General features: G+C 32.0%; 50 protein-coding genes and 1 pseudogene (2 of these 51 cut by a window edge). 15 read left to right on the top strand and 36 right to left on the bottom strand.

The genetic code is table 11. The features are described 5' to 3' along the window. Window positions 1-666: the 3' portion of an SPFH domain-containing protein gene (locus ACXAHM_RS06980; RefSeq protein ID WP_474959695.1), read on the top strand. Its footprint begins 276 nt before the window's first position; 666 of the gene's 942 nt are visible here — the last part of the coding sequence; its start codon lies off the left edge, out of view; it ends in the stop codon at window positions 664-666. A 1187-nt stretch (window positions 667-1853) separates the two neighbouring features. Here the strand turns inward: ACXAHM_RS06980 and ACXAHM_RS06985 are convergent. Together ACXAHM_RS06985 and ACXAHM_RS06990 are read right to left on the bottom strand one after the other, a co-directional pair. Beyond that, on the bottom strand, window positions 1854-2189 hold the full coding sequence (locus ACXAHM_RS06985; RefSeq protein WP_474959696.1) for a DUF779 domain-containing protein: 336 nt from the start codon (window positions 2187-2189) through the stop codon (window positions 1854-1856). A gap of 1 nt (window position 2190) precedes the next feature. Further along, window positions 2191-3711: an aldehyde dehydrogenase family protein gene (locus tag ACXAHM_RS06990; RefSeq protein WP_474959697.1), complete on the bottom strand. Its 1521-nt coding sequence runs from the start codon at window positions 3709-3711 to the stop codon at window positions 2191-2193. 373 nt (window positions 3712-4084) lie between these two features. On the opposite strand from ACXAHM_RS06990, the gene ACXAHM_RS06995 reads away from it, so the two are divergent. Further along, window positions 4085-4543, top strand: a complete 459-nt coding sequence (locus ACXAHM_RS06995) for an RNA methyltransferase (protein WP_474959698.1) — start codon at window positions 4085-4087, stop codon at window positions 4541-4543. 4 nt (window positions 4544-4547) lie between these two features. Here the strand turns inward: ACXAHM_RS06995 and ACXAHM_RS07000 are convergent, their stop codons facing one another. The 4 genes from ACXAHM_RS07000 to ACXAHM_RS07015 form a co-directional block, all read right to left on the bottom strand. After that, window positions 4548-5279, bottom strand: a complete 732-nt coding sequence (locus tag ACXAHM_RS07000; protein WP_474959699.1) for a phytanoyl-CoA dioxygenase family protein — start codon at window positions 5277-5279, stop codon at window positions 4548-4550. Window positions 5280-5284: 5 nt separating this feature from the next. After that, window positions 5285-5785, bottom strand: a complete 501-nt coding sequence (locus tag ACXAHM_RS07005; RefSeq protein WP_474959700.1) for a DinB family protein — start codon at window positions 5783-5785, stop codon at window positions 5285-5287. Between the two features lie 110 nt (window positions 5786-5895). After that, window positions 5896-7005 (bottom strand): aldose epimerase family protein, encoded by a 1110-nt coding sequence (locus tag ACXAHM_RS07010; protein WP_474959701.1) that lies wholly within the window; start codon window positions 7003-7005, stop codon window positions 5896-5898. A 14-nt stretch (window positions 7006-7019) separates the two neighbouring features. Further along, the gene (locus ACXAHM_RS07015) at window positions 7020-10163 is read right to left on the bottom strand and encodes a ligand-binding sensor domain-containing protein (protein WP_474959702.1); all 3144 of its coding nucleotides are present in this window, start codon (window positions 10161-10163) and stop codon (window positions 7020-7022) included. 157 nt (window positions 10164-10320) lie between these two features. On the opposite strand from ACXAHM_RS07015, the gene ACXAHM_RS07020 reads away from it, so the two are divergent. Further along, entirely contained in the window at window positions 10321-11250 is a 930-nt protein-coding gene (locus ACXAHM_RS07020; RefSeq protein ID WP_474959703.1) for a bestrophin family protein, read from the top strand. Window positions 11251-11287: 37 nt separating this feature from the next. Here ACXAHM_RS07020 and ACXAHM_RS07025 read toward each other — a convergent pair whose 3' ends face one another. From ACXAHM_RS07025 to ACXAHM_RS07050, 6 genes are all read right to left on the bottom strand, one after another. Further along, window positions 11288-15268 (bottom strand): hybrid sensor histidine kinase/response regulator transcription factor, encoded by a 3981-nt coding sequence (locus ACXAHM_RS07025; RefSeq protein WP_474959704.1) that lies wholly within the window; start codon window positions 15266-15268, stop codon window positions 11288-11290. A gap of 169 nt (window positions 15269-15437) precedes the next feature. Then, window positions 15438-15974, bottom strand: coding sequence for a GNAT family N-acetyltransferase (locus ACXAHM_RS07030; RefSeq protein WP_474959705.1), 537 nt, complete (start codon window positions 15972-15974; stop codon window positions 15438-15440). Between the two features lie 13 nt (window positions 15975-15987). Beyond that, the gene (locus ACXAHM_RS07035) at window positions 15988-16518 is read right to left on the bottom strand and encodes a GNAT family N-acetyltransferase (RefSeq protein ID WP_474959706.1); all 531 of its coding nucleotides are present in this window, start codon (window positions 16516-16518) and stop codon (window positions 15988-15990) included. A 257-nt stretch (window positions 16519-16775) separates the two neighbouring features. After that, a complete protein-coding gene (locus ACXAHM_RS07040; protein ID WP_474959707.1) occupies window positions 16776-17372 on the bottom strand; it encodes a hypothetical protein in 597 nt (198 codons plus the stop codon). Window positions 17373-17755: 383 nt separating this feature from the next. Then, entirely contained in the window at window positions 17756-18400 is a 645-nt protein-coding gene (locus ACXAHM_RS07045; RefSeq protein ID WP_474959708.1) for a DUF7847 domain-containing protein, read from the bottom strand. Between the two features lie 279 nt (window positions 18401-18679). Next, window positions 18680-19246, bottom strand: coding sequence for a hypothetical protein (locus ACXAHM_RS07050; RefSeq protein WP_474959709.1), 567 nt, complete (start codon window positions 19244-19246; stop codon window positions 18680-18682). A 519-nt stretch (window positions 19247-19765) separates the two neighbouring features. Between ACXAHM_RS07050 and ACXAHM_RS07055 the strand changes: the two genes are divergently transcribed. The 4 genes from ACXAHM_RS07055 to ACXAHM_RS07070 all read left to right on the top strand — a co-directional run bounded on the left by ACXAHM_RS07055 (window position 19766) and on the right by ACXAHM_RS07070 (window position 24562). Next, window positions 19766-22138: a DUF2339 domain-containing protein gene (locus ACXAHM_RS07055; protein ID WP_474959710.1), complete on the top strand. Its 2373-nt coding sequence runs from the start codon at window positions 19766-19768 to the stop codon at window positions 22136-22138. After that, window positions 22122-23360, top strand: a complete 1239-nt coding sequence (locus tag ACXAHM_RS07060; protein ID WP_474959711.1) for a hypothetical protein — start codon at window positions 22122-22124, stop codon at window positions 23358-23360. Before ACXAHM_RS07055 ends, ACXAHM_RS07060 begins: the two co-directional genes overlap by 17 nt. A 191-nt stretch (window positions 23361-23551) precedes the next feature. Next, window positions 23552-24124 carry a UbiX family flavin prenyltransferase gene (locus ACXAHM_RS07065; RefSeq protein WP_474959712.1) on the top strand — a complete coding sequence of 191 codons (573 nt, stop codon included), beginning with the start codon at window positions 23552-23554 and terminating at the stop codon, window positions 24122-24124. 27 nt (window positions 24125-24151) lie between these two features. Further along, window positions 24152-24562 carry an SRPBCC family protein gene (locus tag ACXAHM_RS07070; protein WP_474959713.1) on the top strand — a complete coding sequence of 137 codons (411 nt, stop codon included), beginning with the start codon at window positions 24152-24154 and terminating at the stop codon, window positions 24560-24562. Window positions 24563-24611: 49 nt separating this feature from the next. On the opposite strand, the gene ACXAHM_RS07075 is transcribed toward ACXAHM_RS07070, so the two are convergent. Both ACXAHM_RS07075 and ACXAHM_RS07080 read right to left on the bottom strand, forming a co-directional pair. Further along, window positions 24612-25664, bottom strand: coding sequence for a transglutaminase domain-containing protein (locus tag ACXAHM_RS07075; RefSeq protein ID WP_474959714.1), 1053 nt, complete (start codon window positions 25662-25664; stop codon window positions 24612-24614). A 226-nt stretch (window positions 25665-25890) separates the two neighbouring features. Then, window positions 25891-26370 carry a hypothetical protein gene (locus tag ACXAHM_RS07080; RefSeq protein ID WP_474959715.1) on the bottom strand — a complete coding sequence of 160 codons (480 nt, stop codon included), beginning with the start codon at window positions 26368-26370 and terminating at the stop codon, window positions 25891-25893. Between the two features lie 331 nt (window positions 26371-26701). Between ACXAHM_RS07080 and ahpC the strand changes: the two genes are divergently transcribed. Then, the gene (gene ahpC, locus ACXAHM_RS07085) at window positions 26702-27265 is read left to right on the top strand and encodes an alkyl hydroperoxide reductase subunit C (protein ID WP_474959716.1); all 564 of its coding nucleotides are present in this window, start codon (window positions 26702-26704) and stop codon (window positions 27263-27265) included. A gap of 115 nt (window positions 27266-27380) precedes the next feature. Here ahpC and ACXAHM_RS07090 read toward each other — a convergent pair whose 3' ends face one another. The 3 genes from ACXAHM_RS07090 to ACXAHM_RS07100 form a co-directional block, all read right to left on the bottom strand. Continuing rightward, window positions 27381-27911: a hypothetical protein gene (locus ACXAHM_RS07090; protein WP_474959717.1), complete on the bottom strand. Its 531-nt coding sequence runs from the start codon at window positions 27909-27911 to the stop codon at window positions 27381-27383. Between the two features lie 249 nt (window positions 27912-28160). Next, window positions 28161-29132 (bottom strand): sodium-dependent bicarbonate transport family permease, encoded by a 972-nt coding sequence (locus tag ACXAHM_RS07095; RefSeq protein WP_474959718.1) that lies wholly within the window; start codon window positions 29130-29132, stop codon window positions 28161-28163. An 8-nt stretch (window positions 29133-29140) separates the two neighbouring features. Then, entirely contained in the window at window positions 29141-29494 is a 354-nt protein-coding gene (locus ACXAHM_RS07100) for a hypothetical protein (protein ID WP_474959719.1), read from the bottom strand. An 89-nt stretch (window positions 29495-29583) separates the two neighbouring features. On the opposite strand from ACXAHM_RS07100, the gene ACXAHM_RS07105 reads away from it, so the two are divergent. Next, window positions 29584-30495 carry a LysR family transcriptional regulator gene (locus ACXAHM_RS07105; RefSeq protein ID WP_474959720.1) on the top strand — a complete coding sequence of 304 codons (912 nt, stop codon included), beginning with the start codon at window positions 29584-29586 and terminating at the stop codon, window positions 30493-30495. Here the strand turns inward: ACXAHM_RS07105 and ACXAHM_RS07110 are convergent. Both ACXAHM_RS07110 and ACXAHM_RS07115 read right to left on the bottom strand, forming a co-directional pair. Beyond that, window positions 30464-31066: a hypothetical protein gene (locus ACXAHM_RS07110; protein WP_474959721.1), complete on the bottom strand. Its 603-nt coding sequence runs from the start codon at window positions 31064-31066 to the stop codon at window positions 30464-30466. The genes ACXAHM_RS07105 and ACXAHM_RS07110 overlap by 32 nt on opposite strands. A gap of 98 nt (window positions 31067-31164) precedes the next feature. After that, a complete protein-coding gene (locus ACXAHM_RS07115; RefSeq protein ID WP_474959722.1) occupies window positions 31165-31566 on the bottom strand; it encodes a hypothetical protein in 402 nt (133 codons plus the stop codon). Window positions 31567-31632: 66 nt separating this feature from the next. Here ACXAHM_RS07115 and ACXAHM_RS07120 point away from each other — a divergent pair, with 66 nt between their 5' ends. Both ACXAHM_RS07120 and ACXAHM_RS07125 read left to right on the top strand, forming a co-directional pair. After that, the gene (locus tag ACXAHM_RS07120; RefSeq protein WP_474959723.1) at window positions 31633-32349 is read left to right on the top strand and encodes a YrhK family protein; all 717 of its coding nucleotides are present in this window, start codon (window positions 31633-31635) and stop codon (window positions 32347-32349) included. Window positions 32350-32561: 212 nt separating this feature from the next. Next, window positions 32562-35711 carry a sulfatase-like hydrolase/transferase gene (locus ACXAHM_RS07125; protein ID WP_474959724.1) on the top strand — a complete coding sequence of 1050 codons (3150 nt, stop codon included), beginning with the start codon at window positions 32562-32564 and terminating at the stop codon, window positions 35709-35711. A 185-nt stretch (window positions 35712-35896) separates the two neighbouring features. On the opposite strand, the gene ACXAHM_RS07130 is transcribed toward ACXAHM_RS07125, so the two are convergent. Together ACXAHM_RS07130 and ACXAHM_RS07135 are read right to left on the bottom strand one after the other, a co-directional pair. Continuing rightward, the gene (locus ACXAHM_RS07130) at window positions 35897-36331 is read right to left on the bottom strand and encodes a DUF4304 domain-containing protein (RefSeq protein ID WP_474959725.1); all 435 of its coding nucleotides are present in this window, start codon (window positions 36329-36331) and stop codon (window positions 35897-35899) included. A 28-nt stretch (window positions 36332-36359) separates the two neighbouring features. Continuing rightward, window positions 36360-36518, bottom strand: a complete 159-nt coding sequence (locus ACXAHM_RS07135; RefSeq protein ID WP_474959726.1) for a hypothetical protein — start codon at window positions 36516-36518, stop codon at window positions 36360-36362. 119 nt (window positions 36519-36637) lie between these two features. Here ACXAHM_RS07135 and ACXAHM_RS07140 point away from each other — a divergent pair, with 119 nt between their 5' ends. Beyond that, a complete protein-coding gene (locus ACXAHM_RS07140) occupies window positions 36638-36754 on the top strand; it encodes a helix-turn-helix domain-containing protein (RefSeq protein ID WP_474959727.1) in 117 nt (38 codons plus the stop codon). A 182-nt stretch (window positions 36755-36936) separates the two neighbouring features. Here ACXAHM_RS07140 and ACXAHM_RS07145 read toward each other — a convergent pair whose 3' ends face one another. From ACXAHM_RS07145 to ACXAHM_RS07165, 5 genes are all read right to left on the bottom strand, one after another. Beyond that, complete coding sequence (locus ACXAHM_RS07145; RefSeq protein WP_474959728.1) at window positions 36937-37176, bottom strand: hypothetical protein; 240 nt, start codon at window positions 37174-37176, stop codon at window positions 36937-36939. 55 nt (window positions 37177-37231) lie between these two features. After that, window positions 37232-37417 carry a hypothetical protein gene (locus ACXAHM_RS07150; RefSeq protein WP_474959729.1) on the bottom strand — a complete coding sequence of 62 codons (186 nt, stop codon included), beginning with the start codon at window positions 37415-37417 and terminating at the stop codon, window positions 37232-37234. Then, window positions 37410-37688, bottom strand: a complete 279-nt coding sequence (locus ACXAHM_RS07155; RefSeq protein WP_474959730.1) for a hypothetical protein — start codon at window positions 37686-37688, stop codon at window positions 37410-37412. Before ACXAHM_RS07155 ends, ACXAHM_RS07150 begins: the two co-directional genes overlap by 8 nt. A gap of 280 nt (window positions 37689-37968) precedes the next feature. Then, window positions 37969-38460 (bottom strand): hypothetical protein, encoded by a 492-nt coding sequence (locus ACXAHM_RS07160; RefSeq protein ID WP_474959731.1) that lies wholly within the window; start codon window positions 38458-38460, stop codon window positions 37969-37971. Between the two features lie 68 nt (window positions 38461-38528). Then, window positions 38529-39248: an RHS repeat-associated core domain-containing protein gene (locus tag ACXAHM_RS07165; RefSeq protein ID WP_474959732.1), complete on the bottom strand. Its 720-nt coding sequence runs from the start codon at window positions 39246-39248 to the stop codon at window positions 38529-38531. Between the two features lie 137 nt (window positions 39249-39385). On the opposite strand from ACXAHM_RS07165, the gene ACXAHM_RS07170 reads away from it, so the two are divergent. Both ACXAHM_RS07170 and ACXAHM_RS07175 read left to right on the top strand, forming a co-directional pair. Continuing rightward, window positions 39386-39499 (top strand): hypothetical protein, encoded by a 114-nt coding sequence (locus ACXAHM_RS07170; RefSeq protein WP_474959805.1) that lies wholly within the window; start codon window positions 39386-39388, stop codon window positions 39497-39499. 52 nt (window positions 39500-39551) lie between these two features. Beyond that, window positions 39552-39739, top strand: a pseudogene (locus tag ACXAHM_RS07175) (IS256 family transposase); the annotation flags it as partial. 48 nt (window positions 39740-39787) lie between these two features. On the opposite strand, the gene ACXAHM_RS07180 reads toward ACXAHM_RS07175, so the two are convergent. The 4 genes from ACXAHM_RS07180 to ACXAHM_RS07195 form a co-directional block, all read right to left on the bottom strand. Continuing rightward, the gene (locus ACXAHM_RS07180) at window positions 39788-40294 is read right to left on the bottom strand and encodes a hypothetical protein (RefSeq protein ID WP_474959733.1); all 507 of its coding nucleotides are present in this window, start codon (window positions 40292-40294) and stop codon (window positions 39788-39790) included. A 37-nt stretch (window positions 40295-40331) separates the two neighbouring features. Beyond that, window positions 40332-40595, bottom strand: coding sequence for a hypothetical protein (locus tag ACXAHM_RS07185; protein WP_474959734.1), 264 nt, complete (start codon window positions 40593-40595; stop codon window positions 40332-40334). Continuing rightward, entirely contained in the window at window positions 40574-40765 is a 192-nt protein-coding gene (locus tag ACXAHM_RS07190; RefSeq protein WP_474959735.1) for an RHS repeat domain-containing protein, read from the bottom strand. The genes ACXAHM_RS07185 and ACXAHM_RS07190 overlap by 22 nt, the downstream gene beginning before the upstream one ends. Window positions 40766-40929: 164 nt before the next feature. After that, entirely contained in the window at window positions 40930-43905 is a 2976-nt protein-coding gene (locus ACXAHM_RS07195) for a sulfatase-like hydrolase/transferase (protein ID WP_474959736.1), read from the bottom strand. 380 nt (window positions 43906-44285) lie between these two features. Here ACXAHM_RS07195 and ACXAHM_RS07200 point away from each other — a divergent pair, with 380 nt between their 5' ends. After that, entirely contained in the window at window positions 44286-44714 is a 429-nt protein-coding gene (locus ACXAHM_RS07200; protein WP_474959737.1) for a hypothetical protein, read from the top strand. A gap of 51 nt (window positions 44715-44765) precedes the next feature. Here the strand turns inward: ACXAHM_RS07200 and ACXAHM_RS07205 are convergent, their stop codons facing one another. The 6 genes from ACXAHM_RS07205 to ACXAHM_RS07230 all read right to left on the bottom strand — a co-directional run. Beyond that, window positions 44766-45971 carry an MFS transporter gene (locus tag ACXAHM_RS07205; protein WP_474959738.1) on the bottom strand — a complete coding sequence of 402 codons (1206 nt, stop codon included), beginning with the start codon at window positions 45969-45971 and terminating at the stop codon, window positions 44766-44768. A 21-nt stretch (window positions 45972-45992) separates the two neighbouring features. Next, a complete protein-coding gene (locus ACXAHM_RS07210) occupies window positions 45993-47051 on the bottom strand; it encodes a flavin monoamine oxidase family protein (protein ID WP_474959739.1) in 1059 nt (352 codons plus the stop codon). A 259-nt stretch (window positions 47052-47310) separates the two neighbouring features. Continuing rightward, entirely contained in the window at window positions 47311-47886 is a 576-nt protein-coding gene (locus ACXAHM_RS07215; RefSeq protein WP_474959740.1) for a hypothetical protein, read from the bottom strand. A gap of 84 nt (window positions 47887-47970) precedes the next feature. Then, the gene (locus tag ACXAHM_RS07220; protein WP_474959741.1) at window positions 47971-48342 is read right to left on the bottom strand and encodes a hypothetical protein; all 372 of its coding nucleotides are present in this window, start codon (window positions 48340-48342) and stop codon (window positions 47971-47973) included. A 312-nt stretch (window positions 48343-48654) separates the two neighbouring features. Continuing rightward, window positions 48655-49182, bottom strand: coding sequence for a hypothetical protein (locus ACXAHM_RS07225; protein ID WP_474959742.1), 528 nt, complete (start codon window positions 49180-49182; stop codon window positions 48655-48657). 383 nt (window positions 49183-49565) lie between these two features. After that, window positions 49566-57671 carry the 3' portion of a T9SS type A sorting domain-containing protein gene (locus ACXAHM_RS07230; protein ID WP_474959743.1) on the bottom strand. It continues 372 nt past the right edge of the window, so the window shows 8106 of its 8478 coding nt (coding positions 373-8478); its start codon lies off the right edge, out of view — the gene reads right to left on this strand; it ends in the stop codon at window positions 49566-49568.

Below are 57671 nucleotides of genomic sequence, written 5' to 3' on the forward strand. Positions count from 1 at the left end.
CAAATTTTTGATCCTAAAAAAGCTTCTTATGGTATTGAGGATTATAAATTTGCCGCTATACAGTTGGCACAAACGACCATGAGAAGTGTGATTGGTAAAATGGAGTTGGATAAGACGTTTGAGGAAAGAGATAATATCAATACCACTATTGTAACTGCTGTGGATAAAGCCAGTGATCCTTGGGGTGTAAAAGTCAGTCGATATGAAGTGAAAAATATCACTCCTCCACAAAGTATCAAAGATGCAATGGAAAAGCAGATGCGTGCCGAACGAGAAAAAAGAGCCATGATTGCAGAGTCGGAAGGTGAAAAGCAGGCAAAAATCAATGTTGCCGATGGTGACAAACAAGAACTGATCAAAAGATCTGAGGGAGAGAAACAAAAACGTATTAATGAAGCCAAAGGTAAAGCAGCAGAAATTGAAGAAGTAGCCAATGCAACTGCAAGTGGAATTAAGGCGATTTCTGAAGCTATTGGATCTGAAAATGGATTAGAGGCAGTAAATCTTAGAATCGCAGAACAATATCTCAATGAGTTTGGTAAACTCGCAAAGGAGAATAATTCTATGATTATTCCATCTGATTTGGCAAATATTTCAGGAATGATAGCTACAGCAAGTTCAGTGTTTAAAAATACACCCAAACAAGGAGGAAAGGCTGAAGAGTAATATTGGATAAATTATATTCATCAGAATACGATTACAGTATCTATTTCTTTTGAAAAGTTACTGTAATCGTTCTGTTTCTGAGATTTAATTCAATTAAATCATAGTCAAATCACTTTCTAAATAAGTTCCACTTTATAAAAGAAAGTTAAAGAATAGATTAATATTATGGATAAGAATCTATTTTGTTCATCAAGGTAAAAAAATCAACGTTGGGTAAAAAATCTTCTGTTTTGTTAGTAAACAAGCTTAAAAAATCATTGTTCGTTTAGGATAAAAAATCAATCAATCAAATTGAGTAAAAAATCAACTTTGTCAGAGTCTTGAAGATTAACATCTTCGTTATTTGTTGCTACAAAGATATTTTACAGATTTTAACTTTATACTACCCTAAAAGGTAGGTTCAAAAATAATCAAGCATAACTCACTGATTTTCTTGAGAATATTTTTTCTCTTTTTTGTAAAAAAAATTAAATTTTATTGTAGAGCGTTATCAATGTTATGTGGACGCATTAAAATGTATATAGTTCGTGAGACACGATAAATCGTGCCTCTACAAGGGGTAGCTTTCAATTTTTCTAATGCTCTGTTTTGGAAGATTGACCACACATAAGACCATGATTTGAATCATGGGGCTACGTTATCTAAGTTTTTATTTACATTATTCACTTTTCATTAAAGATTTTTGTGGTTCGTGAGACACGATAAATCGTGCCTCTACAAAGGGTAGCTTTCAATTTTTCTAAAGCTTTGTTTTGGAAGATTGACCACACATAAGACCATGATTTGAATCATGGGGCTACGTTATCTAAGTTTTTATTTACATTATTCCCTTTTCATTAAAGATTTTTGTGGTTCGTGAGACACGATGAATCGTGCCTCTACAGGGGGTTACTTTCAATTTTTCTAATGCTCTTTTTTGGAAGATTGACCACACTTAAGACCATGATTTGAATCATGGGGCTACGTTATCGAAGTTTTAATTTTTCATTATTCACTTTTCATTAAACTTATCTGTGGTTCGTGAGTCGCTATAAAGAGCGCCTCAACAGGGGGTGTTTTTCAATTATAAATCTATTTTTTTTAAAAAGAAAGGCTTATTTCAATGCATGAATTTATTTATTGAAACAAAAAAAGCCCTAGAAAATTAATCCTAGGGCCACCTGAAGTCAAATGATTCTAATATATAGTTATATCGTTTCTAAAAGTTTTGATTTAATGACAAAACGATAGCCTAAAGGAATCTCTAATGAGAAGCTGGAGCCTCGTCCTTCTGTAATACCTACTGTCAATTGTGTATGTTTCCAATACTCATATTGAAAACCTGACATATAAAATTCACAGCCATGAATTTCACCTAGCAGTACATCACTTTCCCCAATTCTAAATTCTCCTTTTGGAAAACACATGGGTTGGGAACCGTCACAGCAACCTCCACTTTGGTGAAACATCAATTCTCCATGTTCTTCACGAAGCTTATCGATCAATTGACAAGCTTCGTTTGTGATTAAAACTTTTGCTTCCATTTTAGAAGAATCCTAGTTTATTTTTGTCGTAAGAAATCAACATGTTTTTGGTATTTCGATAATGATTAAGCATCATCTTATGTGTTTCTCGACCAAAACCAGATTTCTTATATCCTCCAAATGGTGCATGTGCTGGGTAAGCATGATAACAATTCACCCAAACTCTACCTGCTTTAATTTCTCTTGGCATTTGATACATTTCATGGGTGTCACGTGTCCAAACGCCAGCTCCTAATCCATAGAGTGTATCATTGGCTATTTCTAATGCCTCTTCCATCGTTTTGAAAGTAGTCACAGATGTCACTGGACCAAATATTTCTTGTTGGAAAACACGCATCTTGTTATGCCCCTTGAAAATCGTTGGTTGGATATAATACCCTTCTTCATGGCCTTCTACTTGTGCAGCTTCACCACCACAAAGTACTTCTGCTCCTTCTTGTTTTCCTATATCTAAATAGTTCAAAATCTTTTCGTGTTGATCTTTTGAAGCCTGTGCACCCATCATCGTACTTGGGTCCAAAGGATCTCCCATTTTGATGGCTTTTGTTCGCTCTACTACTCTGTCCATGAATACATCATAGATATCTTCATGTACTAGTATTCTTGATGGACAAGTACACACTTCTCCTTGATTAAGAGCAAACATTACTGCTCCTTCTATGGCTTTATCAAAGAATTCATCGTCTTTATCTGCCACACTTGGCATAAATATATTTGGTGACTTTCCACCCAATTCCATCGTCACAGGAATCAAGTTTTCAGAAGCATATTGCATGATTAAACGTCCCGTAGTTGTTTCCCCCGTAAAGGCTACTTTTGCTACTCTAGGGGATGTTGCTAATGGTTTTCCTGCTTCAGGACCAAACCCTGTTACTACATTAATCACCCCTGCTGGGACTACATCTTGTATCAATTCCATTAAAACCATAATAGAAGTAGGTGTTTGTTCCGCTGGTTTTACGACGGTACAGCATCCTGCTGCCAAAGCTGGAGCAATTTTCCAAGTCGCCATTAATAATGGGAAATTCCAAGGAATAATCTGACCTACAACACCTAGAGGTTCTTGGAGATTTAATGAAACTGTTGTAGCATCATGTTCAGACATTGTACTTTCATCTGCACGAATACATCCTGCGAAATATCTAAAATGATCAATACACAGAGGTAAATCTGCAGCCATTGTTTCTCGAACCGCTTTACCATTATCTAATGTCTCGATTCTTGCCAATCTTTCCATATTGGCTTCCATGATATCCGCGATTTTTAAAAGGACATTTGCCCTTTCTGCTGCAGATGTTTTAGACCAGATTGGAAATGCCGCATGGGCCGCATCTAAGGCCTTGTCTACATCTTCTTTTGTTCCTCTTGCCGCTTCTGATAATACTTGACCATTGGTTGGAGAGACATTTTCGAAATACTCACATTTAGTTGGGATAGTCCATTCTCCTCCGATGAAATGTTGGTATTGTTTTCGGATGTTAATTTCCTCTAACAGAACTTCGTGTTGTTGTAAAGTTTCCATTTAATTGTATTTATAGGTTATATAAAGTAATAGCGTTGATACAATAGTAAAACTAAAAACTGAGTTACTCACTTGGTTAAAGTTGTAGATAGAAGTGTTTATTTAAATAGGTGATTTGTTATGGTTAAGATCTCATTTCACTTCAATAGTTTATAGTATGATTAGTTTTTATATCAGGCTATTTATTTCGGGCATTTGTAACATTTTTCTGAATTTAAGAAAAAGATGATAATTTATAAACGTATAATGAACGTTTAAATTATTTTAACACAAAATAATCCTTTTCTACCTTACATGAGATACTTTTTTGGCATTACATTAATATTTTGAAACAGGTAAGGAATATTCTAAGTCTTCTCAGTATCTTTCGAGCATGGATTCAAATTTTAAGAATGAATATTTTGGCATTGGTATTCAAAATGGTAAAACTCCTGAGAACTTAGGTGTTTTATGGCGTTCAGCCCAAAACTTTGGTGCTAGTTTTATCTTTACCATTGGTCATCGATATAAAAAACAGTGCAGTGATACACACAATGCCGTCAAAGCAATACCGTATTATCACTATGATTCTTTTGAAGATTTTCAGAAAAATCTCCCTGTAGGTACACGTATTGTTGGTGTTGAATTGGCCGATGAGGCGGAAGATCTAGAATTTTTTGAACACCCAAGAAGATGTGTTTACTTACTCGGCGCTGAGGATCACGGTTTGACAAAACAAGCAACACAAGAAAGTCACCTTTTGATAAAATTTAAAACACCAAGAAGCTTAAATGTTGCTGTGGCAGGTAGTATTGTAATGTACGACAGGCAGCTAAACAAAAAGAGATCTTAGTAGATTAAGATCTCTTTTGGGGATATATCGGTTCAAATTCTAACCATTCTAAAGGTTCTTTTAATTGGTGTCGATTAAATTCTAAATGGATTACTCTTCTCCTTTTCTCATTTGTAGTTCTATCTGATGCATGCAACGTAAGTGGAGTCATTAACATTGCCCCTCCTTTTTTGACCTGACAGACAACCTGATCATTACAATCCCAATTTTTATCCTCAATACGTATGATTCCATTTAAATGTGACTTTGGAATCACTTTCAATGCACCATTTCCACTATCTGTATCATCTAAATGTATTCTGATCGTTCTGGTACCTTCCAAAATGTGTGATGGAGGAATTACACCATATTGCCCTTTTTTAAAAGTCCAATTCGTATACCCTTCTACTTTATTTTTTTGTGCAACTGAAATACTAATATCCTGATGATAAGCCACAAACCAATTAGAATCTGAAGGTTTATCAAAATAAATGGCTTTCGTTAAAAAGTAATTTTCTTCAAATAAACTAGAAAGTAATTCTTGTAATCTTTCATTAAAAATCAATGGAGATAAGGCAGGAATGTTTTTCAATAATTGACGGATCGCATACAAATCTTTAGTTTTCATAAAAGAAGCATTGGACTCCGCTTTATCAATACACTGAATAATAGCATCAACCTCTTCTTTCGTATAGAGTTGTTCAACCGTAGCAAAACCTTTCTCATCTACATTTTGCCTTTGCTCTAAAAAGTTCATGATAATTATTGATTAATAATTTCGTCCACTTGAATAAGATGGCGTTCAGTATGATGAATGATAAAATGAAGCCAATCTAGGATCGTCATATCTCCCAAAATAAAATGTTTATGAATTCGGTTATCAACAATCAGTTTTTCAGATGAAATTGCTTCTACTATTTCATTTCTAAGGGCTAAAAATTCATCTCTAAAAGACTGATAATCCGTAAATTGATTTTTAGGTGACAAGACATCTGGGGCTTGTACTTTTGTTGCTCTTTTATTAACTAAAATATGTTGCAATTTATTCTCTCCTACAATTTCTTTATTGTCTGAAATATTTTCAGAAGGTTGAGAAATCATATGAAAGATAACTTTGTCTGTTAAATAAATATGTTCTAAAATTTGCAACACCGACCAGCTATTATTTTTATTCCAAGTGAATTGTTCAGAGGAAATCTCATCTAATTTACTTATTGTCAGCGTTGTATTTTCATTTATAGATGTCGTATAAAGAGTGTCCATCGGATTTTAATTATAGTATAAGATAATGTTTGGATAAAGATAAATTTATTATTTAAATACATGTAAAAACAAAACTCCCATCAGTTTTTTTACTAATGGGAGTTCATTTTTTATTTTCCTAATGGAAACTGACTTGTGTCAACACTCACTTTATAGGAAGTACTATGTTTGTATTTTTCTCCCGGTTTAAGCACTACACTTGGGAAGTTGGGATGTTTGGGTGCATTTGCAAAAAATTGAGCCTCAAAACAAATGGCTTCTTTTGCTTTAAATGGTTTCCCATCTACTCCAATATCGTTGCCTGTAAGGAAATGAGCCGTAAAAACTTGTGCTCCTGGCAAAGTTGATTTCATTTCCATTTTCAGATGAGAAACTGGATCAATAGCAGTGATAAATGTTTCTGAAGGGCTTGGATTTACAAAATTGTGATCAATACCTTTGGCCACTTTAATTTGTTCATCTGATGTTGCATTAAAAGCTGCTCCAACCGTTTTGAATTTTCTAAAATCTAAAGCGGTATTTTCAACTGCTCTAATTTCTCCAGTTGGTAATCCACCTTCTTTCAGAGGCGTAAATTCATCAGCATTGATTTTTAATTGAAGATCCTCAACAGAACCATTTCCTGCTCCTTTTAAGTTGAAGAAAGCATGGTTTGTCAAATTACAAACAGTGGTCTTATCCGTTGTAGCCGCATAAACTATTTTCAACTCATTGTCATCCGTTAGGGTATATGTTACATACACTTGCAGATTTCCAGGGAAACCAGCTTCTCCATCTTTAGACAAATAAGATAATATCACATGTGATGATGAATATTCTTCTACTTTCCACATTTGATAATGAAAACCAGTTTTTCCACTATGCAATAAATATTCTCCATCTGTTACTTTATAGTCTTTTCCATCGAGCGTAAAGTTTTCAATCCTATTTGCATATCGACCTACAATCGCTCCATAAAAGGGAGCATCCGCTTTAGCATAGGCTTCTTTTGTAGCAAAACCGAGCACAATATTTCTTTCTTGACCTTTGTCATCTTGAACATACCAAGACATTAATCTTGCACCGAAGTTTGTAATTTCAGCTTTGTTACCTTTTTTATTTTGTAAAGTAATAACTGTCTGCTCATTATTGGTCGTTTCCTTTACCTCTTCCTGTTTTTGTGAAGGCATAGTACTACATGCTACTAAAAATAATAGCAGTAAATAATGTATTTTAAACATTGTAAAAGTATATGTTAGATGTTTGTTTTATTGTTCATTGATTTTTCGTAATTACTTGGTGTCTCTCCATAATATTCCTTGAAACATTTACTGAAATATTTCGGATTATTGAAACCGACAATATATGCTACATCCGAGATACGGTATTCACCTTGTAAAATCAGGTAAGCTGCTTTCTTTAATCGTGCTTCCTGTAAAATATCTTTTGCAGATCTACCTGTTACTTTCTTTACTTTACGATAAAAATTAGAGTGGCTCATTCCAATCTCTCTCTCCAATTCTTCAATTGTAAATTCTGAATTAGAAAGTCCATCTGCTATTGCTTGTGTCAGTTTATTCAAGAATTTTTCATCCTGAATTGAAAGACGAGGTTTATCTTCAATTGTCTCTACTTCATCTTTCTTTTCTTCAACCGCTGTTTTAGACTCTGTCCCTACATTGACTTCTTCTTGAACAGGAACTAAAACATCAACAGATGCATTAGCAGAGATTGTTTCATTTGCACTAGTTTCAACCTTTTCTTCTTTCTCAATGACAGCTTTTAAATTGGATTCAATTTGATAATTGGCTTGATCATTAAAGTTTTGTTCTACTTCTTTCTTTAATTTTGAAAGATAAGCGATATAAACAGCGCCTAAGAGAATGACAGCATAAATGACAAATGCATACCACTTTAAATAATAAGGCTTATCGATGATGATGACTAAAGATTTGTATTGATCATCAAAGAAACCATCATCAGATGAGGCTTTGTAAAGTAAAGTATATTCTCCATAGGATAAGTTGGCAAACGATACTTGATGTTTACGGTTCTTCAAGTACTGCCATTTTTCATCATATCCCTTTAATTTATAAGCATAGGATATCCTTCTCGAACGAGAAACACCTTCAATCATAAAATCCACAGAAAATGAATTTTCATTTGGTGCTAGTTTTAAGCGTTCAAGGTTTTGGATTGCACTTGTGAATTTTACCTCTCCATTAAAATCTTGATTAGGATTTACACGCTCTCCTAATACTTTTATGTCTTCAATGCTAACAGTTGAACCGTTTTTCTTAACAATAACATCTTCAGGTTTGAAAGAAAAGAATAAATTATTGGTTCCGAAAAATATTTCACCATTAGTTGTTGTACTAACAGCGTGTTCAGAAAACTCACTGCTTGGTAAACCATTATTTTCATTATAATTGACAATATCATAGGAAGATCCGTGAAAGGTTAATTTGCTCAGTCCATCGTTCGTACCAATCCATACCGTTCCAGTTGAATCCTCTTGTATACTTTGAATCATATTGGAAAGCAACCCTTGTTCTTTTCGAAGGATTGTATTGGTAAATCTTCCATTACCTGTGCGTTTCATTATGTTCAATCCATTGTAAGTACCAATTAGATAATCTCCATTTTTATTTTTAATAATCGAACGAACGTAATCATTAGAGATATCTTTATTTCCTACATTGGAATTAATGATTGTCACATTTTTTACATTTTGAGCACTATCTAATGATAGGATATTGATCCCATTGCCTTCAAAACCTACCCAAATTTCATTGTATTCTCTATCATAATAAGCAATACGGGTATTTCTTCCTGATAAATTAGGAACAGAGTTTTGACTATAGACAGTCTTTTTATACGTATTGTCTTTTTGTTTTTTGAGTTGATAAAGGCCTCTAATTGACGTTAACCAAAGCGTGTTTTTGTCCTTTCCTTCAATTAAGTAAGTACATGCGCCAAAGATTTTTACTACATTAATTAACTTATTATTTTTTTCATCAACCTTGTATAAACCTCCTCTACCAGTTACTAAAATTTCACCGTTAATTTTTTTGATATCAAAGACAATATAATTGTTTAATCCAATTCTAGTCGTTGTGTTTTTTTGAATATCAAAAACAGAGATTCCACCATTTTGCAAACCGAAATAAATTTTCTGTGTTTCTTCATCCTTATAAACAGATCTTACAAAATGAGAGATTAATTTATCATCAACATATTTAGGAATCACATAGTTTTTGAAGGGATTATTACTGACGTCAAGATAATTGACACCATCACCAATTGTGCCTAACCACATTGTTTTATCACGACCTAAATACAGTGCTTTGATCAATGGAGAGGTTGTATTTTTAATCGTTGCAATTTCTTGTTTTTCTTTATTGTATATATGAAGTCCTTTCACTTTTGAAGCAACCCATATATCATCGTTCTCATCAACAAGAAGATCTGTAATAAGCGGTAAATTTGCGATTAGTTCTTTTTTATTGGCTTGAATAGAGTATTTATTCAAGCCTTTATTCGTTGAGTACCAAAGGTTATTGTCCTTGTCAAAATCAATATCTACAATGTATTGTGACTTCAATAATTTTGGAATAAATTCCGTTTGAATTCTTTTATTTTCGGGTTGAAAACTAATCTTAGCCATTCCAACATTGGAAGCTACCCAAAGAAAATGATCATCGTTTGGGTCTTTCTTAAGGCAATTGATTGTTGTTGTAGCATATAATTCAGTGACTCTATATATGTTATTGTTTTTGATGCTTTCTACATCATGATTTAGATCTATAATATAGAATCCTTGTCCTGTACCTACAAAAAGATGCTCTTGTACAATTTCAAGAGTGATAATCTTTTCATTTGATGAAAAGTTCTTATTTAAAGAGACATGTGTAAAGCGATCAAAAGTAGGTTCATATATATTTAAACCATCATTGGTTCCAATCCATATACGACCTTTATGATCTTCATTTAATGCAAAAATAGTATTATTAGATAATGCATTTTCTGATCCATTACCTACATTAAATTGTTTTACTGTATAGCCATCAAATCGATTAAGCCCATCTAATGTACCAATCCAAATAAAACCATTTTTATCTTCTAACAGTGAATAAACCTCACTATTTGATAGTTTATTTTGTATTTTGTTATTAGAATTCAAGGAACAAAAAAAGCGATCAGTTAAAAACGCTACACCTATAAGTACAATATTACTTATAAGAAGTAAAGGACCTTCTTCTTTAAAGTAAAAGGTATCCCAATGCTGAGAAATTGTATAAATTTGATCTAAAATAGCTAAACTAAGTAATATTGCTTCTATAATTCTCGCTTTTTTCAAAAGTTCTTTATCTGATTTTAAATAGGTAACAGGCTTCAAAGTTTGTAAAGTTTAGTATTTCCAAAGTGCAATTTTTGTCATTAATCATGTATACAAATTTAGATCCTAAAAATTTAAATCCTTGAACATATATGTATATATTAAAGATTAGTTTAATATACTTATCAAGCATCTCAAACAATCTAGAAGAAAATAGATGATTATATACAAATCCAACGACAATTGGTTCGGCGATATTACACATTTAGCCAAAAGCTGGACCATGGTAAAAGTCATGAGAACTGTCGTATTTTTTGGCGTATACACGACTATCATTTGGCTGTTACATTTTAAATTTTTCCCAGAAAAAGAGCAAAGTGTTATTGGTTCTGCTTTCTCTCTACTAGGTATTGTTCTTAGTATTTTATTGGTATTCCGTACTAATAGTGCTTATGATCGTTGGTGGGAAGGTAGAAAACAATGGGGAGCCTTGATAAATAATACACGAAATTTAGCCGTATATGCTCATTCGATGTTGCCTCAAGATGATGAAACTTTACGATTTTATTTAGGAGTAAGAATCAGTAATTTCTGTCATGCCATGGCTGAACACCTAAGGAATGGTACTAAATTAGAGAAACTCATCCATCTTTCAGAAGAGGATAAAAATAAATACAGTCAAAGGGCACATGTTCCCAACGCTATCACTCAAGAAATCTATGCTGCCATTATCAAAGAACATCGTAACGGGAGAATTACTGATGCGGATCTGATTAATTATGGGCCTTTGCACAAATCTTTATTAGATATCATTGGAGCTTGTGAAAGAATTAAGAAAACACCTATCCCTTTTTCTTATGCCGTATTTATGAAAATTTTCATCTCGGTGTATGGTTTATTATTGCCTTTTGCACTTGCTCCTCAGATGGAATATTTTGCAATTCCTGTTGTGATGCTTGTCATGTTTGCTTTTGTGGGCATCGAGTTAATGGGAGAAGAAATCGAAGATCCTTTTGGATTAGATTGTAATGATTTACCAACAGGTGATATGGCAAAAACGATACAGAATAACGTTTTCGAAATCTTTGAATTAAGTGAAGAGAAAGCATTGAATGCAAAACGAGAATTGTACGAAAAAGTATTTTAAAATAAAGCCCGATGAGTGTAATTTCATCGGGCTTTATTTAATCAATTTTCAAATGTTGCTCTTTGTATTTTGTTGGAGATACTCCATGAAACTTTGTAAATGTATTGTAGAATTGTTGTTGGTTTAAGAACCCACAATTAAAGGCAACTTCCTTGATTTGTATATCCTCAGACATTAATAATTTTGCTGCGGTAGTCATTCGAGCACTCTTAATAAATTCGGCAATAGAACAGCCTGTCAATACTTTCAACTTATTGTAAAGTAACGTCTTACTCATTCCCATTTTTTCACAAAAAGCACCTGTATTAAATTCCGTATTTTCTAAATGTTGAAAGACTACTTTGTATACTTCATCGAGGAAATCTTGATCAGAATTGGATAGTGCAATTTCCTTAGGAGGTAAAAACGCATCTGTTTTAAATTTAGATCTCAGCTCTTTTCTTAATGTTAAATGATAAGTAATTCTTGATTGTAAGATCTTGATATTAAATGGTTTTGTAAAATACTCATCCGCCCCTTGTGCATAACCTTCCAACTGATAATCTTCAGAATGTTTTGCTGTTAAAAGTAAGAGAGGAATATGACTCGTTTCTATATTTCCTTTTAAAGCTTCACATACTTCTAAACCATTTAATTTAGGCATCATAACATCACTAATAATCAAATCAGGAAGAAGTGATTTCGCTTTTTCTAATCCTTCTTTCCCATCTTTTGCCTGTACAATATGGTATTTTTCTTCTAACTCTAAAGTTAGATAACTCAGTATTTCCACATTGTCATCAATCAACAAAATAGTTGTATTATCTGCATTTTGGGGCAGAGAATTGGTTTCTACAATATCTAAAGTTCTTTCTATGACAACTTCATTGGATACTGATTCTTGTTGTGATTTTGGTTCGCAAATCTCCAACGGTAGTTGTATGATAAAATTGGCCCCTTTTCCTATTTCACTCTCTACATGTATATTCCCGTTCTGAAGGTTAACGAGGTCTTTCGTCAATGTCAAACCAATGCCAGTCCCTTTTCCAGGGTTTTCTTTTACCACATAATAACGGTTGAATATTTCTTTTTGCTCCTTTTCTGCTATGCCTACACCCGTATCTTTCACTTCGATTTGTAAAAGGATATTCTTCTCCATTTTTTCAGCTAAAAATACATGAAGATAAATACCATCCTTTTCTTTGGTGTGTTTGAAAGCATTTGAAAGAACATTATGAATGATTTTTTCGAGTTTGTCTTTATCATATTTTACCCAAAGATTTTCCAGTTGAAGATCAATTTGGAAATCAATTTTCTCTTGCTCTGCTTTATAAGTATAAAGGTGAGCAAGTTCTTGGATATTTTGCATAATATTTCCCTCTTGAACATGTAGTTGTAAAAGCCCACTCTCTGCTTTTCGAAAATCCATTAATTGATTAATTAACCTTAATAGTCTGTGAGCATTATTATGCATTAGACCTAACATTTTACTTTCTTTTTCGCCTTTTTCTTTTGCTAATAAAGTAGAAAGTGGCGTCAGAATTAAAGTCAAAGGTGTTCTCAATTCATGAGAAATATTCGTAAAAAATTGCTCTTTTATTTTAATAATATCCTTTTGTTTTTGTCTATTAAGTTGAGCTATTTCAATTTGCTGTCTTAATTTTTCTCTGTAAATCAAGAAGCGATAGATCAAAAAGATCATCATAGAAAACAGACTTATATAAATCAATTTAGCCCACCAAGTCAACCAAAGAGGAGGCAACTGTTCTATTTTTAATGGCCTAGCCTCTTGCCACTGCCCATTATTAGTGGAACCCTTCACTCTAAATGTATATTTCCCGGGATTAAGATTTGTATACGTTGTGAAATTTTTATCTCCTACATCTTGCCATGTTTTATCAAATCCTTCCAACATGTACATATATTTATTTTGGTTGCTTTGAGCATAATTCAAAGTACTAAATCGTAGTGAAAACACTTCCTGAGTATGATCTAATATTAGTTGATCCGCTATATCAATCACTTTTTCTAAAGGGGAGTTTTCAGAAGTGGGTGTCACTTCTTTATTGTATAACTCTAAATTTACAATCTTCAGTGGTGCCAAATAATTATTGGTTTTTAACGCTTCTGGATGGAATAGTATGATTCCATTTGTACTTCCAAATAGAATTCTTCCATCCGCTAATTGATGAGAAGCGCCAATATTAAACTCACCATCGAAAGCCATATCTTCAGGTGTAAATACAGAAAGGATATCTTTTGTAAGTGCATATTTCACCAATTGATTATTCACTGCCAACCAAAGATTCCCTTCTTTATCTTCTTGTATCGCTTGTACTCTTGGCCCCAATGTCCCAAGGTCACCTCCCTTTTTAAAAAAATGTCCCCCTATGGGATCAAATAAAGCCAATCCATTGTTAGTACCAATCCAAATTCTACCTTTTTTATCTTCATAAGCACAATTGACAGAATACCCGGGTAAGGGATGTTCTTGAGCAATATCTTGATTGTAATATTGTATTTTTCCTGTATTTAGATCTTGTACGACCAATCCTTGGGTAGTACAAAAATACAAACGTCTTTGACTATCTTCAAACATATAAAAAGTACTTAGGAAAAGGGTATTTTGATGTTCAGGTATAAAAAATGAAAGTACTTTACCTGTCTCAGGATTAATCTTACACAATCCTTTTTCATGTACTGAAACCCATAAATCTCCGTTACTATCTTCGAAAGTCAACCAAATATTATTTTCGGGTAAAGTAAAATGTTCCCCTTTTTGTCTCTGGATGGTTGTTATATCTTTGGTTAGTGGATCGATTTTATAAATTCCATTTCCCCAAGTAGTCAGCCATTCGTTACCTTTCTTATCATGTCGGATCGATAAGATCGCTTGTTCTTTAAAACGATCAAGATAGGGTGTTTCAATCATCTCATTCTTCTCAATATCCAATAACGAAATACCACCTCCATCTGTAGCTATCCATAATTTATTCTCTTCTTGATGAATATCCATCACACTATTGTGCCTCAACACTTCTAACCCTCCTTGATCACTTGAAATAAGTTTGAATTTAGAATTATAAACATTATAAAAATAGACTCCTTTTCGAAAACTTCCTACCCATAAATTCCCTTGAAAATCTTTATACAAATAGGTGAAAAAATCATCTGCAATTTCTTTTCCTTCACTGTTTACATTCTCTTTTTTATACAGAAGTTGTGTTTCAAAATCATACACATGAATACCAGTAGTAGTAGCCATCCATAATTCCTCATTTTCTTCATAAAAATCCCACACTTCTAATTGATGTGTTTGGATAGTTTTATCCTTAGGATGAAATGAATATAGCTTCCAGGACGATATCCAAATCATTCCATTATTATCTTTATGTAAATCGATAATTGTCCCAAAGGCCAAATCCTCTGGCAATTGTTTGAAATAGTTGGTACTATTTTCACCTTCTTTGGTTAAGATTTTAAGTCCTTCTTTAGTACCAACAAAAATATGAGTATCAGTTTCAAGAACTTGAGTAATTTCACCATCATGGTATTTTTTAAGGATCTTTTTAGTTTGAGGATTAAAGAGAAATAATCCTTTTCGTGTTGACAACCAAAGATTATTGTTTGAAGATTTCGATACTTCAATTACCTTACATTCTTCATTTTGTAATAACTGAATATATTCGAAAAATCCTTTTTCTCTATTGTAAAGATAAAGACCATCCATTGTACCCACCCAAAGTTGTTGAAGTTCGTCTTCCATGATGGTATTGATATAATCAGATCGAATACCTCTGTTATCTTTTACCTCTAGGAAATAGGGTTTCATGGCATAGCCATCATAACGGAATAAACCTTTCCAAGTACAAAACCACATAAATCCATCTGAATCCATGATGATTTCACTCACGGCTGTTTGGGACAATCCTTCTTTGGTGCCAAAATGTTTAAACTGTAATCCACTACTTTTGTTTTGAGCAAAAGTTTGAATAGAGCAATGAAGTAGATAAAATGCTAGTAATAGTAATTTTTTCATACACTGGTAAAAACGATAATCTGTAGTTTTCTTGTAAAAGTAAGTACTAAGGACACCTTTTAAACGTCCATATTGTGAATTAAAGTCGAATATAATTATTCTTTAAAAATTAATATACCAACTTTAAATAGGAATACAAAATCTCGTTTTCACCTTCGATATTAATCATTTAAAGTCTTTCCCACTCTTCTAAAGTGATTTTATACCAATGCAATGGCATACCTTCATATTCTCCATCACGGACATGTTTCATTCCTACTTTTTTGAGTACGTGATTTGAATTCTCATTTCCAAAATCAGCACACGCTTCTACAGTTTCCCATTTTAAATTTTCAAATGCATACTTTAAAGAAGCCTTAGCTGCTTCTGTTGCATATCCATTTCCCCAAAACTCTTCTCTTAGCCGATATCCAAGGTCAAAATAGGGTCCATTTTCACTTAAAACTGTTTCAATTTTTAGCCCTGCCCAACCAATAAATTCATTCGTTTCTTTAAGAATACAAGCCCATCTACCGATACCATTTTTAGCATATTGTTCTAAGATATTATTGATGTACCCTTCCGATTGCTTTATATCTGTCACAGGTGGGATACCGATAAATTTCACAACATTTGGATTGGAATCTAAAGCAAACATTCCTTCTACATCAGTCATTCGAAGGTCTCTTAGAATTAGTCTTTCGGTTTCAATAAAAAAATTGGCCATTGAATCGGTGGTATTAAAGTTGAGCTAATGTTTCTAGTGTAAACTCCCATTGATTTACTTCTTGTTCAAAAGTGATTGATCCAGGAGTTGTAGTATATTTTTTTACAAATTGGAATCCTACTTTTTCTAGTGTTTTATTAGGCGCCTCATTTAAGGCATAAGGTTCACAGAGTAATCGGTCTAATTCAAATTTTTCGAAGAAAATAGGAATAGCCAATTTGATCATTTCTGTACCAATACCAAGTTTTCTAGTTTCAGCATTCCAAATATGTAAATGCATTTTGGCAACATGTCCAAAATCGATTTCATTAATATTGACATGTCCAACTGCATGGTTATCGACAACAACAATTAATGCATAGTTTCTCTTTTCTGCATTTGGTGTCGTCAATAAAGAATTCAGCATAATGCTAAGATCATCTGCAAGAGGTATTTTTTTAAGATCAACACCCATAGCAATAAGGTGTTTACGATCAGATTTTGTCCAGTAGTCCACAATGTACCGGATATCAATTCCTTGCATTTCTCGTACTTGGATATCCATAGTTATAATTTTTGTTGGTGTTTGAAGTCCTTTAAGTAGGCTCTGATAGTAGTGTTTAATTTATTTCGATAGAGTCCCAAAACCTTTTCTAGAACAATATAAAAATCTTCTTCCGATTTACCTTGATTTAAAAGCAATTTTTATAAATATTTTAGATAATTAAAAATCTAAGACTTTTAACATGAATTATGTAATCAATTCTTAATTTTCAAGACATATTTCAAATAATATTTATTAAAGTATAGTTAGGAATACAGTTACTGTTTTATCATTCGATAACTCTTGATTAATACATCCATATGAAATAAGAGCTTCAATAATTTATCATAATCTGTTATCCATTCTCTTGTTGAAAAAACTAAATAATTCTTGACAGTTTTTGGGTCTACGTAGTCATTAAAAACTAAAGACTTATTTGAATAATTTTTGATAAATTCCAATGAGGGAATGAGTTGCTCGAAATCTTTATTTCCACTCAATTGATATCCCTGCGGGGCTTTAGAATGTGTTAAATCTATATTTCTTTGAAAGATTTTATCCATAAAAAGTTTAATGCCTATGGTCTTATTGAGTTGGAAAGTTTTTTGAGGAGCAGGTATTTCTATCCAAACTTCAAATTTTTGTTCTTTTGTAGCACCTGACCCTTCATATCCATCATAAGACTTATGGTATTTTAGGTCCAATGCTACGATACGATATTTTGTTTCTTTGTAGATAACCTCAAAACCATAACGGCAATCTAGTCTTGATATTCTGTATTGAATAAAATCGTATGTACAGCTTTCATCACTAAAGTTATTAAAAAGTTTTTTCCATGATTTGAAAGGGAAGTCGATTCTAAAAGTAGTTTGCATATAAATTTTATTATAAAATGATACTTGAATATACAGAAAAATTGAAGGTAATACATTAAATATTAGTCATCTTTTAACTATTTTTATATGGCTTAATATAAACTAGCACTTCGTGAGGAGAATATTAATTCTTGTTCTACAACTGATTACACTTTATATCTTGTGAGAAATAATAAAATAAAAACAATAGATTTAGATGATTGCGACGATCAATTTAATCTAAAACAAATACTACGTATATAACAAAAAAGCCTCCTTTCATTATACTAAGAAAGGAGGCTTCATCTATATTATTACAATAATTTACGACATCATTTTAAGATCGTTCAAGATTGTATTGGCTTCTTTTGCTTCACGAATCGAGAAGTAATGTACAGCGATACCTAAATAAGATAGGATGTAGAAAAATGGTGCGGCCAACATTGAGATAAATCCAAACACACCCAAAATAGAGAAGTATAAAATAGAACCTCCACTTGTTGGTAAGAAAGATCAATACCTCCTATAAATACTATAGCTAATGAGATAATATTTACAACAAAATAGATTGCAAAGGTAAAAGTAGAAATAACCAAACCAAGTACGATTAAATACCCAAATGTCTTCCACCAGTTATCCACAATTAGTTGTCTACTTCTAGATAACGCCTCAGAAATAGATAAATCTTCAATTATTAAAGCTGGGGTTACTAAAGTAAAAGCAATAAAAAGATAGATACCAGGAATCATAAAAAACATGTAAGCAAAACCTGATAAAAGACCAACTGCTAAAGAGGATAAGAAAACTCTACCCAAGTTAGAGATACTTTCTTTTCTAATATTCGCACTAGTAAATTTTAAAGCCTCATCTAAGTATACTTTGATCATACTGTTTGCTACCGAATTCATAAAGAAATAAGCAGTTATCACTATTAAATATCCAATAAAAATCAATGTAAGGTTTAATGGTGAACCAAATGTATTAATCATTGCCTCTGGATTCTCTAGCCCTCCATTCATAAAAAGGGTTGAATAAGGATAAGCAATCATACACATACCCAAAATCAATAGTGGTATAAATGTAGATGCAATTACAGGGACAAATGTTTTTTAATTTTTAGCCCAAAACGAGAAGGTGAATTCAATCTTTTTACCAAGAGATCGTACTTAGTAAAAATCAAAAGTTTGCTCTTTCATTTGTCAATAGTTTTACTTTAAAAAATGTATTTCACAAAACATTATGAAATACTTTATTATACAACATAATTTAATAAAAAAATATTTTTTAGAACGATGAGTTTAATTATACTATATACTATTTACTGACTATTATGATATTGTTTCTAAATCTTTCAAAATTGCAATCGCTTCTTTCTCTTCACGTAACGAGAAGTATTGAACATTCATTCCTATAAGATAAATATGATACAATATGAACACTACAATACCTAATATTGACATCATACTCATACCTAATAAAAAAGAATTGCCATCATTGACATCAAAACCTATCAATTGAATAAAACCAACGACTAATGCAAGAATAAAAAATGTACTTAAACCTATCCCTATCATCATACCAATCATTGTTAAAATAAAACTAACGGTATTCCACCACTTATTTTCAATTAACAACCTACTTTTAACTAAAGACTGACCTGATGACAATTTCTCATGAATAAGTGATTCTGTGGAAAGTGCAAGAGTACTGAATAAATAGAAGCCTGGAATAATAAAAAAGGCGAATCCTAAAACCATACCAATACTATTAATAATATCTAGTAACGCTACTTTTCTAAAACTTGAAAATGTTTGCTTCCAAATATTGATCGCATTAAAATCTAATTGATCATCAAGATATACTTTAACAATGCTGATAGCCGAAGCATGCAACATAAAATACCCTGATGTCCAACAAATACTAAATATGATAAAGAGGAAAAAAAACAAAAAACTATCTGGGCTCTCTGATCCAGTAATTCGCATTTCAATGGATGGAATTGTTAATGTAGTGCCGCAAATTAAAAAAAAGGGAAAAACAGAAATAGCTAGAGACTTGAAAATCGTGCGAAAGTTTTTTACCCAAAATGAAAAAGTAAAATCTACCTTTTGGCCTAAACTTCTTTTTTGATAAAAATCAAATGTTGGGTGTTTCATTAATTATTATTATGGTTTGCTTAAAAAATTAGTACTCAAAAATAAGAAGGAGGAAAATAGATTACAATACTACAAACTGTATTTAAGGAAAAGGCATATTTTAATTATAAACCTTAAAAAATATTAATTAATAAAACCTAATAAATGGATAACCGTATCTATAGCACAATAAGTGATTAACTATTCACTTATTGAAAATAATTTCAAAAAGACATTCACGACAAACTATTGTGTCTTTTTTCACTAAAATAAAGTACAATGACTAATGATAATGACAAGATCTTAGAACTTGACAGTAGGCTTAGTTTATTGATCAGCAAACACCAAGAATTTACTAGAGATATTAATCTCTTGAAATCTGAGTTAAGTCAATTAAAATTTGATATAGGAAAAAATACTATTACAAAACGAACTACTGAAACTCCTACATCAGAACCTTTTAAAAATGTAACCGTAGATTTACCCCAAAAAGAATATTCATCTACAAAACCTTCTGATTTAATTCGTAAAGAACAAAAGGAAACGCAAGTTTCATCACCAAAAATCCAGAAGACAAGTAAACCTATCCCATCAGGTCCAACAAACTTTGAGAAGTTTATAGGTGAAAACCTAATAAGTAAAATAGGAATTATCATCTTGGTAATCGGGATTAGTATTGGTGCAAAATATTCCATCGAAAACAATTTAATAAGTCCATTAACGAGAATTGTAATGGGATATATTGCTGGGGTAGCTCTTCTCGTTAAAGGGTTTCAGTTAAAGAAAAAGTATTTAAACTATAGTGCTGTATTGGTCAGTGGCGCCATAGCTACATTGTATATTGTGACCTATTTAGGATTTAATTTATATGGATTATATCCTCAAGCAATAGCTTTTGCACTTATGGTTTGTTTTACCATTTTCACAGTATTTACAGCCATTCAATATGATCGACAAGTAATTGCATTATTTGGTTTAGTTGGTGCATATGCAGTTCCATTTTTAGTTGGAGGTAAATCTGGCAATCATGTTGTTTTCCTTTCTTATATTGCTCTAATCAACATTGGAATGTTAGCCGTTTCTTTTAAGAAATATTGGAAACTCCTTTTAAAAGCATCATTTATTTTAACTTGGGCCATCTTTTTTACTTGGTTTGCCTCAAAATATGATAATCAAATAGTGTGGGTAGGCGTTTCATTCCTCATTTTCTTTTTTGGGACCTTCTATGCAGCTATTCTTTATTACAAATTTGCCAATCAAAAGGAATTTGCAAAAACAGATATTGCATTGATGTTTGCCAATGCTTTTATTTTCTATGGATTAGGTTTTGGTTTGTTAGATCAACTACCCTATGGAGATCAATTCTTAGGATTATATACACTAATAAATGCTATCATTCATTTTGTTGTTGGCTTTATATTGTATCGTAATAAAAAAGTCGATCAAAATATCTTTAGATTGGCGATTGGTTTAGTATTGATATTTATTTCTATTGCTATTCCAGTTCAATTTGAAGCAAAGGTAACTGCTATTTTATGGGCAGGACAAGCAGCAGCATTATTCTGGGTGGGTAGAACAAAAGGCATCTATTTTTATGAAAGATTATCGTATCCATTAATGTTATTATCCTCATCTATTTTAAGTATTAATTACTTAGAAACCTATGGTGATATGTTATGGATCTCTGAACATTCGAATATTACATTTTTATGGAATACTCAATTCCTTATCTCTGTTCTTTTTATTACAACATTTGGGTTTATCAATTACCTCAAAGTAAAGCATCCAAATACACTGCAAGACGAAGAAAATAAAAATGTTTTTTCTTCGATAATGCATTTCGCTATTCCGTTAATTCTAACTGTATTTGCATATCTCTCTATCTATCTTGAGATCAATTATCATTTTGAGAAATTATATGATTTATCCAAAATTAGCTTGCTAGATGGTGTATCACTACACAATGTTGATATTCTATTATTTAAGCAATTATGGTTGATATTTTATAGCCTTACTTTTGGTACAATTGCTATTTTAATCAATCAGAATAAAATAAAAAATGAAAGTGTTTCAATACTACTAACGCTCTTCCTTGTTGTGTCAATGGGTATATTTACAACACTTGGTTTAGAGAACTTAGGCTCACTTAGAGATAATTATTTAGTAAATTTCAATGCGGAATATTATACATTATCTTACTTTCATATTGGTATCCGATACATAGGTATACTATTAATTGGTATAAGTTTATGGGCTTTACAAAAAGTATATAAAGGAAAAGCTCCTCATATTGTGGACATTTTTTCAAGTCTTGTAATCCTTACATTAGTCAGTAATGAATATATCAATTGGATGACGATTTATAACCCAACTGCCTCGTTTAAATTAGGATTAAGTATTCTTTGGGGAGTTATGGCTTTACTATCAGTTATCATTGGAATTAGTAAAAATAAAAAACATCTACGAGTTAGTGCTTTTGTACTGTTTGGTATCACATTATTGAAGTTGTTTTTCTATGACTTAACTTCTTTAGATACTATTTCAAAAACAATCGTATTTGTCGCTCTAGGTATTTTACTATTGATTATATCATTTTTGTATAACAAATTTAAAAATAAAATAGATAATGAAGACCATGAACAAATGGCTTAGTTTCTTACTGATTCTAGTCAGTATATCGTCTTCTTATGGTCAGATTAATTCACTTAAATATAGAAGATCTCTTTCAGCGTCAGATTCAACATGGCAAAAAATCGTGCTTCCAGAAGCTATTTATGCTAAGTTAAATCAAAATTTAGGTGATGTAAGGATTTATGGATTTACAGCAGCAAAGGATACCGTTGAGGCATCCTTTCTGCTTGAATCGAAAGAAGACCAAAAGGTAATTCAACATATACCATTTCAAATTATCAATACTGCCTCTACAAAAGAAGGCTACTATTATACACTAAAAACCAGATCAAAAAACTTGATCAATAAAATCATACTTGACTTTGAAAAGGATAATTTTGAGTGGTATATTAATCTTGAAGGAAGTCATGACCAAAAGCATTGGTTTACTATCATGGAAGACTATCGTGTGCTTTCCATTAAAAATAAAGACACAGACTATACTTATACTGACCTTAATTTCCCAAAGTCTGATTATGAGTATTATCGGATATTCGTTAAAAGTAAAAGTGATCCAAAATTACTAAAAGTAAGTATTTTAGAAAGTCAATGTATTAAAGGCTCTTTCACTTCTGATATTTATGAAAAAAAGAACTTTACGAAAGAGCGAAAGAACGAGAATGACCTAATCTACCTTGATTTAGGGACTGTAAAAAGAATAAATTCTATTGAACTCTCTATCACTAAAGATTTTGATTACTTCAGGCACATCAAGATTGACTATTTAGTGGATAGTATTAAAACAGAAAAAGGATGGAGACATCAGTACAAAACACTCACAAGAGGTATTCTTAACTCTACTAAAAAGAATCGTTTTGAGTGTTTTCCGATTTCTGCTCAAAAGCTTAGGATTACTATTTTTAATGGAAATAACCCAGCATTAGAAGTAGAAAGTATTGAAGTGAAAAAAGTAATTAATGAAATTTGGTGGAGGACAACCGTAAAAGCAGATTATTATCTTTATTATGGAAATAAAAGCGTGATGAAACCAAGGTATGATATTGATTATTTTAAAGACAATATCCCTGATAGCCTTATAACTTCTACGTTAGGCAAAGAAGAAAAAGTAGTTTTAGATTCACAAGAAGTAGAAAAAGATCCACTCTTTGAAAGTGAATATTGGATCTGGACATTAATGTTACTTATTATTGTTCTACTTGGCTTGTTTTCAATGAAAATGCTTTATGAAAAAGACAAAGCATAACATCAAAAAATGCATTTTATTTAAAAATCACCTTTTAGACTTCATTGGAAGGTGATTTTTTTACTTAATCAATTTAATATTGTTTTATTCAATGTTTTGATGACCTAAAAAAGGTCTATTTTTATACAGAATATTATCTTGTATTATACGAACACATTTATATTAGCTACACTATTTCTTCTTCAACATTTATGAGTAAAACAAAAAAAGTTATTGTAGGAATTACAGGTGCAACGGGAGCACCAATAGCTTATAAATTATTACAAATGCTAAATGATTTTGAAGTGGAAATACACCTTATCATTTCTGAATGGGCCAAGGTGACCATTAATTTAGAAACAGACCGTAGTCTTGAGGATTTTCATCAATTAGCCAATGTTAAACATAGTCATAAAGATCAAGCTGCATGTATTTCAAGTGGGTCATTTAGAGCTGATGCTATGATTATTGTACCATGTAGTATGAAAACATTAGCAGCGATCAAATGTGGTTTTGCAGATAATCTCATCTCAAGATCCGCAGATGTTATGTTGAAGGAAAAAAAGACATTAATATTAGCCGTTCGTGAAACGCCACTAAATCCTATTCATCTTGAAAATATGCTTTACCTCTCAAAAATAGGTGTCCAAATTTCCCCCTTAATGCCTGCATTTTATAATAATCCACAAACAATCGATGATATCATTACTCATAATGCGGCTAGGATATTGGACCAAATTGGTTTAGAACATCAAGATGCAAAAAGATGGAAATCTGATCAATAATTGATCTCTTCAAAATTTAAATCTAATATGGAAAAAATCGAACATGAAATTAAAATAAAAGGCTCAAAAGAGAATGTTTATAAAGCTATAAATAGCCTTGAAGGCCTTACTTCTTGGTTTTCAGCCAAAGGTGAACAAGATGGAAAGATATGGAAATTAAAGCCAAATGATAGCTTGGATTATCATTTTAGAGTCATAAAGGATGTCCCCGATAAAGAAATTGTTTGGGATGTGCATGAAGGGCCTTCCAAATCAAGAGAAAGTAATATGATTTTTAAAATAAGTGATGTTGATAATGGAAGGGTGCTTGTAGAATTTGAACACGATAGCTGGCCCGATAAAGAGGGTCATTTCCGTAAATGTAATACCTATTGGGCATTGGCTTTAGGTCAATTGAAAAAGTATGTTGAAAAAGGAATTGTTGATCCTGCATTTTAATAGAAAAGAACCTATTCTGTTAAAAGATAGGCTCTTTCACTATTTTAAATTAATTAGATATTTCTACATTATATTTCCAATAATCTTGTAATGTCACTATTTCATCTCTTTGAAAGGTATAAGGAATATAATAATCATAACCCATTTTTCTTTTCTTGATTATTGGTGTAACCCACTCTTTATTTACCTTAATTTTTTCATATTTATTTTGAGAATAAAAATGCAATCTTGCTGTCTGTAAATATTTGGGTTTCAACTGAGAACCTTGTGTGAAGAAATTATGGAAAAATAGCCATTCTGCTTTTAAATTAATAGGGCTAATTACTTTTATATTATCATGAATAATGACAGGGTCATAAGTAGCATTTTTTGTAGTATTAGCAATTTCTTCTTCAAAATAATCAGCATACACATATGGAGTTTCTAAAAATAATGCTTTAGAAATTGGTGTCACTAATAATTGATGCCATGGATTTTCATTATAATGTGATACCGCAAAATATGACGGTGGTGTAAGGAACCAAAATTCGTTATAATTTTTCACAAACTCTTTTACAATTTTATGATCTCTAGTTGAGATCGAGACTTCTTTATCTTGCACAAACCCAGCTCCCCATGTTGGATCAAGAAGATATGAAAAGCCATATAAATTGATCAAATTCCAAGAGTGGGCATCCGTAACCATCAAATCTGTCTTGGCTAAACCATCTGTTTCTATACATAAATTAGGGTCTGTAACATCTAAGATGGCTTTCAGTAATTTACTATAACCACAGCATATTGTTTTTCTTGTTTTCATTACCTCATTTGGAGAGGTTACAGCTTCATACATAGGGATATTATAAATATCAACATCGTACGCAATGTTATCTGTTATCCAAATCCATGCGGCACGAACTCTTTCATGTGGATGCTCATACTTTGAAACGATTAATCTTGACACATCATATACATTATCACATTTCAAATTTCTTTTACCGCGTACCTCATGATCAATGATACTAAAATCATAGTGATACAAGTCAATGTAGTTTTTACTTGCGAAACAGAATAAAGGTGAAAAACATAAAAGTAATAATAGAAATAAGCTGAAATTTTTCATTGGATAATAATTTTATTATAAGAGTAAGTAGATGTTTAAGTAACAAAGACAATTGATCTTATGAAAAAATTATTCCATTGGATTTTTACAATTAAATGTAAACTTTTTGTGATTAAATACTCAATTTTTGATTTTATAAATCACTTTTTAAATAAAATAAAAAATTCCCTATTGTCAATTTTACAATCAACAATAGGGAATCAAATTTAAAAAAGTGCTTTTCACTTTAATTATCACTTATTCTCCATACAGTCTTTAATTCTTCATCGGCTACATTTTCGCCAATAAGTTCATCAATTGTTTGAATGATGGTATCATAAGGATTTTCATCGTCTTCATAAGGTAATCGGCTACCTTCTTCAGAAGTGATTTCAAGATTGAAATTGATAAAGTTTCTTACAAGTTGCCCATGATCAGTGAGTTCAAAATAATAGATCATAGATGTTTCGTTGGTGGCAAATGAAAGTACTTTTGCATCAGACAAGTCCATACTACCATCAATTACATTTTCATAATCTGTGAAAATGATTGTTCCTTTTTCTCCAAAATATACATCTGAAAATCCTTGTGGAGTATTGCCTAAAAAGGCGTCCTCATAGTCTACTTCTGTTGGGTTGTTGATTTCATAGCCAAGTTCTGCTTCGAACTCCTCTGTTTTTCCTTTATAGCTTTTGTCAATCACAAAGCCTGCAAAATGATGTCCCATAGATCGTTAAGATTTAGTTAGATTAATTTATATTACAATTTAATTTAAATATATCTTTTAATCCAATATTGATAGGAAGTATTTGTATGTAACAGTAGAGTGTCTTTGAATAAAGCCTTATCTTAATCAATTAAGGTGAATTAATCAGTATTTTACAAATCATTTCCTTTCTCGTGTTTTATTATATCACAAATACGACATATATAGGTTTTAATTATATAGATATAAAAACAATCAATTTTACTTATAAAGTTTCATCTAGTATGTTTGTAATGTCATCAAACAAAAGGTGACCAAAACAAGAAACACAAACAACTTAATTGAAAAAAATATGTCACAAATCGGAAAACAAGTAGTAGATTTTAAAGTTCAAGCATTTGCCAACAACGACTTTCATGAAGTATCAAAAAATGATATTTTAGGTAAATGGTCGATCTTCTTTTTCTACCCTGCCGACTTCACTTTTGTTTGTCCAACTGAACTTGAGGACTTAGCAAACTTATATGAAGAATTTAAGGCTACAGGTACAGAAATCTACTCTGTTTCTACAGATACACACTTTGTTCATAAAGCATGGCACGATACTTCAGAAACAATCAAAAAAATCAATTATCCAATGTTAGCAGACCCAACAGGTGTACTTTCAAGAGGATTTGATGTAATGATTGAAGAGGACGGAATGGCCGAAAGAGGAACATTTATCGTCAATCCTGAAGGTGAAATCGTATCATATGAAGTTGTTGCTGGTAATGTAGGAAGAAACGCTGAGGAATTGTTGAGAAAATTAAAAGCTTTACAATTTGTAGCAGCCAATCCATCTGAAGTTTGCCCAGCAAAATGGAAAGAAGGCAATGACACTTTAAAGCCTAGTATTGATCTAGTTGGATTAATCTAAGCAAAAGTGCTAAAGAATAATTTGGACACAATAGTTTGCTTTATAAACTAACCCATTTCAATCAAACTTAAAAATCCCACACGGTACCTTTCGGAAGAGTGTGGGATTTTTTTTATTAATCAAATGTAGCTCCACCAAGACCAACACTCAACGAGAAGGGTTGATACATTGAGGCACCTGCCTTTACGTAAATATAATCAATGATGAAATAAGAAGCATCAACACCAAAATCAAATTTGTACTCATTGTCTCCAAAATAATGAGTTGTTGGTGGCGTATAGTCATTGACAATTGCCGCTTCATAATGAATACCTACTTTAGGGTTTACAAATAGTTTTTCATTCCAAACTGGAAAAGAATAACCAATCATCAAGTTTCCTAATCTTGATTTGTCTGTTACTAATACAGATTGATCAGACTGATAATCTAATTCTTCTCCTTCTCCCTGAGCCATATTCGTAGCAAAATCCAAAGTGAAATTACTAAATGCAAGTCCAAAATTTAAAGACCCAGACGAATAATAATCGCCTCTAATAAAACCACCTCCAAGTGATACACCCCAGTTTTGAGCTGTTGCTTCATTTGTTGTAAGTACTAAGGACATCATCATGATGAACAAGTAGATAGGTAAAAATTTCTTCTTCATAAGTTTAAATAGTTGTCTCAATGTTAATAAGTTAGGTTCATATATTCATCATAATTGGTTGTATTTTATGTAGTTTCAATATAAAAATACCCACTTTTGGGGATGAGTTGGATTATAGGATAACGTTGTTAATTCATTTCAAATACAAACACCCCACTTATAAAATAAATGAGGTGTAACTTCAAAATCCTTAACCCTACTATGGTTAACTATTTCGCTTAATTTTGAAAAGAATATGTTCTACAACTTCTACTGATTGAGCATTAATATCATGGAATAATAGAAAGGTATACCAATCATCACATTTATTGGAAATGTAATACCTAATGCCATTGGAAGATATAAACTTGGATTAGCATCTGGGACAATTTGTTTCATTGCAGCAGGTACCGCTATATATGAAGCACTAGCACCTAATATGGCAAATAACAGTTGATTACCCATTTCAGAAGTGATCTGTAAGCTTATACCTAAGGCAATTAAACCGTTGACAAAAGGCATTAATGTGGAAAAAAGGAAGGGGTGTAGTCCTTTTTTAAACATGAGCGAAAGCTGTTTACCACTTGTAATTCCCATATCTAGAAGAAAAATAGCAAGAAAACCTTTAAAAATATCGGTCGTAAATGGCTTGATTCCTGCCGCATGTTCTGCGGATACAGTATAACCAATAATTAAACTTCCGAGTATCAAAAGTACACTTCCATTGGTGACGGAATGTCTAAGTATACTTCCTATTCCCGACTTTTCGCCTTCATTTTCATCCTTAAAATAATTGATAAGTAAGACACCAATTATTATTGAAGGAGCTTCCATAAATGCCATAACGGCAATCATATGTCCATTAAATGTGATCGATTCGAACTCAAGGAAAGAAGTAGCTGTCACAAAAGTGACTGCACTTACAGACCCATATGATGCTGCAATAGCACCTGCATTGGCTACACTCATTTTCTTCTTTAGAATTAGAAAGGATGACACTGGGATCGAGGTAGCCAAGAAAAGTCCCAACATGATACTGGAAGCTATCTCAATATTAAGCCCACTATGAGATAATTCTTGTCCTCCTTTAAATCCTATCGACAATAAGAGATAAATAGAGATAAATTTGGAACTGTTTTCCGGTATCATCAAATCGCTTTTGATTTGGACAGCAATAACTCCCAAAAGGAAGAATAAGAGTGCTGGATTAGTGACGTTTTCTATTAATACTTGTAAGTCCATGTTTAGTTTTAGTCTGTGATGATGACAGAGTACGTCTTTTCGTATTTAATTTTCTTACCGAGCGCTTCCGCTTTCAAAAGGAATGATTGAAGTGTGATAAATGACAAGTCATTATTTTCAAATTCCATCACATTATCTCCTTTTTTGTTTTCAACTTTTATATCAGGTTCTCCTTTTTCTTTCAGCGTTTCTTCAAACAAGTACAACAAATTAGGTTCAGGATTTTCACCTTCTTTTTGTTGTTGTACCTGAGGACTCTTTACATAAGAAGATCTTATGGAAATTGTCAGGTCGTTTTTTGGAGCAATAAGCTTTGAATACTCTTTTTGCATTTCTGTCGTGTTTCTTGTGCTTTTAGTCATGGTGTTCTTGTTTTTGTTTCCACAAACATAGATATTTACTTTCATAAGTTTTTATTTAATATTTTAATGATATACATAAACATTTGCTTATGGATTTCACTTTACACCAACTCAGAGTATTCCTCAAAGTAACTGAATTACAGAGTATTACTAAGGCTTCTGAAGAACTATTTTTAACTCAACCTGCAGTCTCATTACAGCTCAAAAAACTACAAGATCAGTTTGAATTACCACTTACAGAAGTCATTGGAAGGCAATTATACATCACTGAATTTGGTAAAGAAATCGCTGAAAGAAGTAGAAAAATATTAGCAGAAACAGAAGAAATTAAGTTTACTGTAGATCAATACAAAGGCCTTGTTTCTGGATCAATTAAGATCTCAGTTGTTTCTACTGGTAAGTATGTAATTCCTTTTTTTCTAAAAGATTTTATGGATAAATACCCTGGTATAGATATCAGTATAGATGTTTCAAATAAGGGAAAAGTAATTGAAAATTTCATTAAAAATGAAAGCGATTTTTCATTAGTATCGGTTTTACCTGACGATCTTAAATATGATAAAATTGAGTTGATGCACAACAAGTTATACCTTATTGGAAGTAGTCAATTTAAAGACAAGATTAAAAAACCAAAAGACCTTGAGAAGGTTACTTTACTCTTTAGAGAAGAAGGCTCAGCTACAAAAAATGCAATGCAGAATTACTTAAAAGAAAAAGGAATTAAAGTAAAAAAAGCGATGGAATTGGTCTCTAATGAGGCAATTAAGCAAGCTGTTTTAGCAGGTTTAGGAGTTTCCATTGTACCACTGATTGGTATTCGTTATCTCTTAGAAAATGAAAGTATTCAGTTTTTTGATTTAAAAGGGCTTCCTATAGAAACAAAATGGAATCTTATTTTCAACAAGGGAAAAAAGTTAACCCCAGCGCATGAAGCTTTTGTACAATTTATAGAAGAGCATAAAAATGAGATTACTTTAAAGCACTTTGGATGGGCTGTATAACCGCTTCAGCATTATTTTCAGTAGAATCTTCCTCAATTTCTTCACGCTCTTTCCCTATCAATTCGTTATAAATACTATCAAGATCAGCTATATCTGCAGTATCGTAATCAAAGTAATGTTCATGAATAGCTTCAATCCCTTTATGATCTCCAAAATTTAAAGAATCGATAAATAATTGATTTACATGAGACCTTTTAATATAAGCTACTTCCTCAAATAAGGGGTCTTCAGTAACAGGTACATTAGAAGTTGTCCAAAATTTAGAGTAAGTTGTTTTTTCTTTAGCATTAATAATCAATTCATTATTCTCAAAAGAATATGTTCCATTTACCTTTAGGTATCTTGATGTTGTTGCATTTAATGAATAACCAATATTATAGGTAATGTTTTGCTCATCTAAAATCAAATATTCAGCATTATATACATCATTCCAAAGACGAACTCCATAGTATTTTTGTGTATTTGTAATAAGGTCTCTTAACCCATTATTATTAATAGGTTCAGGATCTTGATTGCAAGAAAATAAAATTAGAATAATCAGAATATAAAATTGATTAGTAATGGTTTTCATCTAGTTGAAAATTGTATTGAAAAAACATCTAAATATACTAAATATTTGACGTTTAACAAATCGTTGAAAGTGTATTATAATTGCATTTTTCGGCTATTCTATTTTATATTATTACTAATTTTTTGAAAGGGTATAAAGGCTTTTCTATCCAATGAAACATAATAGACTCTGTTCTTTCGAGGTACTAAATAGGCCTTTAAAATATCTTTTTCCACAACATGAATACTATCTTTGTTTATTTCCAATTTAGCGTGAACTTGACTTTTCAAATTGGCATATATAAAATATAAATGAATAGAATCTTTGTATATTTCAATGTTTCCAAATGTGCCTTTAGCTAAACTATCTTCCTTCGTAATTTGCAAATACCTTAAAGTATCTAATTGATATGCACCTTCTATTTTTGTTATTTGATTTGTGTGTGGTGTCTCAATTTTATCTCTTCTATGCCCATTACAAGACAATAAAAGAAATGATAAAAGAATCATTAATTTTCTCATACTGTATTAACTCATAAATAGTTATAGTTGTTTTTTGTATCTTCATTTAGATTAAAGAAAATTAATATGCCCCACTTATTTGTCAATCGTCCTCGAATGCATAGTATTCTACAAAAGGATCCTACCTTAAAACATCATATAATTTGGGAAACAATGAATGCGATTGTTTATAAAGTTGGTGGAGTATTATTTACAGTTGGTAGTATTTTTTATTTACCTCAATACAGTGAATATGGGGATTGGGGAGTAATTATGCATATCATAGGCTCAATTTTATACCTTATCGTTGGTGGTCATAACTTATTAGAAGTACTTCAATATCAAAAAAAAATAGGCAAACACATTCGGAAAATCAGATGGGAAGTAATTGCTTCCATAACCTATTTTTTAGGCTCATTACAATTTACTATTGGTGGATTTATGTTTCTTTCTTCATTTAAATGGGTAGTATTAGGAGCTTGGTTTTTTATTTTCGGCAGCTTATTTTTTGTAATTGGAGCAACAATTAATGTCTTGTTGATAGTATATGAAAAAAAAATATTTACACTTCAATTAATGAATCTAACAGCGATTACTTTTGTTTCGGGATCAATTGTTTTTTTGATAGCAACAATCCCTTATCTATGGGATATAGAAAGTAAAAAGGACCTCTTAGTGATGAATACATTTTTAGCTTGGTTATTTATTATTGGGAGTGCATTATTCTTATTGGGAGGAATATTCAATTATTGGAGGGCAAGAATTATTATGAACCATCAGATGGCAGCGATAAAAAAAGCATGAAATGATAAAATAGTTTTCGTTTCAAATCTTCACCTGTTTTCACAAAAATTCTAAACACAACAGATACAAATTGTAGAAGTGCCTTTTTTATGTAGAATAAGTGTTACTATAAAACGATTCTCTATCCGTATTCTGCTTCTCAAAAATCTATATTGTGGTATTAATTGATCATAGTAAAAAACTATGATCTCAACCACAATGAAATGATGAATATGGACTATCGAATTATACTATCCAATTTTTTATTACTCTTCTGCTTTTCAAACCTTCATGCTCAACAACTTAATGAATTGGTTGAAGCAGAAGATCTAATGGTAGCAGGTACCATTGAGCTTGTAGAAAAAGAGTTTGCCTCTGAAGGGACTTATGTCAAAATGAAAAAAAATCCGAACCCTTCTACTATGCAATTGACAGTTTCTGATATTCCTTCCAATGGAATATACACTTTAGCTATTTACTCTTTTAATGGTGGAAGTGCTCAAGAAATTGAATTATCAATCAATGGTACAACGGATTTAGTTGTAATCACAAATCCTTCCAATTGGGCTTATCAAGACTCTGCTAAAGTAACAGAAGTAGATGTTGAATTAGCCGCTGGTAACAATACTTTGGTTCTTAAAACAGGAAATGACAATTTATTTATTGATCGCCTAAAGGTTGCTGAAAAGGTATATCCTCAACCTATGAATGCTGTCTTTATTATCATCGATGATTTGAATGATTATATAGGTGTAATGGGTGGTCATCCACAAACGCAAACGCCTCATATTGATCGACTCGCAGCAGAAGGTGTGTATTATTCCAATGCACATTCAAATGCTCCTATTTGTGCTCCTTCTCGTTCTAGTTTCTTGTCTGGATTATACCCATCAACCACAGGAAATTTTGCATTTGATGATATTTCTGAGAACACAACGCTTTCCAATTCAAAATACTTAATGGAATATGCGGAAGAAAATGGGTTTATGACCTACAGTACGGGCAAAATATTTCATCGATCAAAAGATAATCCTTTAGAAAATGCTGGAATTAAGCCTGATCAAGGTCCACATGCATGGGATGGTACTGCTCCTATTGTTCATCCTTCTATTCCTGAACCTTTCCGAAGTTCTGGAGGCGTTCTTGATGCATCTTTTGCTCCCTTATCGGATGTTCCTGAAGGAGGATGGAGAAACAATTATGACGGAAAAACAGCCTTTCATTATGCCAATGATACAGATCGTGATAAGATGACTGACGAACTGAGTGCTGATTTTATTATCGATATGATCGATCAGCATGAAGCCATGAAGGCGAATGGAAATGAGCAACCTTTCTTTCTCTTTTATGGAGGGATGAAACCACATACTCCACATGTCGCTCCTCAATCATTTTTCGATAAATTTCCCTTAGAAACTTTAATGATACCTGAAATTTTAGAGGAAGATCTGAAAGATACCTATCGTGAACATTATAGTACTGCTTCATTTGATAAATATGATGCCTTGATACAATCTTATGCTACGGAGGAGGAAGGTATTAAACGCTATCTCCAAAGTAAATTGGCGTGTACAGCGTTTGCAGATAGTTTGATTGGTGTAGTCGTTGATAAAATTGAAAATAGCTCATTTGCTGATAACACAATGATTGTATTGGTATCGGATCACGGTTTTCATGTTGGTGAAAAATTTTATTTAACAAAAAATACTCTTTGGGAAGAAAGTACACGAATTCCCATGATTATGAAAGTACCTGGATATGATGCTTCTAAAGGTAAAGAAGTGAAGCACCCAGTGAGCTTGATTGATATTTATCCTACTTTCCAAGACTTATTGGGCATGTCAGGAGATACCAAGAAAAATAGCAGTGGAGCAGATCTTGACGGACACAGTTTAAGGGCATTTTTAGAGAATCCAAATACTACCAATTGGGAAGGGCCGAGTGTTGCATTAGAGTCTGTTCATAACCCTCATTCTAGCGAAGTAGGACTTCAAAATTATGCATTAAGAAGTCACCAATACAGATATATACGATATGGTTCTGGAAAAGAAGAGTTTTATGATCATTCAAAAGATCCAAACGAATGGACAAATCAAGTGAAAAATCCAGAATATGCAGATGAAATCCAAGCATTCAGAACGCAACTTCAAGAAATGATTCCACATGCAAACTTTGTCAATACCAATTATATTCCATTTACTTTCTATGATAATTTTGAAGAGTATAGTCTAACGTATGACCTCACAAAATCGGGCTATTCTCAAAAAGTAACCACGACCACTATGGAAGTAGTACAAGAAGATGGAAATCAATTTGCACGAAGTGTTTCTCAAGGCGATCAAGTGAATTTCAGAACGAAAGTCAAAAATCTCACACCTGGTCAACTGTACTTCTGGGAAGCGACGGTAAGATGTGAAAACAACATTAATTTTGGTGCTTATGATTCAGAAATAAATACAAATACGTCACGAAGCATTGAAGGATGGGAAAGTTTTAGTTTAGCCCTTCGACCTGATATTGAAAAGTGGAATAATGGACTTATACTTACTCCTTATATAAGTACGCAAGGTAATGCGACATTGGATGTAGATGAAATAAAAGTGATCAAAGCTGAAGTAGCTATTCCTTACAATTTTGATATAAATCCTGACTTATTAGTAGTTGGTGAGACGTATACTTTTGAAGCTATTGCCACACCTTCTTATCAAGATCTTGCATGGAGTATTGAAAATATTTCAGGTGAAGCTACCATTGACAATGAGGGAGTTTTGACACCTATCTCAGCCGGTACTTGTTTACTTAAAGCAAGTATGTTAGGGTACGATGATGTCTATGATAGTATTTACGTAGAAATATGGGATGAACAGCCCAACTTTGTTCTTTCAATAGATGCCCCAACAGTACCACTAGAAATTGAACAGGGCTATCAGCTCAATTATTCGATTTCTCCTGATATTCACCAAAGAGTGATTTGGTCAGTGGATGATGAATCAATCGCTGTAATCAATAAAGCAAATGGTTTTATTATTGGAAAAGCTGATGGAAAAGTAAATGTTACTGCTCAACTCTATGATGATAATTCTATCTCTACAACCATAGCAATAAATGTAGGTGAAGGAGAAATTGTAAGTTCAGCAAGAAAAAAAGTAGGCAAACAATTGGAAAACTCTTCTGATGATTATTTTAAAGTTTATCCAAATCCTTCCACTGGAATCTTTATTATTGATGGAGATGGTTTGACGGCAAAATATAACGTCTATAATGCATTAGGTACGTTGATTTTAAGCGATTACAGCAATCAGTTGGATCTATCAAACCAACAGCCTGGGCTTTATTATCTTGTTTTTGAAAATGGAGAAGTAAAGAAAATAATCAAGGAGTAATTCTATATAAATAAGAACTAAAGAAGGTAATAGAAAGGCCCTAAATAAACAGTCCGTATATTTTGAAAGAATTATACGGACTGTTTATGTATATGCAGTATTAATGAAAGGTGGTATTAAAAATTAACGGTATAAATTATTCAGTTACATTCCAAACAGTGGGAGGGAGTGGGGAATATTTACAACTAATAGTCAACTGATGTAAGTAGTCTTAAAAAATCATAATTCCCATCATTAATTTCTTTTCTTAAAAATGTTATATTAAAATATTGTGAAATATAAGGTACAACCTTCGATTTAATATTCTTTACTAGATTATCAATATATTCTTTATTATAATCATCATAATTTATTAACTCGGACATTAACTCTGTTTCACCTATTAATGTTCCATATCGTCCACTATAATGCCAATACTCTTCATGTAATTTACCTAGAGAATTAGAAATCTCTTTTGATTTACCTCCTATATTTATAAAGTATACTCTACTATTGTACTTTGATTTTTGAAGGTTCGTAATAATAAATCCTTTTTCAAGGTTAAGTACCCAATAATTTCCTCTTTTTTTTTCAAATGAGGATTTTATCATTTGTTGATTAAAATAACTTATCGTATCCATATCTTATAAAGTTTCTCAACTTTCAAGTTTAAATATTTGTATGTCCCAAAGGATTATTCAATTGTTTATAAAGACTCATTAATGAATATTTTTCTAGCAACGGATCCACTACAAACCATCTCCCCAAACTAACATTATAATAATAGAAACCGACCTTCTCTTGCTTCTCGATACCTGTCCAATTCATATCAAATGGGGAGATAACACAAAGTATTAATTTATGTAATACAAGTCAATAAGTTAACTAATAAAAAGCTACTAACTTAATGAATTATAGTTAGCTCCAAAGAAACACCTGAGAAGTTTTTGAGCAAGCATCAAGATATTTTACGATTGGTTAAGAAGGGTTATTCTTCTAGGGAGATACAGAAGATTTATAAGTGCTCACCGAATACGGTGATGAAGGTGAAGAGGTTGGGATGAAAAAAAGCTAACCTATTTGGGATAGGTTGGGATGAAAAAAAGCTAACCTATTTGGGATAGGTTGGCTTTTGAAACTTTGTAATAAAAAAAACGTATCCTATAATTTAATTCTTAGTGACGACTGACGCCTTAAGACTAAGATTAATGTGATAGACCTAAATACATTTTAAAATTTTACCAATTTAATGACCAATATATCTACAAATAGTCGGAAAAAGTTCACTATATTCTACTTGAACTTCAGAATTAATGTATAAATCTTTATGAATTTCATATTGAATAGTGCCTTGATATTTATCATTATCGACTTTATATTCAAATTCCCAATATAAAGTTCCTTTTGCTTTTTTTACTTTATCAACTATGATCCCTTCAGTAACTTTACTACCAAATAAATTAAAAATTATTGGTCTGTAGGTCAAAAGAGTTAAAAATACCAAAAATATAAATAATGATATTTTTGTGCGAAAATTTTTACTAATGTCTATCATTCCAATCATCTACTATTCCATTTACTTTTGTTTTCATGTTAGCAGTTGTCCTTCCTGTAATACCGCCAGATACTTTATCTAAACCAAATTGATTTTGATAATTTTTCTTATCTACAATATTAATTATTTCATTAGCTTCTGTAAACTGTTTTATAATTAATGTTTTAACCATTTGCTGCTTTTAATAAATTCTCTGTTGTTAAGTCATTTCTAGTATTATATACATTTGTTGCTACTTGTAAAAAAAGTTCAACTCCTCCAACAATAAATGCACCTAATAGTGGGTTCTCTCCATTTTCATCAATATACTTAATAAGATCGTTAGCAGCATATACATATGGTGATTGTAATAGAAATTCTTCAAATTTTGGATCAATTGTAAATAATGCCTTGCTCCATAATAATAGAAACCGATCTCCTATTGTTTTTAGATACCTGTCCAATTCATCTCAAATGGGGAGACAATTCAAAGTATTAATTTATGTAATACAAGTCAATAAATTTTTAATTTACGATAAGTTCAAAGGAAATTCAGAAGATCTGTAAGTGCTCGCTGAATACTGTGATGAAGTTGAAGAGGTTGGGATGAAAAAAGCCAACCTATTTTGGGAGTAGGTTGGCTTTTGAAATTTTTTAATAAGTTAAAAGCTAATTCAATAACCAAGTTCGGAGTATGTTAATGATTAACTTACGGAAAAGAAGTATTGGAAATAATTTATTTTATTAATACTTTATCAATCTATAAAGCTCATCCCTACTTCTTTTATATAAAAGATCAGTTTTTTTATAACGAATTCCTTGAAAAATAAATACCGTTGTCAAACTATCTACAACAATATTAATCACTTCATTCACTTCTTCGCCTGGAAATTTTTGTCCCACTTTTGGAAACGTAGAATACTTAAGCCTATAAGTTACATTAATATTTTTTCCATTTTTATAAACCCAAGACCCTTTATTTAAAATTATCCCAGGTTCAGACTTAAAAAATATGGAATCATCATCATACTTTGTTTGAGTAGATGTAACAAAAGAAAATAGAGAATCATTATCAAAGACTAATATTGAAAAAGAAGAATAACTTCTAGTGCTTATTTCCTTCATACCTAAACTCCTTTTTTCCCAATTAATCGAATCTGGTATCCAAAATCCTTTTACTTGTGATCTACAAACCATTACTTTAAAAAGCAATAATGTTATAATTATATATTTCATACTATTTCTTTTGTACATTAAACGGAACAATTACTCTAAAACTACTTTGCCAAAAATAATTAAATAGTCTATTTTTTTCTATCTCCTACACATCCATGTGTACACCGCTTTTCAGAACCATTTGCATTAATAGTAGTCTTTCCATGCCCATAATAACCTCTATCAATTTGACCTTTTGAAGGGTTTAACCTAATTCTTCCATTCCCATAAGGACCACCTACATCATTCATTTTTTGTGGCCCATTAGAATCTCTTGCTTCTTCAGTTAAATTCATCCAATAATTCCCAATACGAATTGGTGCGGCTCCATCAGCACCACAAGAAAAAACATCATTAGCAATCAATACTGGATCCTCACCATTACCATAAATTTCAAGGATCCTTGTTGAAGCACCTTGATCATTAGTTCCTGTCATAATATATTTAACGAGCATTTCATACCCATCAGTTTTAGTAACTTCCTCTCCGTCTTTATTCGTATAAGTTACTTCTTTTCCTTCATGCCATTGCCAACTAGCATCTTTTTGTCCTTTTGCCTGATAATAAAACCAATCCATACCATCAGGATCAATATAATTAATTGGATTATTTGCAGTATAATGATATGGAGTAAAAGAAATACTATGCTCTGTTTCAGCCAACGGATCCACCACAAACCATCTCCCCAAACTGGCATCATAATGCCTTGCACCATAATCATAGAAACCAATCTCCTCTTGCTTCTCCTTCCCATTATATTGGAACTTATTGTCAGGTGAGCCTTGCTTCTCGGTACATGTCCAATTCATTCCAAATGGGTAGACAACACAAAGTATTAATTTATGTAATACAAGTCAATAATTTCACTAATAAAAAGCTACTAACTTAATGAATTATAGTTAGATAAAAAGAAAGTCTTAAGAAGTTTCCAAGTAAGCATCAAGATATTTTACGATTGGTAAAGAAGGGCTATTCTTCTAGGGAGATACAGAAGATTTATAAGTGCTCCCCGAATACGGTGATGAAGGTGAAGAGGTTGGCTTTTGAAACTTTGTCATAAGTTAAAACCTTATTCAATTGGTGAGCTCGTAGCGACACTCCAAACAGTGGGAGAAAATCTGAATGGTAAAATTAAAAATACACAAAGAACAAATTATCCTTCCCATCGGATGATGCGGTAAAAAAATCTATCTTCTTGGCCTTGCAAGAAGCTACAAAGAAATGGACAATACCAATCCTAAATTGGGGAGTAATTTTGAATCAATTTCAAGTATTATACAAAGAAAGGATCAAGTTTTAAACCCGATCCCCTCTTGTAGTACTTACACACTTAATGAAAGAGTGTCTTTTATTTAATAGTAAATTCCTCAATTAACTTATATTTTTCTGTGTTAGAATTAAATTCTAAAATTTGGGTAAGCTTTCCGTTATTATATTCATATACTAGATTATATCTTCCACAATTTGATTGTTCCGAAACGATAAGAGAATCATAATTATAAGTTTTATTAAGACCAAAATTGAATAATTCTATAAATTCACTTTTTTGAGCCCCAAAATATATTTGGTAAAATATAGTATCACCTTTTTTTATTATAGTATCTTTAATTAAAATATTCTCAATAAAAGTTCTTTCATAAATGAATTCACCTTTATATATCTTAAATAGAAATACAGAATCATATTCAATCTGATTAATAGAATCATAATCAGATTGAATATAGCATTTCAGTTTATCTATATTATCTGTACTTACATCTTCACCTTCAAAAGTAATAAATATGTATATCACAGATACAAGTAATGCTAATACTATTACTATGTTATAAATTTGATTCACTTGAAACCTCATCATCTTCTGCTTTCATTTTTTCACCCACTTCAACACAAAATTATTTCATATATTCACAAAGAAAATTGTTAAATTCCACATTTTCTCCATTAATTAAATACTCATGATCACTAGTATCACCAAATAATTCAATTATACTATTTTTTAGTCTCCCTGCAGCTTTTCTTAATTCAACTATATCATTCTTAGACCCTTTATATTTTGATAGTAAAGACATATAATCATTCATGTTTTTTTGAACGTGAATTAGTGACTCATGACCCATTACATAAAACTCTTCAGCTATATTTCTTTCTTGAGACAAATTTTATTGAATTGCTCCGCCAACGGATCCACCACAAACCATCTCCCCAAACTGGCATCATAATGCCTAGCACCATAATCATAGAAACCAATTTCCTCTTGCTTCTCCTTCCCATTGTATTGGAACTTATTGTCAGGTGAGCCTTGCTTCTCGGTACATGTCCAATTCATTCCAAATGGGTAGACAATACAAAGTATTAATTTATGTAATACAAGTCAATATTTTTTATATTACGATTAGTAAAGAAGGACTATTCTTTAAGGGAGCTTCAGAAAATTAGTAATGCATAAAATAAAAAAAGCCACTTCAAATTTCTTCAAAGTGGCTTTTCATATTATCGGATAACTAACTTTTTATTCGATTTATTTCCTTCATTATCTGTGATAACAATTATATAAGTTCCCCTTGGAAACGAGGAAGTAGATATTGTTAAATTTGAATGAAATACTTGAGTGGTTATTCTTTTACCCATAATTGTATAGATTTCTATAACTTTTTGAGTACCATCCGCTTTTGCTTTTATATTTACTTGATCTGAGGCTGGATTAGGAAATAAAGTAAATTGAACTTCTTGATTTTGATCTAAGGAAGTCACTAATTCTTCCCTTGTATTACTGCTATCAATTCTCAATTCAATTTCATCTAACCAAGCTGCACCAACTGCATCTTTTGGTCGCCAGAAACCGATTTGACCTACCAAATCTTCTTCTCCAGTCGTAAAACTTATTGAAAAACTATTGTAAGAAGTATTCGAAATCAATTCTTCAAAATATTTGGTTCCATTGGCATCTTTCACATATAAACGTGCTGGTATAGATGGATTTTGAACTTTAGCATTAAAAGTTAAAATATACTTGGTATTGGGTGCAGTTACAAAAAACTGACTTGCTCCACCTTTTTCATCAATTTTTAATGAAGTAGAACCTGCAAATGGATTATTTGTTTCTGTTGTTACTCCTCCATATACTGACCAACCATAAAGTCCATCTTCAAAATCAGGATTAATGATTGCATCTGAAATCGCATTTCCTGTGCTGTTTATTTTACAAGTCGCCGATAGATTGTTTTGACCAATTACAGAAGCAGTTATTGTTGCAACTCCTTCTGCGTGTGTCAATACAAAGCCAGTTTCATCTACAGTACAAACCGCTGTATTGTTGCTTGACCAAGTCACTTCATAATTTGCATTTCCTGCTACATCTGCTGTCAACTGTACAAACTTACCTGTTACCAAATTTGCCGTTGATTGTGATAAAGTAATTCCAGTGGCTGCTGTAGGATTACCAACTTTGACCACACAATTCGTATAAATTTGCCTTAAATCGATCACCCTAGCTGTAATGACCGCATAACCTTCTTCATGAGCAGTCACTATCCCATTTTGATCTACTGTTGCCACAGAAGGGTTACTACTCAGCCATTCAATGACATTATTAAAAGCATCAGCAGGTAAGATAGCCCCAGAAATTGTTTGTGTCGTATTGACTGACATATTCAATGAAGTCGTGGACAAATCTACAGACGTTGCCCAAATTTCTTCATCATGTAAAAGTCCTAAGAAATAAGGGTGCAAGAGTTCTCTTTCCCAACGAACCATCAAAGAATCCAAAGTATCTCTTGTCGCTCTAAAATCAGTATTCCAATATAAGTTTTCTGTATCCTCTTCGCCAACATTAGTACTTAGATCAAATAGCTTTTTATTACTTCTATCTTTGTGATAAATGATTTTATGATCAATATTTCTAACTGCATGACGGTCATTATCAAACTTTTGAATAAAAATAGATTCATGAGGGCGATTCGAATTTTCTCCAATCAAATAAGGAATTAAATTCTCACCATCCAAAGGTTTAGAAGGATCTGTTGGAGAAGATGATAATTCAGATAAAGTGGCAAAAATATCCAACGAAGAAACAGGGTAATCATAATCAACTCCTTCCTCTAAAACACCTCTCCATTGCATAGCAAAAGGTACTCTAAAACCACCTTCAAATACATCACTTTTTCCACCTCTTAGGATCCCATTGTCTGAGGCATTTTTAGGTTCAGGTCCACCATTGTCTGATAAGAAAAAAACAATGGTATTTTCTTCTAAATTAAGAGCATCCAATTGATCCAATACTCTTCCTACACCTCTATCAACGGCATGAACCATTGCTGCATACGTTTGTCTTTTGCTGTCTGAAATATGAGAAAATAAGGCCAAATCTTCCGCTTTCGCTTGAAGTGGTGTATGCGGTGCATTGTAAGACAAGAATAAGAAAAACGGTTCTTCTTGATGTCGTTCAATAAAAGCAACAGCTTCTGAAGAAAACTCATCCGTAAGGTATTCATCCGTTTCCTCTGGTGTATGATTTCTCATGATCCATGTATCATAACTTTCTTCTTCATTTACTGCTTCGTAACTGTCTTCAATCACTAAATCTTCTGGAAAATAATTGTGACCACCTCCTAAATGACCATAGAATTCTGTAAAACCTCTATTCAATGGATGGTTAGAAATATGTGCTCCAAGATGCCACTTTCCAATAATGCCAGAACTATAACCTACTTGACCAACAGACTCTGCGATTGTTTGCTCATCTAACGGAATCCCCTGATTAGGGTCATTAATTCTGTAGAGTGGATTACGTCCAAAACCAAAACGCTGTTGGTATCTTCCTGTGATAAAACCTGCTCTACTTGGACCACAAACTGAGTAAGTTGTATAGCCACTTGTAAAACGCACTCCATGATCTGCTATTCGATCAATATTTGGTGTAGGAATATCTGTTGACCCATTAAATCCAACATCAGCATACCCCAAATCATCCGTCATAATGACAATCACATTGGGCTTACTGTTGTCATACGTTACTTTGGGTTTTAGAATAAATTTATCCAACAAAATAGTTGTTGTATTTGCTGAAAAAAGTAAAGTGTTGTTTCCCGCCAATAGATCCACATTCAACACAGAAACTTTTGCAGAATCTTCGTATGCCCAGTTGGACGGAACAATGTTTAAGGTAGTGTTTTCCCCTCCATTAATAGACAGGTTTACCGTTTGTGAAACACCTCCATTAAAAGCATAAACATGTAATCTGTAAGTTCCTGCTTCAGGAATGTTTTGGAAGGTTAGTTCAAGGGATCCAAGAGGATCTTTATTTAGTTTGACAAAATCACCATTAGAGGCAAACTCTTTGGTGACAATAGTTGCATTTCCGATTAGCGAACCATTTTCTGCTTCCACTACTTGGTGAAGTTCATTACTCCATGCCAATGAACTTGACAAAAGTAGCCCTAGGAATAACATTAAGTAAGGTGTATTCATAGCTTCATTTCATTGTATTTATTTAATTCATTTCAATACACAATTTAGATGAAGGCATAGGAAAAATAGAGAGAGATTCGTATTAAACTAACAGATATTAAACAAATGAAAAAATAGTAGCATAAACTCGACTTTTATTTCCGAATTTGATAATATCAAAAGATATTTTTTACCTTTTTTTAGATTATCTATTTAGAATTTAAATCATACTGGTTCTTTACCTAGTATTATTCACAATAATCTCCAATATATAGAAACATCGTTACTTTTTGATAAATTAAACTACTATTTTTGTTCTATTATTATCACAAGTTGAAAAGCTAAATATTGCTTTCGGCAATACTCTAGCATATACCAATTATTAATAGGTTATATTATCAATGAAAAAATTATTACAAGTAGTTATCACGTTATTATCCCTCTTATCAGCATGTCATAAGTCTGATGAAGTGTATCCATCTGAAAATGAAAGTGGACTTGTTTATTATGAAAATAAGGATTTTAACTTTGAAGAAGGAGATCCAATTCTACGATGGAAATTAAATTTACTAGATAGTACAGTAGAACACCAAGTTATTGTAAAAACAATGCTTAGTAATAAAGTAGAAGATGTTCGCATTTATGGATACAAAGGTACCATGAAATCTTTTGATCATGCTACTGGACAACTAGTTATTTCAAATATAGAAAGTTATGAAAGTTGTAATGAGAGTTCATCAAATCTTAGAAATAGGGATATAGAAATCAACCTACCTTTTTATTGGTTGATAGAAGATTTTAGGTTTGAATGTCCAAGTATGTTTGAATAAAAATAAGGAGAGAAGTTTCAATATTAGGAGCTTCTCTTTTTTTTATATTTTCTACATTACTATTTCTTCTTCTTTTTCAAGTACTAATGGTGCTTTATTTCTTTTGGATAAAAAGTAAATACCAATCATTGGCCCTATAGATAGTACTGTCAAAATATAAGGTAATTCATGGTTTAATTTTAAAAATTGAAGAAGTTGAATACTGATAATTGTAAGCATATAACCTATACAGTTGACGATTGTTAAAGCTGTTCCTTTCAACTCAGAAGGTGCATTCTGAGCAACTAACGTCGATAATAATGGGGAGTCTGCTACAACTGACATTCCCCAAATCAATAAAAAAGATAGGAATAAGAAGGGTACTTCAAATTGAAACATAAAAGGAGCCAAAAGGCAACATAATCCTGATATAAATAATGCCACTTTTGCTACTTTTATTGTTCCAAACCTTTCAGCTATTATACTACCTAATACACAAGCTATACCTCCTGAACTTATGATACAAAATGACCATAAAGTAGTATTGTAATCCTCTTTTTGATAGGAGTCAAAGTAATACTTCAGCATCAAAGGAATAAAAGCCCAAAAAGTATATAATTCCCACATGTGTCCAAAATACCCAAAGGCTGCATGCCTAAATTTAGATTCTTTAAAGATCAATGGAATACTCTTTAAATTCACCTTATTAGTGGATTTTCGAAACGGGCCGTCTGGTACTAAAAAGAACATTAAAAGGCCCCCTACTAAGGCAAGAAAAGAAGTCGAAAATAAAACGGTAGTCCATAGTAAGTCTCCTTTTATATCACTCAATAGATGTGGTAATGCTGTACCAATGACCAAAGCACCTACTAAAAAACCAAGTGATTTTCCTAACCCTTTATCAAAGTAATCTGCCGCTATTTTCATCCCGACAGGGTAAATTCCTGCTAAGAAGAAACCCGTTAAAAACCGAAAAATTAAGAGGCTTGATAAGGTGTTTTCATTCCAAGTAATACAAAAATTGAAAGTAGCTCCCAATAAGGCACAAACAAAAAATACTTTTGACGGGGAAAAGCGATCTGCTATAGAAAGTAGTGCAAAAATGAGTGTTCCTAAAATAAAACCCAATTGGACAGATGAAGTCAAATAAGCAAGAACACTTGTGTTCAAATTAAACGTTGTGATCAATTCTTCTAAAACAGCATTTCCTGCAAACCATAGTGAAGTACAAAATAACTGAGAAAATACGATGATCGATAATGTAGCTTTTGAATTCATCTGTAATTTTGATTATGGTAGTCAGTGTATGATACTCTTAAAACATCTCAAGGCAGAAAGAATTGCGCCTTCCATTTTTCCAGGAAATTGAGCATCCGTTTCAGTCCCTGCAAACCATAGTTTTTGATTGAAATAAGACTGTAATAAAAGAGGATGTCCATTATTTTGATGCGGATTTGGCACTATTGGATTTGCTCCTAATACGTGTTCGTCAGTCCATATTTTGTCTTTGTAGAGCACAGGTGTAGCTCCCTCTTTGCCTAAAAATTGAGAGACTTGTTCTATCACCATTTTTTCTCTTTCTTTCGCTGTATAATGAACTGCTCCTCCGTTTAGGAAGCCTGTAAAACCAAATTTATCTTCTTCAAAATTCGTATGATCATACATTTCAGCAATAATACCACCTTGTGTATAAATCATTCCTGAATATCCTTTTGGTCTCCAAAAATTACTAGCATATTCTACAACGAACTTTATCGACCCTGCCATCCAAGTATGTACAGTTGGTAACAATGATGTCAGGTGTTCTGGCAGCTTGGGTGAAAATTGAATGTCAGAACCAATAAGTTGTGGTGGCATACAAATGATCACTTTATCTCCTTCAAAAGTAGTTCCTGCTTCTGTTGTAATATTTACCTTATCCCCCAATTCGCGCACTAATTTTACTTTAGCATTCAATTCAATCTGTACATTTTTTAGTTGTTTGCTTAAAGCATCCGTCAAATGTTGTGTTCCACCTTTAATCCTGTAAGAAGGTGTATCCGCTTCTCCAACATAATACTCTTCTGGAGCTTGGTAACTACCCGATTGCAATAAATATTTCCCGGTATAGTATTGAGGAAATTTTTTGATTCCCAGAAAATCAAGTATTGAAATTAAATTTTGGTGTACATCAAAAAACCATGTTGCTCCCAACTCCAAAGGAGTATCCAATTTTCCTTTTAATGTTTCTATTCTACCTCCTAACCTTGAAGAGGCTTCCAAAATAGTTACAGGAATATTCTCTTTTGATAGAAGATATGCTAATGTCAAACCACTTAAGCCTCCTCCTACGATAATGATTTTTTGTTTAGTATTCATTGTTAGCTTCACTAATAACAATAAAGTTATTATTCCTTTTTTAAGTTGAGTGAAAAATACTTGTTTAAACAAGTATTTACAAAGAAATAGCTTTTGGTAATAACTTGCAAATAGAATTTTTATAAAAAAAGCCTATTAATTGAATTAATAAGCTTCTTTCGGATAACTCTATTGTTATATCCTTTAGTACACGAACTAGTATAAGTATAGATTGTTTCCGTCTCTTTCGAAAATATTATGCCTTATGTAGTCTTACAGATTAAAACATTTCACTATATATTTCCCTATCTTCATCAGTGATAATGAAATCAACTACATCTGGTTTATCCTCTGAATAGATGATAAAAATACTATCACCTTGACTCACACTTCTGTATTCTTCTTCTGAGACAATATCATATACAGAAATAGTATTTTGCTCTTGATTGCTATAAGTAATATATATTTCAAACCCTTCAGAATCTCTTTTTTTGGTATTAAGTGCTAAATGCTTTTTGTTTGATACAAGTGCTTTGCCGACAGTTCCGTTTTCAAGTAAATAATTACTTTTCGCATTCTCAAAGTGTATTCCCGTAAAAATTGTACCTGGAATCATTCCAGCACCTCCACCTAAGAATACGAAAAGGAGTACATTCTTTAGTGCCGGCGACATTTCCTCTCCTTTTGTATTAAACGTTACGAGAAATGAAATTAAAGAGACAATAACTCCTAAAAGACAAAGAAATGCGAAAAGCATTGGAGATCCGCCTACAATTGACATAGGGCTGTAATAAATTACTCCAATTGAGAAGAAAAACAAGATAGCAAAGATGCTTCTTTTCAGAATTGTGTTCATAGTATAAACTTTAAGTTTGTTGAATTATATAGTTTATTTAAAATTAAGTATTTCAAATATTAATACAAAAGATGTGCTTTTAAATTACTTTTTTATCAATACGTTGAGCACATTTTGTTTTTGTCTTGCTTTTACTTTTTTATACTCTAGTATTCGATTTTGTAATTGATGGAATTCATCTTTTATTTGCTCAGCTTGCACTTCTGTAATTTCCATATTATTGAAATCCACTAAGCCGTATTTATCTTTAATTAATATAGAGTTTTCCTTTATAGTAACTTCTTTTAATTCTTTATTCAAAGTATAAGTCCTCTCTGCATTTATCTCAAATTCTAAGTCATGGAAACTTATTACAGTCGTTAATGCTCCACTTTTTCCTAATATCCCTAGCATCAGTACATCAACTCCTAAAGCAATCATTCCTCCTAAAACAGGGAAAGTTTTTAATTCCTTCAAATCATATAACGAACCATAAGTCAATAGTAAACTTGTAACAAATATTACACTACCAACTACAAGATGAAGGTGTATTTTCGTAGGAGATAGTTTCCGAGTTAATACAAAACAATTCTTCTTTTTAAAGCGTCTTTTGAAAAAATTGAATCTGCTCAATGAAGTAAATAAAGTAGTTAATCCGATACCACTAACTGTATACGCTAAAGGTATAATTCTAAGACATGAAAATAACTATCTAATGATAATGTGACAAAGCTTATAAAAAGGAGTTTATATTCTTTGGCCATAAACGATTGTTTGCTTAGATACTTTTTAATTGATTTTATGTCGTTTAAATCTATAAAAAAAACTTGAGGTATCCTTTTCTACTAATTTATCAATACTACTTCCTTCATATCTATAAAGCGTATATAAATTCCATGCCTCTGATCGATATGCTATTAAACGCTCATTCATAAAGTAAAAAGTACTTTCTTCATCCATTCCATCAGAATTGTAATAATATTTTTTTATTGTAAAACTTTGGTCTTCATTAAAATATTCTTTTTGTGCTACAAAAGTTGCAGTATCAAAATCAATAACAATTTCTTTATTATCTGTAATGCTTATTATATAACCCTTTGCTATTTCCTTTCCTTTCTCATCATAACTCAAGCCGTATAATAGTTTTTTAGAAGATGCTTCATTTACTATCGTTAATGTTGTTGTATCTGATTTTTCTAATTTAGAATAGGCATATCGATCAATCACAACTTGAATTTCTTCTTTGTTTGTTGTGTTTTGACAGGAAATTAAAATGTGTATCGATATTAAGAAAAACACATAATAAAAAGTTGTCATCTTAATTTTCTTTGAAGATTTGTTTCAAAATTTTAATAAAAAATGAAAAAGTAAAACCTATTGAAATAAGGATAAGATGGATCCCAATAAAGATATATTTTGATTGTAAATCACCTTCCGAAAAGTTAAGCTGGGGAAAAACTAGCCAAATGTAACTGACGATTAAGATGATAAAAAGTAAGCCTCCAAACTCTGTTCTTCCAAAATGTTCTTCGTTTTGTCCTTTGCTATTCATATTTGATATTATTTAAATTCTTATTAGTTGGATAAATAACCGAAACCTTACTGCATGTAGTTAAGATATCATTTTTTTAAGGAAGCTCCATTACTACATCGTTATTGTAATGGAGCTTTTGTGTAATTTATTTTTTAGTGAACATGAATTATTTAATAATAATCTTTTTCACAATTTGTTCTTGCTGATGTATGATTTTAAGGAAATAAACACCATTAGGGAGATCTGAAACATCATAATCAAAAGTGCTTTCCTCTTCTGTAGATGACTTAATGATTACCCCTAAATGATTATAGATTCCTATTTGTACTTTTTCTTGATCAAAACCAATCAGTTCAATATTCAAATTAGTTCCCGTTACTGGATTTGGATAGATCAATACTTCTTTCGCTTGGTTGCCATTTCTATTTAAATTCACTTGAACTGCTTCAAAAACTTCGTATTGACCATCAAAATCATATTGTACTAATCTATAGTAAGAAATACCGTTGTATGGTTCATGATCTGTCGTCTTATACGTTAACTGAACATTTGAATTTCCTGCTCCTTCTATTTCCTCTACAACAAACCATCGTTTACCATCCTTCGATTTTTCTACTGTGAAGTAATCATTATTTGTTTCGGAAGCTGTAGCCCAGTTTAATCGAACTGTATTCAAAGAAGTTACATGAGCTGTAAATGAGATTAACTCTACAGGTAACTCTGGTGTTTCTACAATTTCCTCGTCAACATAAGCCCATTGGAAACCATCATTGGCGAACTCAACTTCACCTGCATTTATTCTTCCTCCTGCTAATCCACCACCGTGATTGGGATCAAAAGCAGCAATGTAGAAATTAGCCGGTGCTGCACCTTTTCCATAGAACATAAAGTTGTCTCCTGACTTAATTACAGTCACACCATTATGCGTTAAGACAGATGTTGCTCCACCTAAAATTCTGTGCTGATAATTTTCGTCTGAATTATTGAAACCTGTTGATTTTAAAGTTGTTCTATATTTATCTACTTCACTCAAACCAGTATAATCTTTCTGTGCTTTTGTGATAAATTTTAATACATTAGCGACCACAACCTCATCTTCTGTAAAGTAGGGTTCAAGAATCCATCGTCCATCATTTTGAATCGCTTTGACTTCCCTGCCGTCCGCATCTCTTAATGTTTCAGGTCCACTTCCACTATCATATAATGGAATTTTAGTGCTTTCAGTGGGTAAAGTATTATCTTCATGATCTATATAATCTGCCACCCATGTCACATCTACAGGTAAGGTCTCCACAGATAATCCAATAGGATAAAAGTGAGTTGCATTACCGATTGGGAATAGAATATTTCCTTGTGAACCTGCTTTAGTCACAAATTTTGTATGACCAAGAATGTAGCTTTCTTCCGAAAATCCTGTGATGTTTTGAACTTGCTCAATCGTCAAGTTACCCACCACTTTACTTCCTTTTTTAGATCTACTTCCCGATTTTGCTTTACCTCTTATAAAAGTCAGGTAACCTCTAATTTTAGTAGGATCTGTAAAATCAACTATATCATTACTATTCTCTTTGTCAATGATTACATTTCCTAAATTATTACCAGACATTTTCACATTTTGCACTACTTCCCCACCCTGGAAAGAAACTACAGAAGTAATTGTAGGTAAGAATGAAGATGTATTATCTGTGATGGTTAAATCCTTCGAAAGATTGATTTTACCATTGAGGTTTACAGTACTATTATTTTGTACAATAAAATCACCGTTTTGCGTAATTGTTGTGGCATCATCAATAGATAAAATAGCCTCATTTACTAGGAAGTCTTCATTTACGGTAATCGTACTTCCATTGATAGAAAGATTAGCGTTTTCATTTACATCAAATGCACCTAGTGTAATGTTTGTATTATTTAGCGTAAAAGGAATTTTAGTATCATTCCCTGCATCGTCCACAACTTTCAGTGTCAATTTCTTTAAAGATGGACCATCATTTATAATTGAAGAAACGGCAATACCACTCAAGAAATTTGAATTTGTATTCGATAAGTTTAAGATAATCTCTCCTCCTGTAGTCTCATTAAAGAAAGGTAACCAGTTACCATCAGGTTTATTTGTAGTACCCTGCATTTCTAAAATACCAGTACCACTAACCTCACCGAAGTTGCTTAATGCATAATTATTAGCGGCATCTTCTTGGTCAATGATTAATTTACCATCAATGATCAAAGAAGATAATTCTAAGTTATACTCAGTGCCTAAATTAACCTCTACATTTTCTAAAATAGCGACAATAGAACCAGAACTAGGATATTCATCAGCATCTACAGCTACCGGTGTACCTTCTTCATAAATTGGGAATGTAACAGGATTTCCATCAATCATAATCACTTGATCACCGGTTTTATTCAATGGTATTTTATTCCATGAAGCATCACTATTCCAAGCAATTGGATTGGCCAAACCTGTTTTTGTGACATACTTTTGGATACCAGCACTCATATCATCACTTGCTCCTATCGTATAAATTCCCGTTAAGTTTCCATCATTAAGAAGATTCAGAACATTCGTTTTACTTAAGTCAAATGTTACTGTATTCGCCGCTTCATTGATTACTCCTGATTCTCTTTGCCATGCCAGAGACCCTTCATAAAATACTACACTTGAATAAGTAGATTCATCAGCCGTAGTTTGTAAAATATCTTGATCAAAATAAGAGAAAGATACTTTTCCTTCGAAGTTATCAGGAACAGCAGTTTCATTACCATTGACATCCAAAGAATACAATAACCACGTGTAATCTAATACTTTTGGAGTAGCTACATCCGACTTCACCAGACTAGGATAGAAGTAATCTAAAGCCAATACTTTTATAAGATATTGTTCACTATCACCTACACTTGTATTTCCTGATAAATCCAATACAATTGGAGAATATTTTTTTACATCATTAATTTCGGTACCAATTGGAAAAGTAAAACCTGCTAGACCTTTTCCGACAAACTCCTTAATTACACCACCATCTTTTAATTCTCCATTAAGAACTATCATTTTATTTTCATCAAAAGCTCCTGTAGAAGAAAGTGAAGCCTCACTACCTATCATTAAAGTATTGTCTTCGATAAAGAATATACCTTCATCAAATTTTAAATCTTTATTTATTTTTAATGAATAAAAAGCATTTTCTGGAGAGATATCATCTAAGTATAATCCATTTGGAACACTGATTTCCATATTATCAAATTCACCGATATCAGAGGTTAATTGTTGAATAATGCCGCTTTCCGCATCAAAAACAATATAATACCCTCCATCTGAAGTATTTGAAGAAGAAACTCTTCCAAGAATAGATTGGTTAGCACCTTTCAATCTTACATCTACTCCTTTTGCATCACCGTCTCCATCAAGATCAAGTTCCGCTTCAGTGGCCACAAATAATTCCTCATTGATATCAATTGAGGTAGATACAAATGGACCTACAAATTGCAGTTTACCTTGATTCACTGATAAGTTATAGAAATCATGATCAATATCCGACCCTGTGTAGGTAACAGTTCCTTCACTTCCTTCATCAAAGTCAAAATTTAGATGTGCCCCTGCAGTCGCGGTCCATTGTCCATCATTATTAATATTTGTACCATTGAGTAATGTAAATGTATTATTTACTTGATGAATTTCTGCAGCAGTTTCTAGATTTACAGCATTCAGTACCGTTACATCTGTGATAAAAGTGATTGAACCATCCTGAATATCTAAGAAGGGTAAATTGGAAATAAAGACATTAAAATCTGTAGCTTCAGAAGTATCGATAATCCAACGTGCATTTTCACCATATATAAGGTTATTCTGAACATAATTTTCAGTATCTATAAAATAAGCAGCATCGTCTAGACCACTACCACCTTTGACGGTAAAGCTATTTTCATTGACTATATAATTGAAGTTTAATCTAAATTGAGCATTTTCATCTCCAAGCAAATGTAAGACTCCCATATCTTCATATTCAGTAGGAATATCTTGTCCCCCAATTGTCACAATTCCAGAGTTATGTGTAAAACTTAATACTCCTGCATTTGTATTTCTATTTACTCTAATTTGACCGCCAATATCTAAAGTTGAGATAAATTTTGGTGTTACTCCATCTGCCTGATATACATTTTCAATATGAATAGCTGCATCTCCGGAAGATCCATATTCGATGAAGTTATAATCCGATGCATTACCTGTATTTAAATAAGCACTTCCTCCAATTAATTCAAGTACTCCGTTTAGTTGAATACCTGCTTCTTCTCCAGTAACTCTAATAGTTGAACCATTTTGGATTGAAAGTTTTGCTGTAGTGGGGATTATAAAATCATAATCGACCATCGTCCCTGACTTATTCAAATCTAAGGAGATGTTCTCATTATTAAGAATTGCTGTTCCCGTATTTAATACAAAATTTTTATTTTCGTTGGTAAGTGTTGTAGAAGTAGGATCTAGAAATTCAACATAAGAAATAAAAGACACTTCATTCTCTAAGTTCTCTTTATTAATTTTTACTTTACCAAATTTTATTGCAGCATTAGTAAATGCCTGGTAATCTATATCATGATTAATTGTTGAATTAGAATTTCCATTAAAAGATGTTGTTACTTTTGTCTTTTCAGAACTCCAATTAATAAAAGTATTAGATAAATTACCTGCTCCTTTTAAAATAATTAAATCACCTGAAATATTAATAAAGTGTTCAACATCAGGTTTTCCATTATCTGCAAAACAATAAGTACTTGCTCCTGTAGCATCTTGGTAATTGTTTAATACAAAATCCAAACAATTAATTGTTGTTGATGTTGCTACATTATTAGTGAAAATCAACGCTCCTTTCCTCCATGCCCCTAATTGGAAAGTTTCTTCTAAATTGATAGCCTTATTATCTGATGTATACCCTATAAGTAAAGTGGTTAGATTGGAGATTGTCAAAGATTTAGAATTAAAATCTTCAAATCCGATATAACATTGATTATCAATACTAGAACCATTAAACATTACATTAGGAAAAACATCAACACCATCAGGTTTTGTAAATGGTATAATTCCTGACTCTGCCATTCTAGCGTTTAACAATGAATTTTCTTGATCAGCCCAATTTCCATAGTCTCCATAAAGGTTTCCATTTTCACTGGATGTTTGGAAATAATATACCATAAATTCGGCTTGTCCATTGACAACATCAGCTGTTAGGGATGAATTTTTAGTCACAAATATTCTAGATCTTTTTGAATCAGTATTATCAAAATTTAATCGACTACAGGCTACATCATCACCATCTTTTATATGTATACCTGGTATTCCATCCGTTGTAGTACCCACAAGGTCCATTTCATCCACATCAATAAAAACTACATCGTTTTCTAAAGGGTAAGATGCTGCAGGTGTTACGAATGAACCATCAGATAGTAATTCTTTCCAATTTGTATTATCAGTCCATGAATATCCTTCTTCATTACTCTCATCTACTCTCCAATAAAAAATCTTTGGTGAACCAATAAAAGCTTGACTTGCACCTACTGTTAATGACGCATTCTCTATTGAAATAAAATTTTCATTACCTTCCCAATCATTTTCAAAAGGTATTTCATAAAATGAATCTGCAACATATCCTTCACTTCTTCTTGGATTATTTTTAGATAAATTATTTGAACTCACCTGATTCCTTTCATAGATAGATATATTCCTGCCCAAATCAACAGAAAGTCTATTGGCTGTCAACTCATCTCCATTAAGGACTTTACCTGGAAACAATACAGATTCTATTTCTGTTTCTGAAAATCCATAATTAATGAAATCATCAACATCAATATGTCCTACAAATTTGACTTTAGGATAATTTGTAATAGAGGTATCGTCAAAATTTTCTCTTTCAACTTTCCAATAAAAAGGAGTAAGGTCATAGTCATTATCAGCGATAGTTAACTTTGAGGCAACTGCGCTTACTGAAATAAAACCACCCTCTTCTACACTTGGTAACTTAAAACCTCCCATTCCATCAGATTCAAATTCTAAACGAATAGGATCATAAACAGTAGTGCCATCTGCTTTTTGATAGCCAATAGGATAGACCACTTCTAAGTTCCCACTTCCATTAGCAGATCTATTTCTAGCAGTATTTTCATCAATTCTAATGGATACTCCTTTATCAGAGTCACTCCCATCTGTCATGATAAAATTATTATAAGTCTTAGTATCCTCTACAAATGTTCCTAATTTGCCTAGAAGATCTAACTCATCAAATTTTAATTCGTTTCTTCCAATGTAAATTGTTCCATGCCTATAAAACCCTCTTTGGATATGAGTATCCCCTGTAAAAGTTAAGCGATTATCATCTGCATTAATCTTTAAGTTTCCTAATTTACCACCTTCTTCAACATTAATAATTTGATCAGAAGGTCTCAATTTGATCAAAGCCTGTTTTGGAGTTACACCACTTTCATAATAACCTAACTGTCCTGTAGCTCCAATATTTACTTCATTTGTATAAATACGAATTGAATAATCTGATTGATTTATCAGACCATTTTTAACATCCAATTCATTCATGACTCTCATGATATTGCTATCATTTTGATCACCATCTTGCCCTCCAACATAGTTACCCTTATAATCAGTATCGGATGCTTTGGTATGACTCTCATGAGCAATTAATGATAACCTTGCATCACTTGTTTTAGTTCCATCATATGTAACATCTTTATCCAAAATAAGATTATAAAAATAGATTTCATTGTCTTCAGCATCATCATCAGAAACAATGTCATAATTCAAATTAATCTGACTTGGTGTAGAACCGTTAAAAATGATAGTACTTTGATTTCTTTTATAATCAGAATTAGAGCTTTTGTAGGTAAATGCATCCTCTTTATTAATCTTTAAGTCTCTAGAAATTTCTACTGTATGATCACCAGTATAAAATTCTGTTGAAACCTCTAATGTACCTACTATTTTAAGGTCTTCATCAATAGTTATATCACCATCATTTTTTGTTCTAAATTTAATAGGCTGAACACTCACATGACCTTCACCTTCAATAGTCAAGTTGGGTAGAGGTGCTACTGAACCAATTAAAATTTCTTGATTTTCTTTTGTGATAATGGTGATTTTGGCATTATCTGAAACATTATAATTACCATCTCCAGTAGCAATGAGGATCCCTCTTTCTGATAAGGCCGTATTGCCATGTGTACCATCCATTATGATTTCACCTCCTGTCATAATAAAGGAAGTAGTGGAATAAGGAAGTGAAAAAGGTTGTTGATCATCATACCAATTATATAAGCGCAAAACACCCCCTGTTATTTTGAATTCTCCTTGATGATCTGCACCGTTATAGGAAGTACGGAATTGTCTCATTTTAGCCACTCCACCTTCTTCGATTAACATTTTTCCTCTTTCATAAATTACAATACCATAATCTGGCCCTTGACTTTCATCGGGATCAACTAGGCTTCGTAACATATTTAGAGTACCTGATTTTACATGAATTTCACCATACAACAAAAGAGCAAGTGCTTTACTTCCTCCATTATCACTGCTGTTAATACCCATGTAAGCAGATGCAGTTACACTATTTAATTCTAAAATAACATCTTCTGAAAGTGTACAATGATCGTTCGTTTTATTTTTATTTAAATCAACTTCTATTTCATCTCCTAAAATTAGAGTTCCTTTGATTAAGTGTTCTAGTAAATTATCATTTGTTCCTTCATTATGATTAATCACAAAAGTAGATTTCTCTCCACTTTTTAATAGCACAGTTTGTTGTTTTAAATCTTTCTCTAGTTCAATATTATTGACTTCAAATGAACCTTTGACTGTACCTAATTCATTGATTGACCCTTCAATTATTTGATCATTTGCTCCTTTGAAAAAGAGTGTGCTATTCCCAAATTCAACGTCTCCTTTATTTAAAAAATCACCATATAATGTAATATCTCTACTACTTCCATTGTCTGAGATAGAAGTTGATTCTGCTAAAAGTATATCTCCATAAACCACAACAGTTGAGGAGTTTGAAAGTGTTACACTTCCTTCTTCAATTTTAATTTGGTCATTTATCGTAAGATCTTTAACTACTAAATCACCAGCACCTCTTTTTACAAATGATGAAAAAGTATAATGAGCATTAAGCGTTAAATCCGTGTCATTATCAAAGATCAATGTACCTTGCCCTGTATTACTGAATCCTCGATCAATATCCGTAAAAGAACCTGTAGGAATAGAATTTTCATTTTCTACAAT

Source organism: Flammeovirga sp. AWQ4_249, from assembly GCF_056161045.1.

Bases quoted from the DNA above. Each gene is read 5' to 3' on its own strand.
- ACXAHM_RS06985 (WP_474959696.1), bottom strand. From the start codon at position 2,189: ATGGAAGCAAAAGTTTTAATCACAAACGAAGCTTGTCAATTGATCGAT.
- ACXAHM_RS06990 (WP_474959697.1), bottom strand. From the start codon at position 3,711: ATGGAAACTTTACAACAACACGAAGTTCTGTTAGAGGAAATTAACATC.
- ACXAHM_RS06995 (WP_474959698.1), top strand. From the start codon at position 4,085: ATGGATTCAAATTTTAAGAATGAATATTTTGGCATTGGTATTCAAAAT.
- ACXAHM_RS07000 (WP_474959699.1), bottom strand. From the start codon at position 5,279: ATGAACTTTTTAGAGCAAAGGCAAAATGTAGATGAGAAAGGTTTTGCT.
- ACXAHM_RS07005 (WP_474959700.1), bottom strand. From the start codon at position 5,785: ATGGACACTCTTTATACGACATCTATAAATGAAAATACAACGCTGACA.
- ACXAHM_RS07010 (WP_474959701.1), bottom strand. From the start codon at position 7,005: ATGTTTAAAATACATTATTTACTGCTATTATTTTTAGTAGCATGTAGT.
- ACXAHM_RS07020 (WP_474959703.1), top strand. From the start codon at position 10,321: ATGATTATATACAAATCCAACGACAATTGGTTCGGCGATATTACACAT.
- ACXAHM_RS07025 (WP_474959704.1), bottom strand. From the start codon at position 15,268: ATGAAAAAATTACTATTACTAGCATTTTATCTACTTCATTGCTCTATT.
- ACXAHM_RS07030 (WP_474959705.1), bottom strand. From the start codon at position 15,974: ATGGCCAATTTTTTTATTGAAACCGAAAGACTAATTCTAAGAGACCTT.
- ACXAHM_RS07035 (WP_474959706.1), bottom strand. From the start codon at position 16,518: ATGGATATCCAAGTACGAGAAATGCAAGGAATTGATATCCGGTACATT.
- ACXAHM_RS07040 (WP_474959707.1), bottom strand. From the start codon at position 17,372: ATGCAAACTACTTTTAGAATCGACTTCCCTTTCAAATCATGGAAAAAA.
- ACXAHM_RS07045 (WP_474959708.1), bottom strand. From the start codon at position 18,400: ATGATTGCTTATCCTTATTCAACCCTTTTTATGAATGGAGGGCTAGAG.
- ACXAHM_RS07050 (WP_474959709.1), bottom strand. From the start codon at position 19,246: ATGTTGCATGCTTCGGCTATCAGCATTGTTAAAGTATATCTTGATGAT.
- ACXAHM_RS07055 (WP_474959710.1), top strand. From the start codon at position 19,766: ATGACTAATGATAATGACAAGATCTTAGAACTTGACAGTAGGCTTAGT.
- ACXAHM_RS07060 (WP_474959711.1), top strand. From the start codon at position 22,122: ATGAACAAATGGCTTAGTTTCTTACTGATTCTAGTCAGTATATCGTCT.
- ACXAHM_RS07065 (WP_474959712.1), top strand. From the start codon at position 23,552: ATGAGTAAAACAAAAAAAGTTATTGTAGGAATTACAGGTGCAACGGGA.
- ACXAHM_RS07070 (WP_474959713.1), top strand. From the start codon at position 24,152: ATGGAAAAAATCGAACATGAAATTAAAATAAAAGGCTCAAAAGAGAAT.
- ACXAHM_RS07075 (WP_474959714.1), bottom strand. From the start codon at position 25,664: ATGAAAAATTTCAGCTTATTTCTATTATTACTTTTATGTTTTTCACCT.
- ACXAHM_RS07080 (WP_474959715.1), bottom strand. From the start codon at position 26,370: ATGGGACATCATTTTGCAGGCTTTGTGATTGACAAAAGCTATAAAGGA.
- ahpC (WP_474959716.1), top strand. From the start codon at position 26,702: ATGTCACAAATCGGAAAACAAGTAGTAGATTTTAAAGTTCAAGCATTT.
- ACXAHM_RS07090 (WP_474959717.1), bottom strand. From the start codon at position 27,911: ATGAAGAAGAAATTTTTACCTATCTACTTGTTCATCATGATGATGTCC.
- ACXAHM_RS07095 (WP_474959718.1), bottom strand. From the start codon at position 29,132: ATGGACTTACAAGTATTAATAGAAAACGTCACTAATCCAGCACTCTTA.
- ACXAHM_RS07100 (WP_474959719.1), bottom strand. From the start codon at position 29,494: ATGACTAAAAGCACAAGAAACACGACAGAAATGCAAAAAGAGTATTCA.
- ACXAHM_RS07105 (WP_474959720.1), top strand. From the start codon at position 29,584: ATGGATTTCACTTTACACCAACTCAGAGTATTCCTCAAAGTAACTGAA.
- ACXAHM_RS07110 (WP_474959721.1), bottom strand. From the start codon at position 31,066: ATGAAAACCATTACTAATCAATTTTATATTCTGATTATTCTAATTTTA.
- ACXAHM_RS07115 (WP_474959722.1), bottom strand. From the start codon at position 31,566: ATGAGAAAATTAATGATTCTTTTATCATTTCTTTTATTGTCTTGTAAT.
- ACXAHM_RS07120 (WP_474959723.1), top strand. From the start codon at position 31,633: ATGCCCCACTTATTTGTCAATCGTCCTCGAATGCATAGTATTCTACAA.
- ACXAHM_RS07125 (WP_474959724.1), top strand. From the start codon at position 32,562: ATGGACTATCGAATTATACTATCCAATTTTTTATTACTCTTCTGCTTT.
- ACXAHM_RS07130 (WP_474959725.1), bottom strand. From the start codon at position 36,331: ATGGATACGATAAGTTATTTTAATCAACAAATGATAAAATCCTCATTT.
- ACXAHM_RS07135 (WP_474959726.1), bottom strand. From the start codon at position 36,518: ATGAATTGGACAGGTATCGAGAAGCAAGAGAAGGTCGGTTTCTATTAT.
- ACXAHM_RS07150 (WP_474959729.1), bottom strand. From the start codon at position 37,417: ATGGTTAAAACATTAATTATAAAACAGTTTACAGAAGCTAATGAAATA.
- ACXAHM_RS07160 (WP_474959731.1), bottom strand. From the start codon at position 38,460: ATGAAATATATAATTATAACATTATTGCTTTTTAAAGTAATGGTTTGT.
- ACXAHM_RS07165 (WP_474959732.1), bottom strand. From the start codon at position 39,248: ATGAATTGGACATGTACCGAGAAGCAAGGCTCACCTGACAATAAGTTC.
- ACXAHM_RS07180 (WP_474959733.1), bottom strand. From the start codon at position 40,294: ATGATGAGGTTTCAAGTGAATCAAATTTATAACATAGTAATAGTATTA.
- ACXAHM_RS07190 (WP_474959735.1), bottom strand. From the start codon at position 40,765: ATGAATTGGACATGTACCGAGAAGCAAGGCTCACCTGACAATAAGTTC.
- ACXAHM_RS07195 (WP_474959736.1), bottom strand. From the start codon at position 43,905: ATGAATACACCTTACTTAATGTTATTCCTAGGGCTACTTTTGTCAAGT.
- ACXAHM_RS07200 (WP_474959737.1), top strand. From the start codon at position 44,286: ATGAAAAAATTATTACAAGTAGTTATCACGTTATTATCCCTCTTATCA.
- ACXAHM_RS07205 (WP_474959738.1), bottom strand. From the start codon at position 45,971: ATGAATTCAAAAGCTACATTATCGATCATCGTATTTTCTCAGTTATTT.
- ACXAHM_RS07210 (WP_474959739.1), bottom strand. From the start codon at position 47,051: ATGAATACTAAACAAAAAATCATTATCGTAGGAGGAGGCTTAAGTGGT.
- ACXAHM_RS07215 (WP_474959740.1), bottom strand. From the start codon at position 47,886: ATGAACACAATTCTGAAAAGAAGCATCTTTGCTATCTTGTTTTTCTTC.
- ACXAHM_RS07225 (WP_474959742.1), bottom strand. From the start codon at position 49,182: ATGACAACTTTTTATTATGTGTTTTTCTTAATATCGATACACATTTTA.